Below are 57671 nucleotides of genomic sequence, written 5' to 3'. Positions count from 1 at the left end.
CCTAGATTACATCTTTTTCCGGAAGTGGAATTCTACTTATTGCCGCACAATAAGCCAAACCGAATTAACCCACGCTGATAACCACGACGCATTAATCCCAGTGATAATGCCCCTTGGATGGTAGTCCAACCAGCATTTAGTAAGCCCCAAAGTGCTTGGGGAGTGAATGCAGAATCAATTACCACATTCCAAAAGGGGGCGACAGCAGTTGACCAATCAGCAGTCCGAATATTATTTAATGGTAGTTGATGTGCGATCGCTTCATATTCTGGCAAAGAAATCACATAAGGCAAACAATACACCCGATAAATATCCTGCAAATCTTTTTGTTCATCCGCCGTTAGTGGCGACTCATCAATTGGTCGATGACACCAAGTCACCATAATTAACTTGCCACCAGGCTTCAATACTCGATAGCACTCCTGAAGAAACTTCTTCTTATCTGGCATGTGTTCTCCACTTTCCAGCGACCAAACTAAATCAAAAGAATCATCAGCAAAGGGCATTGCTTGAGCATTTGCAACTTGGAACTGTGTTCTCAGACTCAAATTAGCTTCCAACGCGCGTTCCGTGGCTCTGGTGGCTTGTACAGGACTTAATGTAATCCCTGTAGCCTTTGCATTAAACTTTTGTGCAAGGTATAAAGAACTGCCGCCAATACCACAACCCACATCTAGGATATTTTCGGCTGCTTGTACCCCTGCCCAATTGAGCAATTCTTCGATTAAATCAATTTGAGCCTGACGGCGGTCTTTTTTCTGCGTACCATCAGCGCCGTAATAGCCGTGGTGCATGTGTTCGCCCCATATCTGTTCCCACAGACTAGACGAAGCATCGTAAAATTGCTGAATTTGCTGGTAAAGTGTTGCACTCATGAAAAAAGCAGTGTTAAGACAAAGCCGAACTGAAAAAAAACATATAGATAGGCTACCATGTATGTTTTTAATTAAATAAGGGTATTTTTACTTCTAGAGAAAGTCAACCGTGATATATCTCTCCTTGGGAAAATTCCTCAGTTTTACCTTAATAAACTGTTCCTACTCAAATTTATATTAATTCTCTAAAAAAGCATACATATACAAGAGTTGGAAACCCAGATTACATCTAACTTTCTTAATTACGAATTACGTTAGCGTTCGCGCAGCGTCTCGTAGAGAAGCAGGGCGTAGCCCATTACGAATTAATTATGACTGTTGCTCGTACAATTTGCTTGGGATTTTTGGCTGTCATTGCTGTAGGTATTATTCTGTTGATGATGCCTTTTTCGACTAGCAATGGTACATGGAATAATCTAATTGTGGCACTATTCACCTCGACATCCGCAGTTTGTGTTACAGGTTTATCAGTAGTCGATACTGGTACTTATTTTTCCTTTTGGGGTCAATTGTTTATTGCACTATTAGCTCAGATTGGCGGGTTGGGCTATATGACAACTACCACATTTCTGATTTTGCTTATTGGTCGTAGGTTTGATATGCGGCAAAAAATAGCAATTCAACAAGCTTTAGATCGACCAGGGATGAGTGGTAGCGCCCAAGTTATCCGTTCAATTATTGCCACAACTTTAATTTTTGAAATTACAGGCACATTCTTACTTCTGCCTGCTTTCGTTCCTGAGTATGGATGGAGTAAAGGACTTTGGTTAGCCATTTTTCATAGTATCAATGCTTGGAATAATGCTGGTTTTAGTTTATTCAAAGATAACTTAATTGGGTATCAGTCATCTTTCTTAGTAGTCTTTACCATCACAATGTTAATTATCTTTGGGGGAATTGGCTATCAGGTAATTTTGGAAATGTACCTTTGGTTTCGCGATCGCATTTTCAAAAGAAATCATAACCAAATATTTTCTCTAGATTTTAAAGTTGCAACTAGTACAACTATTATATTGTTAGTAATAGGGATGATTGCGTTTTTTTGTATAGAGATCAGAAACCCTGAAACATTTGGCTCTCTAAATTTACGTAACCAGATATTAGTAGCTTGGTTTCAATCAGTTACTCCCAGAACTGCTGGCTTTAATACCATCGATATTGGCAAAATGACCACTGCCGGTCTATTTATTACAATTGCACTAATGTTTATTGGTGCAAGTCCAGGTGGTACGGGAGGAGGCATAAAAACAACAACTCTCAGAGTCTTAACCAGTTGCACCAAAGCGATTCTCCAGAGCAAGGAAGAAGTTTTATTGTACGATCGCAAGATAGCAATATCTTTAATTTTGAAAGCTGTGGGTGTGTTGGTGGCTTCAGTCGCAACGGTGATTTTAGCTACCTTCTTAATAAGCCTTACAGATCCAACGTTGGATTTTATTCAAATTTTGTTTGAAGTGGTATCAGCCTTCGCCACTGTGGGTCTTTCTACAGGCATTACAGGAAGTATTTCTATAACAGCAAAGCTCATCCTAATTATCACTATGTACATTGGACGAGTAGGTGTTTTACTACTGATGTCCGCAGTACTAGGAGACCCACTTCCTACTAGAATTCACTATCCTGAAGAAAATCTACTCGTGGGATAGTTAGCCCGGATTTCTCACCACATCTCTCAAAGCCTGCGCTTGTGCAGGGGAGCAGGGGAGCAGGGGAGCAGGGGAGCAGGGGAGCAGGGGAGCAGAGGTGAGATATTGTACAATTTCTTTCCCCTCTGCTCCTCCGCTCCTCCGCTCCTGTGCCCCTCTGCCACTTCTTCGCTTAAAGCTTGTGAGAAATGCGGGTTAGGCAGTGGGGGAATAGGGAGCAGGGAAGGCAGGGGGAGAAAGCTAATGACCAATGATCAATGACTAATGACTAAACTGATAAAATATACATTGGAAGGCAAAAAATAAGATTTTAATTCAAGCTGTATAACCGTTGTTTGCCCTAAATACAGGGAGCCATTATAAGGATAAAAAGCGTGAATCTGTCATCATTAAGTTTTTTTCGCAGTTTACGTAAAGATAACCACCAATTTGCTGTAGTTGGGTTAGGTCGTTTTGGTAGATCCGTCTGTTTTACACTTCACAATTTTGGTTATCAAGTGCTGGCAACAGATATTGATGAAAAACGAGTTTCGGAAGCATTGACTGAGGGAATTGTTGGTCATGCTTTGCAACTAGACTCTACAGAACCAGCGGCACTCAAAGAAGCTGGAATTTTTGAATTTGATACTGTAATTGTCGCGATTGGCAACTACGTTCAGGAAAGTATTATAACCACCCTAAATGTGAAAGAGGCTGGCGTACCTCATGTAGTTGCCAAAGCTTCTAGTGAAGTTCATCGTAAACTGTTGCGGCGAGTAGGAGCAGATCATGTTGTTTTTCCTGAGTATGAAGCAGGCTGCGCCCTAGCGCGTACACTTACTAAACCAGCAATCTTAGATCGATTTGATCTAGATCCAGATAACAGTATTGTAGAGTTGATTGTGCCTGATGAATTTCACGGCAAAACAATCACTGAGCTTCAACTTCGTAACCGCTACGGTTTAAATTTGCTAGCGGTGAGCCAAGATGGTAAATTTCAAATTAATCCTGACCCTACCAAGCGTTTAGAACGTGGTTCTGCAATGGTAGTTATTGGTTGTAACAAAGATATTAATCGTTTGCCAATTTAAAAAATTAGGAGTTAGAGTTAGGAGTTATTGATTACCCAATGTGCAACTTTTACTCAAACCTAACCACAACTCTTATAGAGAATGGGGATAATTCAAAGCCTCTCTACAGCAAGGAGAAAGGTTAGAATATCAAGTTGCACATCGTGTTAACTCTGAGTTTTTTATTGTCCGGGACTTGTTGAAGTAGGCTGTGCTTCACCTGAGACAGGAACATTGCTAGGGTTAGCTGGAGTTTCTGGTTGATTTGGCGTTTGTAGCTCAGGTGTTTGTACTACATTACTTGTTTGATCTGGAGTTTGAGGGGGAGTAGCTGTTTGACTGGCTTGAGGTTGCTGTTGCCCACTTTTCTGAGCAATTTGCTGCATTAGTTGTTCTATTTTCTCAGCTTGCTCAATGTTCCCTTGCTCGCGATACTCGTTATGGGCGCGTTTCAATACTCCATTAGCTTTCTTGATGTCGCCTTGATTATATAAAGTAACCCCCAAATTATAGTAAGCGGATGCGTTTTTAGGATTTAGGCGAATAGCTTGCCGATAAACAGAAATAGCCTCAGAAGCTTGACCTTGAATTGCTAGCAAATTTGCCATGTTGTTATAGGCTGTGGCATTTTGAGGATCTAGCTGCAAAGCTTGGCGATAAGTGGCGATCGCAAGCTCTGTTTGACCTTGTTGTTGTAAAGCGATCGCTAAGTTAAAATAGGCATTGGCATTGCTGCTATCTAAATTAATTGCTTGCTGGTATGCTGCGATCGCTTCCGGTAGCTGTCCTTGTTCATACAGCACCAAACCTAGATTATACAGCGCTGCTACTCTTGTGGGATCTATCACAAGACTCTGCCGATAAGCCGTAATCGCTGCTTCTTTTTGTCCTTGTCGGTGCAACACTAACCCTAAGTTGTAATAAGCTTCGCTCAAATTGGGATTAACTTTAATCGCCTCTATATATTCTTGTAAAGCTACATCCAGGCGATTTTGCTCCATGAATATATTACCCAGATAATTCCGCGCTGCCCCAATGCTAGGATCTCGCTGCAACGCTTGACGAAAAGCATATTCCGCACCCTGTAAATCTTTGCGGTTATAGCGCGTGACTCCCTGCTGGAAAAAGCTAGCTGCTTCAAGATCCTGAGAAATTGCGGTTTCTGCTAGCAGTTTACTTTCTGGAAAATTAGTAATTGTCGGTGCAGCTAAAACCAAAAATGCAGAGAAAGCAAACAGAAGTGCGAACAGGGGCTTTTTCTGAACAGAGTTTTGGTGAAATAACCAGTGTAACCATTGATGAGTTTGACTTTCTTTAGACAGGAGTGACATGGATGTACTTATGCTCATATCTTTATAAGTCAGAATACCCATCACAGCATGAAAAATTACAAATCAAAAAATTAAGAATTCCTCACTCTGAAAGCATCCGACTTTTGTCAAAACACCCCTGTCCTTCTTCTGTTGCTCTGCGGATCGAAATTAGTGCAATATTCTACAGCTTTTATAATCTGCTAATAAACAAGTTTAAATCAACTGCTCTTTTACTTTCACGCCATCTTTTCTGATTATATAAGCTGGAATACCGACAACAACACAATTATTCGGAACACTTTTGACTACGACTGCATTCGCTCCTACTGTGACGTTATCATTGAGAGTTACCTTACCAATGATCTTGGCTCCTGCATTTATCGTTACATTGTTGCCTATTGTAGGACGTTCCATTTTACTGCTATATCCTATTGTAACCTGTTGATTAATCCAGCAATTTTCACCAATGCTTTCTGCTGAAACTATAGTACTAAACCCATGTTGAATAAATAGCCCAGATCCAATATTATCGCAGTATAAAAATAGGCTGGGACTTTCTTTGTAAAAAATTTTTATAATATGCATTAATACCAATGCAATAAAGTTACCTTTTTTAATCCTGTAATAGTAAAGGGTTCTAAATTCTGGATATTTCTCAAGGAAATAGAGCATGTTAACCCAGTCAGAACTATCAATTAGCCCAAAATTTTCTGCCCATCGTCTTACATCTGCAAGAATCACTTCTTTCTTTGTGCTAACGATAAACAATATGAGCATTGGAGCAGTGATTACCTGTCTCAGAGTTTTAACAAATTTAATTGTGAAATCACGCATAAAATCACTCGTATTGAATATTACAATTCTCTAAAAGAAGTAAAAGTTGCTAAACAGCAGCAACTCTAAAATAACATGAAATAGAATATACCGATTTCGGTAATTTCATTTTCCTCGTTTACCAAAGTTTATCGCTTTTCATGGCAGTTTAAACCACAGAAGCATTTTTAGAAAAAGCAAAAATCATGGCATTGGAGGGGTTAAAACTTCAGCGAACCTTATTGCCCTCACGCCTGACTTAAGACTGTTATAGCTTCCGGCAAAATTAGCATAGCATCACCAAAGGAATAGAACCGATACCCTGAAGCGATCGCTTCGTTGTATATATTCAATAACCGTTGTCTGCCAATTAGCGCACTTACCAACATCAGCAAACTGGAACGCGGTAGGTGAAAATTGGTAATTAAACCATCCACCACCCGCCATTGGTAGCCTGGATAAATAAACAAGTCTGTTTTACCGCAAAATGGTTGTAAATTCCCAGATTGAGCCGCCCCTTCCAAAGCTCGTACTCCTGTTGTTCCCACAGCAATAATCCGACCGCCAGCTGCTTTAGTCGCTCGGATTTGCTCTACTGTGGTTGCAGGGACTTCAATCCATTCTTCATGCATAAGGTGGGTAGTTACGTCTTCCACCTCCACAGGGCGAAAAGTGCCGACACCAACGTGTAGCGTTACAAAAGCTTGATTGATATTGCGATCGCGCAGCTTTTGTAATAATTCTGGGGTAAAGTGTAATCCTGCCGTCGGTGCTGCGATCGCTCCTGGCTGTTTGGCATAAACTGTCTGATACTGCTCATCAGCAGCCGACGAGGTAGTGATGTATGGTGGTAGCGGTATTTCACCAAATACGTCTAACAGTTGCACCAAAGGCTTTCCCTCTGGCACATCAAATTGCAATAAACGTCCGCCAGTTGCTGCGTCTGTTTCTAAAACCGTAGCGGTAAGTTTGGGACTGGGGACTGGGGACTGGGGACTAGGGACTAGGGAAGAATCTTCCAAATCCCCATCGCCCTTAATCCTTCCTCCCCTTGCTTCAAAAACAATCTTTGTTCCCTGTTTGAAGCTTTTTCCTGGCTTAACTAAAGCTAACCAACAGTTATACTGTCGTTCTTCCAACAGCAATACCTGGATTTTCGCACCAGTAGATTTATGACCATAAAGCCGCGCTGGAATAACTCTTGTATTGTTCATAACTAACAAATCACCAGAGCGTAGCAGTGCAGGCAAATCATGGAAAATATGGTGAGATGGTTCTATTTCAGTGGCTGTAGTAGGAGAATTAACCACCAGTAACCGGGAACTATCTCTAGGAACTGCTGGGTTTTGGGCAATGAGTTCTGGAGGTAGTTTGTAGTCATAGCCTGCTACCGAGCAATCTAATTCAAAATCTTTTTTTTGTGGGCTAGAGGTATCTTTCAAATTGGCTTGTACTAGTTTTTGCTTTATCTTAGTATTTATACTCTCTTAAAAAAGCAGGTTTTAGTTTTCTCTTCTAAAAGGAACTTTAAGGCATCTTTGCCCAATTTTGTCGCCAGGCTATAAGATTGTTACTATTAAGTAACACAGAAAAGTTAACATAAAAATTGGGTAAACCTCCCCATCTAAAAACGGGGGCTTTTACCCTACCGGGAACAGGCACTGATTGACGAATATAGATATGTAGGATTGGCTTTGATCCCAAGCACCAACAAACATGGAATACTTGTATTATCTGGCGAATGCCAGTCTAACCCTGAGGGTCGTTCAACACCTGCACGCTAGACCCCAGACACCAGTTTCGTTCGTCACCGTAATTCATCAAATTGATGGCTGGGTGGTTAGGATCAAACTCAAAGGTCAAGTTTCGCCCCAAGAAGATGGCGACTTTCGCGCTTTTCTAAATGAATTAGGGATTAGCTACGAGCCACCAATGAGGGTGCAAATGGCACTTTGGAGTTTAGAAGCGGGACAATGCCCTGTAGACGTGATGCGTCGCTATCAGGTAGCGATAGTCTCTCATGGTAGTCCAGAGAGAGACGAAATCGAAGCTTTCCGACAACAGTTTGTCCGAGGCTTAGGTTACTGTCCTGAAACTTTGGCGTAATGACATTTGGTTGTAACGCCACTAAAAAATTATTGGTAATCAAGATATTTTATCCATTACCAATTAACCATTATCAATCAAAGAGTCGAAAGCTGCGGGAATATATTCTTGCAGCTTGAACTTATATCCGGCGGCTGATGAAGTTGCTAGAGCTTCGTGAGTTGCTGCAACTCCAATCAGATTTTTTGATATCCTTTGACAGTAGACAATAGCAACATCAAATCGGCAATAATAATCTGCCTTCTCAGGGTACTGGGCTAAGAATATTCCAGCCGTCTGCGAGATTTTTACTTGCTTTTGTGGGGTGATAGCGCTTCTTCCCCCTGCATCCCAACTCCCGGAACTGCGGGTTTTGACTTCAACAAATGCTAGTAATAAGTTCTGAGTGCTGTTAAGGGTAGCGAGGCATTCAGACCGTGAGAAATTCTCCCCCCGCTCCTCTGCTTCCCTGATTCTTGCATCATATTGGGCAATAATATCGATTTCTCCCCAACGGCTAGAAAAGCGACGATGGAGAATTATCCAACCTGTAGATTGCAACCATTGGGCTGCTAGGTCTTCTCCTAAATGACCAATATCTGGATAATGAGATGGAGGAAGGTTAGCCATTCACTAAAAATATCATGAATTCTATGAATTCTAGGTTAAGCGATGCCTGCGGGGGGCTACGCCTACGCACAGAGGGTTCTACACTCGATTCATCCCGAAGACAATTCGGGTTGAAGTGTAAAACAAACTATCACTTTTGGGCAAATATACTCAGCTTATTCCTGTGGGGAATAGTTGGCATCACCGCAACGCTCGGTTTTGCTCCAACGGCTTTGGCACTTGAATATAATAAAGAAATTTTGGTCGAGGCTGATTTCTCAGGACGTGATTTAACAGATTCCAGCTTTACCAAAGCTAATCTTCGCCAGAGTAACTTCAGTCACGCTAATTTGAACGGTGTCAGTTTTTTTGCAGCAAATTTGGAATCTGCGAATTTGGAAGGTTCTGATTTAAGAAATGCGACTTTATACTCGGCTCGTTTAGTGAGAGCAAATTTAACAAATGCACTTTTAGAAGGTGCGTTTGCCGCTAACGCCAGATTTGATAGTGCAATTATTGACGGAGCAGATTTTACTGATACTCTACTGCGTTCCGATGAGCAAAAAAAATTGTGCAAACTTGCCAAAGGGACTAATCCAATCACAGGACGAGATACGCGTGACACCCTGTTTTGTCCTTAGTATTTTCTACTAGGAATTGAGCATTAAAAAGAGGCAGAGGGGAAAACTCCTCTCCCTTGCTTCTTCCCCATTCCCCATTCACAACTACCAACCACGGGCCCCAATCTTTTGACAAACAATTTTCATTCCTTTACCTGGTGAAGAGTTTGCGACAAAAGGTATTTCTCCTTTCTCCTTATCCTCTTGAAGTAGCTGTCCCTCTGAACCGTAAATCGCAATGTGATTCAGAAAAAGCCGCGATTCTGTACATGATGCATCGAAGGTAGTCTCAAAGATGCCATCTCCGTACATTCCGTACAGCTTGTATGTCGTACCCTTAATGGTTTCTGTGTCTAGAGCTATACTGTTGCCTAATTTATCATGCCCCACAGTGATATATCTTTGTGCATCTTGGGCGATCGCTGAAAGTGTTGGGGCAGCGATGGCTGCGCCAACACCTTCGGTGAACGCACTACCACTGCTCAATAAAATAGCGATCGCTCCCACTATCCCGCCTATCTTAAAATACATACGCTTTCAAAATATAAGATTTCATATATTTTTACTCGCAATCAAAGCGGTTCTGGCATGGTATAAGCACTGAAATCAAGAACTTGAGGGCTGTTTTTGCTATCTTCTGCATGGCTCCATCTTCCGGCTTTTTACCTCCCTGGGCGATCGCATCTGATGCCCAAATGGGAACCATAAGAAAATAAGCTAGTACCATGCTTTGGTATGAAGAAAAAAACATAATACATTACACTAAATTGGTTTACCCATGTCTCACGAACAAGAGCGTAATTCCGCTTTTAATGTAGCTGCCAACATTAACGTTCATCATGCTCAATTACAGGATTTATCCTTAAGTGCAGCCCGTAGATTATATAAAAGTGGAATTCGACCTGGTGAACCGATAAGAACCAGAGTGCAAGCCCAAGAAATGTTAGATAAAATCCCTCCATCTCAAAGAGCAGGGATTGATGGCAAATCTACTGATGTTAATACCCAACAATACCTATCAGATAAACACGCTAGTCATATCAAACCACATAGCAAAGGCGGCTCAAATGATCCCAAAAATATCAAGTGGGAAAACGCCAAAGATAATTTAGCCCGTGGCGATAAACCCATGACTTCGCAGGAGCAAATAAGACTAGATGCTAAATGGCATTTTGATAATCTAACAGGTGCAGTTAAAGCAGGTGTTAAAGCCGCGCCCTTGGGAGCAGCCATTGGTGTAGCGACGACAGCACCATTTTCGTTACTAACCAACGCGCTGCGGGTAATCCGAGGTGAAATTTCTGCACCAGAAGCCGCTATAGAAACATTGAAAGATACCGTAAAAGGCGGCGCAATTGGGGGTGTGACAGCGTTTGTAACCACAACACTAGCAGCAGCTTGTCCACCAATTGCGATCGCTTTAACCGCAGCTGCACCAGTTTTAGCTGTTGTTGGAACTGCGGGTATGGTTTACGAGTTTTTCAAAATCCTCGATGACCATAAACAAACGGTGAAAATCTATTATGAATCTTTAACTCAACAAGAATTAGAAAGATTAGAAGCAATTGAGAACGAACTGATTTATGAACACCAGAAAAATCTAGATTTTTTGGCTGAAGCAGAAGCAATTAATCAAGAAATTACAAATCGTCCAATTGCACCGGTAATAGAAGGGGCTATGCAACGCTTATGTGAATCAGTTGCTATTGCTAAATCTCTAGGATTAACATCAGCAGATAGTAATTTGCTTGCTGGTTCTCAACTTTCTCATCTTCTCACAGAACAATAGAAATTAAATTTTAGAGGACTACATAGTTTTTATGCTTCCTTTTATTTTCAGCGCTCTTGGATTAGCTGTTGGGGCTGTTGTTGGTGCTTTTACTACTCACGCTGTTGGGGAAAGTGATAGACAAGCAGCCAAGCATCATAGGACGGTTGCAAATGAACTAGCTGATAAATATACAAATTTGGAGCAAAAATACTATGAACTAGCTGATAAAACAAAAAAACAGATTCCCAATTTAACTGACCAACACGCTTTAGATGAAGTTGAAAAAGACTGTTTGCGTTTAGCAGTTAGATTACAGCATAGTCTGATTGATCTGATGTGGGATATTGATAGAGATCCAACAGAAGCTGCTTTGAATAAATTTGTCAACGCAGTAGAATTTACAAATAATTTTCTCTACGAAATAAATGAAAAGTTAATTTGTGTACCCAGTGACTATTATGCACGCAATCTTATTGCTGCTGTTCAATTTTCAAATCTACCAAATATAAACAATGAAGAATCGACGAAAAAGCATTGTCAAGAGAAAACAAATTTATTGAAGGAGGCAGAAGGAGCAATTCACTTATGGCATTCGACCCCTCCTGAATTGAAGCCACTGAACGAAAATTCAGTGGGGGTCTTAAACCCAAGATCCGTCTGGTCGCAGCAGAAGACAGAGGGCAATATTCCTCCTGCATTCCTCGATAAGGAGGGAATTCTAATGAACAATAATCAGGACATTTTTTTGAACAGTTTTAAAGGCTTGTATTATTTTTTCAAAGTTAGCTCCACATCTGACTTTGAAAATAATATCCTGCCTACGGCTGAATCAGGGTTTGAGGTATAAAACCTGCTCAATTCCTTGGTCATAACTAATTTTCATAGCGTCACTTTCCTCAATCAATAACCCTTAATCAATCAGGCTATTCAATCCCCGTTTCTTAGCTAGGTGCAACAGCTTAAGAGAGATGGGCTACGCACCGCCGGAGGCGATCGCATTCCAGTAAGGTTAGAGAGCAATGCTTGGTTCTGTAAAACAGCGATCGCTTCAAATCAGCAGAGAAGAAAAATGCTTTGAAAAACCCGAAAGTAACAAACTCGCGCACAAAATTTCTTACTTTAGTTTTTATTAACAGACTACGGTTGTACGTCCAATAGAGCGATCTTCAGGTTTGGGTTTAATTGTAATTTCTACATCATTACCCAAAATATTCAGATAGCTAATTAATCTATCAGTTGAAAACCCACTTAATCTTCCTCTAATTAATGAAGAAACTTTCGGCTGATCAATTCCTAAAATTTCACCAGCTTGCACTTGTGTTAATTTTCGACTAGCAATGATTTCACTAATTTTACGGACAAGTTCGGCTTTGACTAATCTTTCTTCGGGATTGGGTAATCCTAAATCAGCAAACACATTCCCGCTACTAACGTAAACATTATTTTCGTTGCTCATTTTTTAGCTGTTTCCCTCGAATAATCTTCCTGAGCGTCTTTTAATCTTTTTTTAACCAAATCTATGTCTTGTTGCGGTGTAGCAATACCATGTTTTGATTTCTTTTGAAATGAATGCAATAAGTAAACAACTCCTGCAAATTTAACAGTGTAAATTGCTCTGTATGTATCTCCATCAAAATTATCTACAATTTCTAAAACTCCAGCCCCTGAAAATCCATGTAGAGGTTTTGCATCAGGATGCTTTTCACCATGTTGTGCCAAATCTAGAGCAAAACCCATTACATCTTGTACATCTTCAGGAAACTCCTTTAAATCATCAAGAGCGCTTGCAATCCATTTAAGGGGTTTTTCTTGTTGTTCACTCATGTAATATCAATTATGCTAAAACTAGCATATTGTGTCAACAAGTAATTTTGTTGTATCAAATTTAATCTATCGCCATCAAATACTGATTAAATCTTGCAAGTGACTTCAGAACTAAAAAAGAGCGATCGCCCTCCAACAAATTGAGGGTACAACTCTACTTGTACCTCCAAATTTACCGCACACTCCGAACCCACTCTGTAATCCCCTGAGCGATCGCATCAGCCGTTTTCTTTTGTACTTCTGGGTTCACCACCTGCTCAAATTCATCGGGATTGCTCATAAAACCCAATTCCAGCAAGACTGATGGTGCAGCCGTCGGGCGTGTGAGCGCCAGGTTATCCCAAAACACACCATAAGAAGGTTTGCTCAGTTTTTTAACTACATAGTTCTGTAAAAACATTGCCAAGTTGTGAGCTTGGGGTTGATACCAAAAAGCGCCAAATCCTTTGATTCTTTCGGCATCGCCCTCATCGGGTAGAGAATTGTGATGTATGGAAATAGCGATCGCAGGTTCTTCTCGACTAATAATTGCCTGACGTTCTACCAGGGAAACCTCTTTATCATCTTCCCTCGTCATCACTACTGTTGCTCCTCGCTTTACCAAATCGTCGCGCAGTAACTTAGATACCACCAAATTCACATCTTTTTCTAAATATCCAGTTGGGCCACTGGCACCAGTTTCTTTACCGCCATGCCCTGGATCGAGTACAATCTTGAAATTAGCTAAAGGCTTGCGTCTTGTGTTCCCGATTTTAGGCGGATGACGTAAAGCCAAAACCAGGGTTGTACCGTCATATCTCAGCTTATATCCCCACTGTTGAGCTTTTTTGAGGTTAAAGGTGTATTTTACTCGTTCTGGAGCTTCCTGTTGCCAATCTAGGCGAGAAATTAGGGGGTCATCATCCAGACGAATAATGTCCGTTTGGGCAGTAGTATTGTAGAGAGTAAGAGCGATCGCTTGCTCACTTTGTTGCACGCTCACAGGTACGGGAACTTGTAAAGGGAAAACTATCTCTGTGGCACCAGGGAGTTGACGGTATCCGACACTGCGAATTATTGTCTGTGGCGGAATTGCACCAGGTAGAATGCGGGTTTCTTGACTATTAATCCAAGCACCATAGTCTAGGCGTAACCATTCACCTTCTCTACCTGTTACTGTAGCGCGTGTGCCTTTGGGCAGTGGTGTGAGTCGAGAATAATCGGTGCTTGGGCCAGTACGAGCAACGCCTGACTCTACTGTAACCTCAGAAATTGGCAATTCTGCTCTTGAGAGGATTTGAATTTTACCAGTCCCTGGTTGAGTTATCGTCTTGCCATTCAGCGTTAGTTGAAATTGAGGTTTTCCTAGATCGGCAGCTGTTGCCACTGTGGTACAACCTTGATAATCGCCTACGCTAGACTGGGCATGAGGCTGATTTTGCCCTGTTAAAGCTGCCGAATTACTTGGTAGTTGTGCCTGTTGGGGTTGAGGTGAAAGAGCAATGGTTTGATTAGCCAGGGTTACAGAGACATTGGCGTTAGGGGGTGCGATCGCGCTAAAACAAATTAGTTCTCCCGGTAATCTGGCAATGTCAACCGAGGGAGTCAGCGAATCTTTTGCAAAGGCTACCCCCTGTGGTAGTTCCGGGCTAGTGTTCAGCCGAATCACCTTAATCTTAAGTTCTTGATTTTGGCGACGCACAGTAAAAAGATTCTCCCCCAACTGCAAGGGGAAACTAGGGGAAAAATGACCGGCTTTGCTGCGAGTAATTGGCTTACTATTGATCAAAACCTGACCATAAGGTGGTGCAGTTCCCAAAAAAAAGATTTTTTCGGAACTAGTCTGGTAGTTTGTTTCGGGAAAAACGACTATAAGAGATGGCTCTGCCAATGCTATGGAGGATGCGAAAATACAGCCTAATATTACTAATCCTAAAAGTTTTTTCACGACAAAATCACAGAAGATTACACCACAACAACTGTGGCACAATGACGGGATGTATTTTTAGAAGTTGTGAGAAATTTAAACTACTATGACTAAGTTTATCTTCGTAACTGGAGGCGTTGTTTCCAGTATTGGTAAGGGCATTGTAGCAGCAAGTCTAGGGCGTTTGCTCAAGTCGCGCGAATATTCGGTGTCGATTCTTAAACTCGACCCTTATATTAATATCGATCCTGGCACAATGAGTCCCTTTCAGCATGGGGAAGTATTCGTTACCCAAGATGGTGCGGAGACAGATTTGGACTTGGGGCATTACGAACGCTTCACTGATACCTCAATGTCGCGCTTGAATTGTGTGACTACTGGCTCAATTTACCAGGCAGTCATCAATAAAGAGCGGCGTGGAGACTACAATGGCGGTACTGTCCAGGTTATTCCTCATATTACCAATGAAATAAAAGAGCGAATTCTGCGAGTTGCTAAAAGTACAAACCCATCTGTAGTAATTACAGAAATTGGCGGTACGGTGGGAGATATAGAATCACTACCGTTTTTGGAAGCGATTCGCCAGTTCCGTAAAGAAGTAGGACGGCAGCATGTACTGTATATGCATGTAACGTTGGTACCGTGGATTGCTTCTGCGGGTGAAATGAAAACTAAGCCAACACAGCATTCAGTTAAAGAACTGAGATCCATTGGTATTCAACCAGATATTTTAGTTTGTCGGAGCGATCGCCCCTTACCCAAAGGATTAAAACAAAAATTATCGGGATTTTGCGATGTCCCCGAAGAATGCGTCATTACTTCCCAAGATGCCAAAAGTATCTATGAAGTACCCCTGAATCTGGAACGGGAAGGAATGGCAGAACAAGTCTTGAAATTGCTGCAAATGGAGCAACGCAAACCAAATTTGACGCAGTGGCAAACCTTGGTACAACGGTTACATACTCCCAAGCATGAGCTAGAAATTGCCATCGTTGGGAAATATGTGCAGTTAAGTGATGCCTATTTATCTGTAGTGGAAGCACTAAACCATGCTGCAATCTCAACTTATGGCAAACTACGCCTGCGTTGGGTGAACTCAGAAGATTTGGAAAATGAATCAGCCGAAACTCATCTTGGGGGTGTCGATGGCATAGTTGTGCCAGGAGGTTTCGGGGTTCGGGGGGTGGATGGCAAAATTGCCGCCATTAAATACGCACGCGATCGCCAAATTCCCTTTTTGGGTTTATGTCTGGGAATGCAATGTTCTGTAATTGAGTGGGCGAGGAACGTAAGGGGATTAACAGATGCTAATAGTGCTGAATTTGACCCTCATACAACTAATCCCGTAATTAATTTATTGCCAGGACAGCAGGAAGTTGTCGATTTAGGGGGTACAATGCGCTTGGGGCTATATCCTTGTCGTGTTCTCCCTGATACCTTAGCTTTCAAGCTTTATCAAGAAGATGTAATTTATGAACGACATCGACATCGCTATGAGTTCAACAATGCTTACCGCGATCTCTTATTAAAGTCTGGCTATGTAATCAGTGGTACTTCTCCCGATGGACAGTTAGTTGAAATTGTGGAATTACCCAAGCATCCATTCTTTCTTGCTTGCCAGTTTCATCCAGAGTTTCAATCGCGCCCCAGTAGCCCTCATCCCTTATTTAAAGGGTTTATTCAAGCAGCGATCGCTCTTTCTCTATCAATTCCAGGTACACCAAAACCATTGGAGGTGTCATAACAATTAAAAATTACAAATTAAAAATTGATTTTTAATTTGTACAGAGCAACATTAACTTAAGACTTCAGTAGATTTTGACATATAGGGTGCATCATTCGTAAATTTTTGACTTGAGGAGATGTTGTGGCGTACTGGGTGAAAATCCTTTACGAGAGGAGAGAATATGTAGTGAATTTTGAACGTGTCCATGCTTTTTGTTATGAAGTAAATGGCAGAGTTACTTTTTGGCTACCCGATAGTGCCATTCCAATAGTAATTAACCCTCAAAATAACCTGGAAGACTATCAAAAAATTCTCGATTATTTAGAATGTGTGACGAGCTTAGAATTAGATCATGCTCACTGGGTAAAAATCTGTTACGACAAAAACGAATATGTAATTAATCTCAACTGCATCAGTTCCTTTTGTCATGAACCGAACGGTAGGATAACTTTTTGGTTGCCAGATGGCACCATTCCCATTATTATCAACCCTGTGAGTAATCCCGAATCTTATGAAAAAGTCGTGAAATACGTTCACAAGGCAACAGGATATTCTTTGTCCTAGTATTACAAATTACTTTAGCGTAGTGGTAGCGAATCCGCGTACCCCTCGAAGGAAGCTACGCGCAGCATATCGTAGAGAGACAACATCATTACGAATTACGAATTACGTAAAGACTGATGTCTCTAGCTGGAATTGTTTGAACCATAATTTAAAACCCTGAATAGCATTGCCATGCCAACTTAGCTGCACCCACTATCCCGGCAAAATTTCCTAATTCGGCTGGCAAAATCTGTAAATCCACTCGTGATAGAGGTTGAACTCGCTTCTCAATTTCTGCCTTCGCTGCTGGTAAGAAAAACTCAAAACTGCCACTTATCCCGCCACCAATCACGATCGCTTGCGGTGTGAGTACATAAATCAAACTCGTCAAACCAATCCCCAAATTCTTACCATATTCTTGCCAAAAAGTCAATGCTTCGGGATCTCCTTGTTGGGCAAGAATACCTAATTCGATGGGTTCCTTGAGAGTGCGGCGGCGAATGGCAGTAGCAGAGGCATGTTGTTCTAAAGAGCCTTGATTGCCACTATTACAAATTGGCCCATCAGGATTTAATGAAATTAAACCTAATTCCCCAGCAGCGCCCTGATGTCCAATAAATAGTTTGCCATTGAGGATAATTGCGCCACCAACCCCAGTGCCTAAAGTTAGCAGAATCAGATTTTGCAAATGGCGACCGGCTCCTAGCCAAGCTTCTCCCAAAAGAGCGCAGTTGGCATCGTTAGCGATCGCAGTAGGTTTGTCAGTTTTGGCTTCTAACCAGTCTGCTAAAGGCACATCGAGCCATCCAGGTAAGTTAATGGCGATTTTGGCGATGCGTCCGGCGGCATCGGAGGGGCCAGGAGTCCCAACACCAATAGCAACAGTTTGATTATCTGGATCGATTTGTGCGATCGCATCTAGCAGCACCGCCAGCACTGCCTCCGGCGTTGTCGGTTGAGGAGCCGCCACAGTCAAAGATTGCAGACAAGTACCATCGTCTGTAAACCGCCCCAGCTTAATTGCTGTTCCCCCTACATCAATGCCAATTACTTGAGAACTCACCACTTTAAAATCCTCAGATCGAGCCGCAAATTCTCGGCTTCAAAAGCATAGTAGTACAGCTTTGCACAAGTTTGTAGCCAAAAAAATGGTTGTGTACTAAACTCTGTGTCCTAAAGCGTTTCAATTTTAAAGCTCAATTCACCAGAGTTTTAGGATTTTGTGCCGAAAAAATTCTAAATTTTCTGTTTTATCCCCGATCTGTTCGTGCAGCATCTCCCCCTGGAAGAAGACGCGAAGCTTTCAACTCCGATTTCTGTAAATTAGCAAAATTCGTGGTGCGAAAACTCGATTGCTCGTGCCAAGCTGTAATTGGCGCACCTCTTAAGATGCCAGCAAGGGCAACAGAAAGGATAAATCCACCAGTAGCGGCGGCAATTAATGTCAGGTTATCTTTCACCCAAATCTCTCCAGTTATCAATTACTAGTTATCAATGATTAGTCGGTTGACTAATAAGTGTCCACTATTTATTAATTATTTTCGGATTCCATTTTCTCTCCGTAATCGGGGATTGACAAATTCGTTTAACCCTTCACCAAGTAGTGATAACCCTACCACCATGAATGTCATGGTTAAACCAGGGAAAAGTGTAGTCCACCAAATACCAGTAGGTAGAGCTTCTAAAGCTTGTTTTAAATCATGTCCCCATTCTGGCACTTCTTCGGGAAGCCCTAACCCCAAAAAGCCCAAACCGCCCAACACCAAAATTGCATCAGCAGCGTTGAGTGTGAAGAGGACGGGTACGCTTTGAATGACGTTGAAAAATAGATAACGAGAAAGCACAACCCAAGTGGAAGCGCCCATTGCTTGAGCCGCTTCGATAAACACTTCCGTTTTGACGCTAACAGTGTGGTTGCGAACAACGCGGTAATATTGGGGAATGTAGGCAATGCTAATCGCGATCGCTGCATTTAATATCCCCCGCCCCACTACAAAGGCTAGTGTCACAGACAGCAGTAGCCCCGGTAGAGTGTAGATGCTATCCATCATAAACAGCAACACTTTATCCAATTTGCCGCCGAGATAACCACTCAGCATCCCTAAAGGCACACCGATAATCATACTCAGCGCTGTTGCCAAAATCACCACCTGCAAGGCAGCTTGAGCGCCGAACAATGTCCGAGAGAAGACATCATAACCCAAGCGACTAGTACCAAACCAATGTTTAGCCGAGGGTGGCTCGTGAATTGGATTAGAGAGAAAATCTTTTGGGTTTAGCAGCCATCCCCAAGCCTGAAATACGGGAGCAAAGAACGCCAGGAAGATGAAAAATAGGGTAATGACTAACCCAATGAGCATGAGTCTTTGGGAAAGATTGGAACTTTTGCCAAACTGTAAAAATGTCGGTAGTCGCCGTTTTGTAATGGCCATAAAGCGATCGCCTGGATCAAAGCTTGATACGCTGACCATTTTACATATTAGGGAGTAGAGATTGGGGATTGGGGACTGGGGACTGGGTAAAAATCTCCCATAAAATTGAGAGACTTTAGATTGAGATGATATGGCAGATAGGGGTTTTGAGTCTTTAGACTTCTATCAAGATAGCCTTAAGTTGCTAAAAGCGGCTTATAGACTAGCAAATAGTTTGCCTGATTGTGAGCGTTACAATTTGAGCGATCAATTACGAAGAGCAGCTTGCAGCGTTTTACTGAACATAGCTGAGGGCTATGGACGTTATCACTACTTAGATAGATTGCGTTTTATGTACATTGCTCGCGGCTCATTGACTGAAACCAAAAGCGCCTTCATTATTGCTGAAAGCTTAGGCTACTGTAGCAAGGAACAATTAAACTGGGTCAGTCAGCTTAAAGACCAGATTGAAAAAGGTCTTAACGGTTACTGTCGTTTCATTCGTTCCCAACAACAGGGTAAAGAAGAGTATGGCACTAGATTGGGTGATTTGTGACTGGGATTGAGGATTGGGTACTGAGTATTAACAGTTAAAAGAATTATTTCCTAGTCCCCAGCCCCCAATCCCTAATCCCCAGTTCCTAAAGATTGCTCTCAATTAACTGGCGGTATTCGCTCTTTTGTTTCACGCCTTTGACTTCCTTCACCAGTTCCTTGTTTTTGAACAATTGAACTGTTGGCGTTCCTGTCACACCAGCATTTTCAGCAATATCTCGGTCTTTATCGATGTCAATTTCTACAAAGTGAATTTTGCTGTCAAATTCATCCACCACTTTATTTAAAATTGGCTTCAGGGTATGACAAGGGCCACAACCAGGAGAGACGTATTTAACCAGGAGTAAGCGATCGCTTTCATGGAACAATTTCCGTAAAGCATAACCTCCCTCATGGCGCGTCCCATCCAAATTAAATCCAGCTTCTTCTTCAGCTTCAGTCTTTTTGGCTGGCTGATGTTCTAATTCATTAACTGCTGTTTCTGGCTGTTGATGGAATTCTTGAATCAAACCACTGGATGACAACCACCGTTCTGCCAACATCGCCGACATACAACCAGTACCCGCAGCCGTAATTGCTTGGCGAAACTCATGATCTTGCACGTCACCAGCAGCAAAAACGCCTTCTACACTGGTTTCTACAGTACCGTGTTTGGTAACAACGTAACCCACTTCATCCAGTTCTAATTGCCCCTTAAATAAAGAGGTATTGGGACTGTGACCAACAGCGTAGAATAAACCCTTAGCGTGCAGTTGGCTTTCTTCACCAGTTTTAGTATTGCGGACTTTCACCCCTTCCATGTGACCATTACCGAAGATATCCACGGCTTCGGTGTTCCAATGCACCTGGATTTTTGGGTTACTCAAAACCCTGTCTTGCATGGCTTTAGAAGCCCGCATTTTATCGGTGCGTACCAACATATTTACCTTAGAACCGTATTTGGTGAGATAAATCGACTCTTCCGCCGCCGAGTCGCCAGCACCAATTACAGCCAATTCTGCGCCGTGAAAAATTGGTGTCGCACCATCACAAATTGCACAAGCAGAGATACCGCGACTCCAGAATTCATGTTCGCTGGGTAAACCTAAACGCTTTGCTGTCGCACCCGTAGCAATGACAATGCTGTTGGTTTTAAATTCCCTTTCTTGCGATCGCACTGTAAATGGACGCTGACTCAAATCAACTGATATAACATCTTCAGTATATAGTTCAGCCCCCCAGCGCTCTGCCTGTGCCTTCATCTGATCCATCAGTTCCGGCCCAGTAATCCCTTGGGGAAACCCTGGAAAGTTCTCAACTTCCGTCGTTGTCATTAATTGCCCGCCAGGTAATCCCCCGGCTTGGAAACCCTCAAATACAACGGGTTTCAGGTTAGCGCGTCCGGCATAAATAGCGGCTGTGTAACCTGCTGGGCCAGAACCGATAATTACTAAGTTTTCTACTGTGGGGTTAGTCATAACTATATAAACTCATAACGACTACGCTTAATGTAGCATAAAAAACTGTGATTGGCTACATCATGGTGGAAGCGATCGCAAAATGTCTACAATACTATGCGCTCAATACTTGCCAAATATCCTCTTAACCGCTAAGACTCTTCTTGCAGATATTTCCTGATAATTTCAACATCTAGTTCTAAAAATTCTGCTGTTTCTTGAATACTCATACCTTTCTCAATACATTTTGGGACTAACTTCAATTTTGTTTCTAGTTCTGTTTTCGGCTTAGTCTTTGCCACGATACTCTCGTACAATCGAGTATTTTTGAATGCATCTAAATCAAGCATGGCTTCAATTTCCTCTAAAGTAAGATTGGGAAACTTATAAAATACAATACTGACGTATAACTGGTTCTAGCGCTGGCTTTATCATACTGAGTATAGAAGAGGGCGACTCGGAAAAAAGAAACCTGCGATCGCCTGATGTGTCTTTTGTTTGCGCCGATCGATGTTTGAATAAAGCACTCTCACAAACGAAATTAAGAATCTAGCCCTTGGTGAACACCAGGGGCTTAGTTATATCTGTGTCAATTGGGATACAAGGATTCTGAATTGTATAACTGGATCTCCCCAAACTTTTTTTCTGAAGGTGATAGGAAAGCGATCGCAGTTGGGTAAGTTATATCTAGAACACACAAGCACTTCCTACCCCAGGGAAAACACTTATGAAAACCGAACTAAAAGCAAAATTTCTCCAACACATACTTGCTAAAAAGAACGAAAATGAGGGTTTTACACTAATTGAATTACTAGTAGTAATTATTATCATCGGTATTTTGTCTGCGATCGCGCTACCTTCTTTCTTGAACCAAGCTAACAAAGCCAAGCAGTCAGAAGCTAAAACTTACATAGGTTCAATGAACCGCGCACAGCAAGCTTATTACTTAGAAAATACTTCATTTTCAAGTGCAATTGGTAGTTTAGGTCTTGGTATTGCAACACAAACTATAAATTACAAATACGTGGCTAACGTTCTGTCGGGCGGTACTGTAGTAACCAACCAAGGAGTAGTAGTGAATCCGAATGCGCCTCTCAAAAGCTATGTTGGTGGTGTAGAGGTGACAACCCAAGCTGCTACGGGTGAAGCTACTACCGTAGCTATTTTGTGTGAAGCTAGCAACGCTATGGTTAACGGTGGTGTAAATGCAGATGCCTCTGCATTTGTCTACACAGCTGGAGCACCTACTTGTCCTGCCAGCTTCGTCTCTTTGGCTAAGTAACCAAGCAAGGACAAACAGTATATAAATTGTCTCTAAACCAGATATTTTCCAAAGTGGGTAGATGCTTCTATCCACTTTGTTTCAATTATGTAAGTCGTTCACTATTATATTCCTCATAAAATTTTCTCAGAGAATTACAATGATTACTGATATATATAATTGGCAAAGTCAAGCTGAAGAATACTTCATTCAAGAAAAATATTCGCAAGCAGCACAGTTATATGAACAAGCAATCGCAATAGAATCAAATGCTATTTATTATTATTGGTATTTAGGGTTACTATTGCTATTACAAGGGCAAGAAGCAGAAGCTCAAATGACTTGGATGCTGCCCATGACAGAGGCAGATGAAGAACAGTTAGAAGTGTGGACAAATGAACTATTTAAAGTTTTACAGATAGAAGCTGAAAGGCGTGAAACAGTGGCGGAATATTCTGTAGCTTGGTTAATTCGCCAGCATATACGAGAAATTAATCCTAGTAATATAAATAATTTGCTTCAAATTATTCTCCTTTCTCTAAAGTTAGAAAAAATTGAACAAATTGATGATTTGAATGACTGGGGATTAATTGAAACCTTAAATGCCAAAGAAAATATAGAAATTAATACCGAATTATTAATTCAAGTTTTAAAAGAAGTTTTAAATGCTGTTCCCTTACATCCAATTAATCTAAATTTAATAGAAGCTAGTCTTCCTTATTTCTCTGATACCCATCAATGCTTCTCTATAGTGCTTCCTGCTGCTATCCAACTTGGTCATACTTTGCGGCAGCCTATGCTAGCAGCATCTCTGCTAGAATTGCATTTGCGATTGGAACCAGATAATGTAGAAATTTTGCGGCACTTAGCGACTTTTTATCAAGATGCTCGTAATTATTCTCAGGGAATAGAGACAGCTAGGTTATGTTATTCCCTATCAGAAGGTTTGGCTGATAAAATTTTTGCACTCCATTTACTATTAAGGGGTCTAATGTCAGCAGGGGGATATTGGCAAGAGATATGTACAACTTGTCAAGAATTAGAAACTGTATACAAAGAGTTCATTAAAGCTCAACGAATTCCTTTAGAAGAAGGAAGAATATTACGGTTACTTACGCCAGCTTTTGCCATACCTCATATTAAAGATGCTCCTGCTGATTTCCGAGCTATTCATAATCAGGTAGCTGATATTTTTCAGAATTATATTCAAGCTTTTGCCCAATCTGAAGGAAAAAATTATGCTCGTCAAATTATTAATAATCAATCTTTAAAAAACCATCCAAAGAAATTAAAAATTGGTTATATATCTTATGTTTTAAGGAATCATTCTGTTGGTTGGCTAGCTCGCTGGTTATTTCAGCATCATGATCGAGATAAATTTGATATTCATACCTATTTTGTGAACTATCAATTAGTAGACGATTTTCTACAGGATTGGTATGTACAAAAGGCAGGTAATGCTCATAAATTAGGAATGAATGGCTTGGAAATTGCTGACCAGATATATCAAGATGAAATTGATATTTTAGTTGACCTTGATAGCATTACTTTAGATATTACTAGTGAAATCATGGCACTCAAGCCAGCCCCAATTCAAGTTACTTGGCTGGGGTGGGATGCATCAGGTATACCTGCAATTGATTACTTTATTGCAGATCCTTATGTACTACCAGATAATGCACAAAATTACTATACAGAGAAAATCTGGCGACTCCCCCAAACCTACATAGCAGTAGATGGTTTTGAAGTTGGTGTACCAACTCTCCGCCGCGATGACTTGGATATCCCTATGGATGCCGTTGTATATCTCAGCGCCCAAAGAGGATATAAACGCCATCCAGAAACGACAAGGTGGCAAATGCAAATTATTAAACAAGTACCTAATAGCTACTTTTTGATTAAGGGGCCTGCTGAGGAGGAAACAATTAAACGCTTCTTTTATCAAATTGCCGAAGAAGAAGGTGTAGATTGTTCTCGGCTACGGTTCTTACCAATGGTCTATTTAGAGTCAGTTCATCGTGCTAATTTAGGTATTGCTGATATTGTATTAGATACATTTCCCTACAACGGAGCGACAACAACCTTAGAAACATTGTGGATGGGTATCCCATTGGTGACACGAGTCGGCGAACAATTTGCAGCGCGTAATAGCTACACCATGATGATGAATGCAGGAATTAGAGAAGGCATCGCCTGGACTGATGAAGAATATATTGAGTGGGGTGTCCGCTTGGGGAAAGATGAGACTTTACGCCAGCAGGTGGCTTTGAAATTGAAAGCATCTCGACAAACAGCACCCCTGTGGAATGGTAAGCAGTTTACTCGTGAAATGGAGAAGGCTTACCAACAGATGTGGGAGAATTATAGCGGTTCTCAATTGTAAGTGCGTATGCAAAAATATTTATGTCATTGCGAGCGGAATGAAATGTAGCGAACGCGAACAGCGTCTCCAAGAGTTGCAATCCCAAGACCTTGCGTTCGCGAAGCGTGTCCGAACGACTTATGCTTCATTCCGCTTTGCTCCATTCGCAATGAAAAATGTATATTTAATTTTGCATTACTACTTATGGAATAAAGCAAGGTTTTTAACCCGATCGGGCGGGTTTTACCACTATAGCGAGATTACAGTTTCAGGAGATTGGGCCGACGCATGACGAGAGCGAAGATGCAAGGTGATTTCCGTATTGAGTCGCTTGAGGAAAATGAGGAGTTTGCCCTCGCTGAACCGTTGAAACTCTCCTTTCATCAAATGAGATACTTCTGGCTGGGGAATGCCAAGAAGTTCGCTGATTTCGCGCTGTTTCAAGTTGCGTTGAGAGAGGAGGCGGAGTACCTGAATCCCTATTTTGCCCGGCGTAAAAAGTTCATCTGCATTCGACAAGGCAAGATCAGTGAATACGTTGCCACTGCTTTCTTCAAAAACGGTTTCCTGTGTCATTGTTGTTTCTCTCTTGCCACTGCGTCCTTAAACTTAAGCTAAGCTAATCGTCATTCATTTTTCCAGAATGATTCGCTTGTAGTAAGGGCTTCAGCCCTGCTTTTATGCAACTTAAATGCTGATTAGCTTATTTACGTTGGATAATGGAAGAGTTTCGGCTTTTGCTTGTGTGATCGCAGATTGATTATCTGTTGCTAAAGCAATTCGAGTATTAATTCTAGGCAAAAGAGCTTTCCATTGTGCATCACTTATCTTACCTAGCAGAGAAATTTCTGGCCCCTCAGTTATATCTACATCTTCTTCCATGAGCAAATTCATGGTTAAAGACGATAAAAGCATATCAGCTTCTTCCTCAAAAATATTTTGAGTATCTATTAAAAGAGTTATGTGATTTTTATCTGAGTGAGTAGTGAGAATAGAAATCACACTTGCTAAATCTTGATATAATAGGTCTTCTGGTTGTGACCAGTCTGGGAAAATAATTAAATTAATATCTCCTAAGCGGAAATTTTGACTCAAAGTATCTGCAAGATATTTACTAAATAGTTCTTGGAAGAGACTACCTATTTTAGCTGAGTAAGAGCGGCTATCTAGAAAACTAGGATTATCCTGCATCCTTTCTTTGATTTGAGCGCTCTTTTGTTGGCGTAGTTCAGGATTAATTCCAAGTGCGACTGCTAACTGTATATAAGACTCTTCACTATCCGCAACTAAACCAGGAACATCAAGTGTTTGCACCATTGCAGCCCCCATTGCAGAACGAAAAGTAGTTCCTTGTCTAGCAATTACTGGCAGATTAACTTGTAGTGGTTCTACTAAAGAAGTTGTTCCCGCAAATGGATAGGAATCTAGATAGACATCGGCAATTTTGAAGTATTCTTTAACTTCTTCCCTATTTGGCACTGGTTGAGGATCTAAAACTATTAATTGGTTCGCTGGTATCCCATGCTTGGAAAACACTTTAATTAAGTGATTCACAAAAGATTTTTTAGGATAATTGTTTGACCAATTCGGACCAAATGGCAGTAGCACTAAAACGGAGTTGGGAACTACAGAAATGATTTTTGCCCACGTATCAATTAGTTCAGGGATGATTTTGAAGAAGTTAGCACCAGAGATAAAAATAACTGTTTCTTCAGAGATGCCTAAACTTTCTCGTTCAACTTTTAGAGTGACATTTTCTTGCTGATTACCATAACTAAAACAATGAGCAGTTCCTTGTATTTTTACCAACTTTTCTCGATATTGCTGTTCTGACGTTGGTGATGGATCTGTCTCTGTACCTGAGATGTAATAATCAATGTGCTGCATTCCACTTGTGACAACCGACCCGCCACTAGTAATTTGTATTCTCGCTAGCCTATGCATTGATAAGAGGCAGATTTGATTCGTTACCGCAGTCACATTAGTAGCAATGAATAATATATCTAGGTCATCAGCACGAATAGTATTTGATTGTTCTGCCAAATCTTGTGGCAATAGCTTAAAGGAGTTGGCACAACTCTGGCAATATTCCTCTAAAGGATGACCCGTTTGATTTAGAGAGTACAAAACTACTTCAAAATAGCGGCTGATATATTCATAAACAGGAAGGGTAGCAAATGTTTCTGCTGAAGGCAAAAAATGTGATGCCAGAATACCCATGCGAATTTTCTTTCTGGTTACAGAGCGATCGTCAAATTCATAATTGACTTGATAACCATTAATTTTTAAGAAAAAATCTAGTATTTCTCCACGTTTAACGTAGATATCTTTAAGATTAGCTTCATTAAAGTATAGAGGTATAAAATTACCCATTTGGACGAAATTTTCAACCACTTCATGCCATAACAGAGAATCTTGATTCTGAAATATGGATGTGTGTAAGTAATCAACCCACCCCTGTATATAATGATAGTATTTCTCTGCTTCTCCTACTTCTTGAAAGTAAAGTTGAGGTTGAAATAGGAATTTTAAATATTCATTAATAAACCATATTGGAATATTAGAGATGTCATGATCTAAAAGTAACTGGTCAGCGCAACAATACAACATAGCTGCCAATATATACTGAACCGCTTTTGGCTCATCGAAGCCTCTAGAAATCTTTGCATTTACTTCATCTACAAAAGCTTGTTCAGTAAGAGTAAATATTTCATTTTTTATCCCACTACTGAGCAATATTTGATGTACTTTTCCAAAATCTCCTAAGTAGACGCTTTCAATTTCAGAATCTGATATATTCAGCCATTGCTGGGCAATTTGATAACGAGTCTGACGAACATTTGCTATTGCTGTACGACTAGTTGGATCTTGTTGATATTGTTTGACGTAAGTAGAAATTTTAGAAAAAATATCTTGTTCTTGACCTTCAATATCTACATTAACTTCAGGAGCGAATTGTTTCTGAATTTCCTGCTGATATCCCTGGTTTATTGCCAAATAGCCATTTCCAGGAATTTGATTTCTACTTAAATTAGATCCTGACTTCGCTACAAGCAATTCGGCTATAACATGAATGACTCCCCCAGGGGATTCTTCATGTTCAAGTTTCACAGCTTTAAACTCACCTTGAAATCCATATCTTTTACAAAGTTCTATATAAGCTGGAAATTCACTACAGTAGTACAAAAAAGAATTAATATTCCAAAAGCTGATATGAGTGGGGTCTTGAAAAGCTCCTCGCCCATCTGTAGATGGCACGCGAATGTCAACTTTTGCACCAGGTTTGCAGACTCTCCAAATCTCATTCATTGTATGAATTCGGTCATAGAGATGTTCGATAATGTCGTGCGCTCTCAACTCATCAACTGAACTATCAGGAAAAGGAAATTCTTTACTGAGATCGGCAACAATATCAACACCAACACCAGGAGAAATATCGACACCAATAAAATCTATAGGCTTATGAATTCCACAGCCTATATCTACGCGTAATATATCTGCTTTAGTTATAGATTTTTGATATTCAGTTGATAATTTATCTTGCATTTTCAACTCCATTTTGATAAAATCTGTAATCCGTTCAGTCGTGTTACCATCTAGTTCGCCTAGGTATTGTTGTGTAAACAGCTTTTGTGTTTTTTGCTGGCGATTTATTTCCTCATCATCACTGTTTAGCTTTTCAATTGCCGGAATTAAATCTTCTGGATTATATACCCCCATTGCTGCACCTTCTATGGCATAGGGTTTATAATTTCTCATTCCTAATAAATCTAAAAAAATACAAGGCTTACTCAGTGCGATCGCATAACTTAGTACACTGGTTGCGCCGCCAATAACAATATCACTTTCTGCAATTTGATCGAGTAGATTATTTGAGTTATCAATCTTGACATTAATACCAACAAGATTGGCTAAGTCACGCAAGTAATCCATATTTTCAGCACCATGAGGTCTGATAACGAGTAGAACATGCAATTGCTTAGCTGCTTGAAAAAGTGTTTCATACAAATAATGGTAAGACTTATGTGTTGATGTACTTAAAAATAGTAATTTAAGTTCAGCATGAGCAACCTGTTTTCTTTTTATACAGTTGAGATGCTGTTTTATTTCTCTTTCAATCCAAGGCCAGCCAGTAACAATAACTTGTTTTGCTGACCAACCAAGATTGTCTACATAATAATGCTGACCATAAGAACCCCATGTAGCTACATAATCCGGCCTTGTTTCAGCATAATTGTGCTGCCAATAATGCATATCAGGGCGTTCAGTTTTTGATATTTGAGTATCAGAAGATCCATGCTCAATTACAAGTTTTTTAATTCCATGTAGTTTTGCTACTGCTCCTAATGAACGTGCTGCTAGGGAAACTTCTTCCGCCATGACAATAAATTTAGGTTGCACCTGAGCTAGTACCCAGTGAGAGCATTCTATCCAAGCGCGAACAAAGGGAATATCAAAGCTTAATAAAAGGTCTACTCTTGATTGAATAATTTTCCAGATGTCTAGGGGATAGTCCAAGAAAGTATCGGAAAATCGCCGATCGTTTAAAAACTGATTAATTTCTATTGAGTTTGTGTTGTTTAAATCCTGAATGAGAGGAACAGGAATTGAATCTGAAGCATCATGCCATCCAAACCATAAATTCTGTTGAATTAAATCTAAGGTTTTAAAATTGAAAGAATTTGCCAATGCTTCACCAATAGGTGCATAATTTTTGAGGAAATTATTTTGTAGGGCTAATAAAACATCTGATTTTAGTGAGTTTTTACTTTGATTAACTGTGGCTCTTTGGCTATGTTGAGGCTGCCAAGGCTGATATTGCGATCTATAAATTAAGTCAATCTGCTGCTTGTGAGTATTTGATGATTCTAACGTATCAGGAATTTCTAAATCTTTGATAATTACTCCTGTATTCCTCATAGAACCCCATACTTGATTTTCATAATTAGTCTGAGGTGGAGGAGCCAAACCCCACTGTGTTACAGCAGTAAATGGTGATTGGTTTACCCAAATTTCTTTGGGTTTATATTTTCGCAGAATTGCTAATGCGAGATGATAAGAAGTTACAGCTTCGTAGAAAAAATAGTAGAGCAGATGCAGAGAACAAGATAAAATATCAATATTTTGATAAATTAGTGATAGTCCGTAATTATGTCCAACCTGTCGCAAAGTTTGTTCAAATTTACATCTGAGATTTTCTGCTTCATTGGAAATAGTACAAAAGTCTAATTGCCGATATAGTTCAACTACATCATCCGCAGGAATTCCGGCTGAACGAAAAACTAAATGAGGCTCAATTCCTGAATAAACAATTTTACCTTGTTTTAATAGCTCTGGCTGTGTAATTAGCCACTCAGCATCTGCAATTGTATATGCTAGGTATAATTTATCAACCATTGAATAAACCCTATATTATTGATTTAATTTATTAGTATCTGTTTGATTTAAACTCCTAGCCACATATCGCAATATTTTGGAGATAAACCTAAGATTTGATACACTGTACTTAAGGCTTTTGGTGTGTAAATAATACTAAGTTTAGTATCTGGATTCAAGCTGAATCATTCCACGCTATATAGTACCCAAGACTTGAAAAATCTTTCAAGTTCAATAACTAAATTATTGCCTTGCATAACTGTGCTACTCGTAAATCTGCATCGCGCTGCTGTTCAAAAAATTGTTCTTCTATTTCCCCATATTGCGGAAAATACAAAAACTCCCGCAGCTTTTCCAAGGAGTTTAAGGGAATCGTGATTCCCCTTTGATTAGTAATAAGTGTGTCATCGATACCGATGGCCAAGCTACCTGCTAGTATTCCCATTGAAGCTGCCTCAATTAGGATAATGGAGGTAATTCCCAGCATTATATCTTGATTACACAAAGTGGCAAGTATATCAACGCTTTCGTCAATAGCAAATGGCAAACCTGATTGTGCTAGCAAATCAAGCGACGCACGACACTTATCTTGGCGGGGATGAAACCGGATTAGCAGTTTTTTTAAAGGTTTATAGTCACTTAATACCTTAATTAAGATACGGAGAATTTCAATTTCATTGGCATTGGGTTGAGAAGCAAAGAGAATATTTTCTATTGGTTTAACAATACTTTTTCTGGATTTTTGTCTAGCAATCAGCCAAGCAAAATAAGGCTGTCCCACAACGCGGATTCGTTTTTCTGGTATTCCATCAGCAAGCATTCCTGTTTTACACACTTCATCTATAGCTGTGATGATATCTGGAAAAGTTGGTTCTGCATTAGGATTGTTGATTGCTTGAAAACGCTGTCGATAATTTGCCCAATAGTCTATGACAGCAATACTAGGAATATGCTCTTGCCTCGCCCAAAAAATAGCATCGCTTTCAAATTCATCATATTGAGATGTTCCTGTTAGCAGAATATCTCCTGTTAATTTCATAAAAAGAGTTTGGTGTTCCTGAGAAACTGGCGTGCAAGCAACTGCAAGGCGTTGAAATTGATGAATGGCCGGGCCTTTGGCATACGCTTCAACCTGTGTACCTTCTGCCCGCAAGACTGCAACAGTTGCAGCCACAGCGTTTGCACCGCCTGGATCGTGAGCGATCGCAATAATCTTCATTCATCTTTCTCTTGACTTAACTCTTCGGCATGAGCCAAGACTTTAGTCACAGCAGCAATGAAACGATTAACTAGGTCAATACCTCCAGGTATTTGGATGAGAGTTGTAGATAAAAGCGTCTCGCTATATGTCTTTTCGGCTATGGGACATACACCACTAGGATGACTGACAATTGTCTTGCCTTGTTGTTGCAGCCTTTGGAAAAGAGGTAGTCTGTATAAGGGACGCACATAACGTCCTGTGACAGGACATCCTTCTGCTTGAAGTGCTTCCACAAATCTGTCCCGCGACAATCCAGCTTGTTGTGGATCGATCCAAATGGGATAAGTATAGTAAACATGGCGATCGCCAGAGCTAACTTTAGCTGTCCGCAGCGCTTTAAATTCAGACAACCCTTGATCTAAAGCTTCAGCAATTTTCAGCCGTGGCTGTGTCAATTCTTCTAAACGTTGCAGTTGAACCTGAGCGATCGCCCCTTGAAGTTCAGTTAAACGGTAATTGTAACCAACAATATCAGCATCCTCATACCAGTTTTCCGCCTCTATTGCATTCTCCCCATGATTACGCACTAGTGCCACCCGCCGCGCCAAGCGATCGTCATTAGTGACTACAATCCCCCCTTCACCACACTGAATTGTTTTGTGACAATTGAGGCTGAACACCCCCAAATGTCCAATTGTTCCCAGCCAACGCCCCTGATGCTGACCTCCCGGTGCTTGGGAATTGTCCTCAATTAGAATCAAACCGTGTCGATCTGCTAACTCACGTAAGCGCACCAGTTGGGCTGGGCCTCCAAACAAATTGACTGCGATAATTGCTTTTGTGCGTGACCCAATAGCACCTTCAACGGCTTCTGGATCAATGCAGCAAGTAGCCTCCTCTTGATCAACAAAAACAGGAATACCATTTGCCATAACCACTGCTGTTGCCGTTGCTGACATCGTTTGTGGTGGGACAATTACCTCATCGCCAAAATTAACGCCTGCTGCGATCGCAGCAGCATGTAAACCACTAGTAGCAGAGTTAACGCTTAAAGCGTGACGAACATTAAAGTAGTCAGCCCATTGGTTTTCTAAGGTGCGAACTTGTTTACCACCCATAAAATACAGTCCAGCAGCACCAATATACTCAGATAAAATGCCGCTTTTCAATACTTGAACCGCAGCTTCAGTCTCCTGATAACTAGTACTGGTATACCTTGGTAATGGGTCTGGAAAAACCTTGGAACCTCCGAGCAAAGCCGGTTTTTCTCTAGTAATAACCATCAAATTACCTACTTAATTAGACATTTATTGTTTCTTGCCATCTCAACAACTTGTAAAGCAAGCATACCATCAGCGCCAGAACAGCTTGGTTGTCCGCCAATTTGTGCTAACTGCACAGCTTCGGTGACAGCCCCCAAAATGTGGCCTTTTAAGCCCACTTCACAGATCGTTTTCGCTTGACCTAACTCTTGAAAACCTGACCATTGACTAGGTTGAACTGTCTGCCAAGTGATTTGCTGTCCCCCAGCGCTATACCGCAGCATACCGCCGGTTCCCCAGATTTCACCTTCGCCGATTGAACACCCAGTTCCGCGTACTGCAATCAAATATGCAGTTAATCCGTTGTTCCAAGATAGTGCAATTGACTCAGCTGCGTCATCTTGAGTAACAGATGATTTTTCCAGACAATATGCACAAGCAACCGATCCAAATAAAGCCAATAACATATCGATCCAATGGGTTCCATTGTGCAGTAAACCACCGTTATAACGTAAGCAAGCGCCAATTGGAGTTCCCAAACCATCATCCTGGTTTGTTAGATGTTTCAAGGCTTGCAGCATTGGTGTCCAACGACGGGAATAGTTAGTTATCAAAATACAACCTTGTTTAGAGCAAGCAGATAGCATAATTTCTGCCTCTGCTACATTAACTGCAAGCGGTTTTTCGCATAGGATGACACGCGGATGCCAAGCAAGTGCAGCCATAACTCCCTGAGCGTGTAGGTGAGTGAGACTACATATTGATACTACGTCGAGGTGAAGTTCATCTGGTACATCTTTCAGACTGGAGTATACCTGTGCTTCAGAAAAACGTTGCTGAAAATCTCTACACGCCTCTGGATCTGGATCTACTCCTAATGCAACTGTTACGTTAGGGATTTGGGCATACCCTTCAGAATGGCTGAGTGGATCGCCTTGTGGAGAAATGCCAAAGCGATGTCCAATTTTTCCCAAACCAATAATACCGACACACAATTTCATGAGTTTAATATCTCTAGGACTTACGCATTGACAAAAAATATCATCTATGGTTTCTAGATAATGCCATCACCGCTAAGGTTTGCAAAAATATGCTCACGTACAACTAATGTGAACATATTCCGTTGTACTTCGTACCAATTGCTAATTATTTTTTCAGACCGCATAAACTCCAATCTCACAAAAGCTTGAAGTGAACAAAATATGTGAGTCTTGATTGCATAGGTATCCCTAACCATGAACCGACAAATTCCACATACTTGTTTTATGGCTCGATGAAAGGTTTCAATTCCCCAATGGGTATCATGAATTGTGATAAATTCATTTCTAGTTATATCCTTGATTCTTTCCTCATCTGGAACATACAAAATATAGTGTCTAGAGTCTTCTTTCTTGAAGTCTTTCCTAAACAACTTTATAAACCCAAATTCTTTCAGATGAGTTCTTAATCCTGACTCTGGAATCACCAGAGTACTTACCTGGCAATACTTATGTGGCTCATTTGAGACAGTTCTGTTTTTTTCAATCCCGAATAGAAAACCCAGTTTCTGGTTTTTTAGAAATTTTAAGTTTTCTACTCCTGAATACCAACTATCTCCTGTTACTATTCTTGGTTTGACTCCCCAGTTTATTATTTCACTCACCATTTCTCTCAAATAATCGTTTTTTGTTTTCCCCTCCTTTTTGTCATATATTCTGTAGTTTATTGGTACTGATTTCCCATTAATATCGCTGTAATATAAAGTGATTAGATTTAAACAAATAATAGTTTTATGGGCTTTTTCTGACCAAAAATAACTGATTAATTCGGCATTTTTTGGGTCGCTGTAAATCTTTTCTATTACTGTATCGTCTACACTTAGTATTCCTCCTACCAAGTCAATGATTTTCTCTATTATCTTGAATAAATCTTTCGGTTCGTATCTCTCTCTCAATAAAAAGCGATTCACACTATCATGTGAAACGTCTCCCAATATCTCTGCCAACCTACTGCACCCCCCAAACTTTGGCTCTGAGAGCAAAAATAAGGTGTAGAGGTCTAGATTGCATTGTCCTGTCGATGGTTTAGTAATTTCTCTAATTGTCCGATACCTGTAAAGTAGACGACCCTTATTTATGAATTCACTATTTTGTTATTCTGTCAATGCGTAAGTCCTAATCTCTTAGGAGTCAATCCATCCCTGTTGTTGGGCATAGTGAAGAATGTCTACTGTCGTAAATTGGGGATTCTGGGGATAAAGTGCTTCAAAAATGGTTTTGATGCGATCGTAGTCTTCTTGATAGTCAAGGGTAATACGGAAAAAAGGATTACTTAAGCCTGGAGGAGCAATGATATCCAAGCGACGATATTGCTCTGGATGTCGTCGGATGTACCAACCAACGTGTTCACGAAAGGGTTGACTGCAAGCAAAATCAACTGTCTGAGCTAGTGTTTTCCATGACAACACCATGAGATCCAATCCATGAGGATATGAACGTACTTCACAATTAGCAACGTAATCCACATGGGGGTAAGCCGCGAAGAAGGCACAGATATGTTGGTCAATCACATAAGGGTCAATGAGGGGACAATCTCCGGTTAAAAGGACACTAACTTCTGCTTGATAGTGTCGCCCAGTTTCCACGACCCGTTCTAATACATTTTCTTCTGAACCACGAAAGTAAGGAATATTGTGTTTACTACATAAAGATGCGATCGCCTCGTCCTTTTCATTAGTAGTTATGGCAACTACTACTTCATCTATATAACGAGCGCGACGGGCGCGTTCAACCATCAGCAACAGCATAGGTTTACCTACTGCTTCCTTCAGCACTTTACCAGGAAGGCGTGAAGAACCCATTCGGGCTTCTATTGTGGCAATTACACGATTCACAGTTTTAGTTACTTCTCCAATCAAAGTTTATATATTTATTTATAGAGATCATAATGTGTGACAAAATAAGGCTTAATCTCTGGATTAAAACTGAGTTTGTAATCTCCTCTATTTGGAGAATTAACTCCTACAAAGTCAACTTCTTGCAACTTGCGTTTAAAACATTCTTGAATGAAATCCAGTAGTAAAAATGTTGAGCCGCCACTTTCTCTGTATTCGGGATTATTCCCCGCAAACATATAATAACCGCGCTTTTTATCAAAGAGGAATAAAATAGCTGAAACAGAAGTTTCGCTAAAATAGCATACTTTCAGTATTCCAAATCCTTTCTCTAAAGATTGCTGAGTTATTGATTTAAGCAAGTAAGATTCTTTTTCTATATTTTCTATTCCTTGTTTAGCCCAAACCTCTCGCTGAAGCTTATCTAAAATTTCAATATTTTCAGACACTTTAATAGATAATTTATTATTGATAGCCTTCCGCATTTCTTGCCGCCTGACAGCGCGGATATAACTGAGATAACAATCAAAATTCTCAAATTTTGTTAAGTTCAATATACCCGTGTATCTGAGTTGAACTTCAAACTTTCTATTCTCAGGTGTATGGTAATTATACCATTGAAATGGTCTGATATCTTGGAATTGCCATGAATGGGCTAGGGAAAATTTGTCAAATTTATCTACAAGTTTTTCTATGAACCAAGTTGAAATAAGAAATTCTTCACCATTCCGTTTGTGATCTGGTTTATTAGAATTGTCGGCTAATAACAGTCCTTGATATGGTGTGAAAGCGAAAGGAGCGGGTAATGTATTACCATCATGAGAAAATAAGATAACAGTACCTGCAACTATTTTCTCTCTAAAATAGACTGTAATAATTTGAAAAGGAACTCCTAATGCATTAATAAAGTCAGTTTTTGCAAAAACAGTTCCTTGGGGAGAATCTTCAACAAAGTCATCCCAAAGCTTTGCTATTTCCTGCCAATTAATTACCAAATCTTTAGTATTCATTTACTTGTAAACATAAATACAAACATCACAATGATAGTAGTGATGAATCATTGTGACTTTTCTAGATAGCTGCTCAATACAGAAACTTAAAACTGCCTCTGGTTCATAATAAGCCATCGTTTCTTGTTGGAAATTTACATAAGAGGAAATAAAATTAAATGCCAGACCCTTTTCACATAAAGAGAATGCTTTTTTGATTAAAGTTTGGAGAAAAAGATTACCATTAGGAATAAAATTATTAAAAACAGCAGATACTAAAACATAATCATAAGTTTGTTCTAGACTTTGTTGAGTTATATCTAAACACTCAAATTTCATGTCTGGAAATTTTTGACGTGCAATTTCAATTGCTTCAGGTACAATATCTATGCCTGTATATTGGCAAATAATATTGTGCTCTTGCAAATATTCTGCAAAATAACCAATGCTACATCCTATATCTAAAATTCGACATCCATTGAGGTCTGCAATTTTCATAAGTTCCAAATATCTGACAAGAGATTCATCTATAGAACCCCATTGTCCAGAACCAGGTGAGTCTCCTTTTTTTCTTACCAAATCCTGATAATGTTCTCGTAATATCTGTACACTTGCGCTGACTTGACTCATTGATATTCGTCCTTCATTTTTTAGTAGTCAATATGATCAAACTAAAGACTAATATGATTTTGGGTGTTAATTAGTTGTTGTTCCTGATTTGCTAATACTAATTCCCAGGTAAAAGGCGTACCTTTTTTAATATTTTGATTAACTGCTTTACCAAGAACAACATCAAAAAATTTGGGTGGTAATCCTAATCCTGGACGTACTGCTCTTAGATTTTCTGGAGTGAGGATATCTCCGGCTTTCATCTCTTGGGAAATGTAGAGCGATCGCCGATAAACCAATGACTCCTTTTCAGCCTTATTTGCCCCATATTTTATATTACCTAAAGCTTGCCAAGCTCTTTGCGATTCTATTACCAATTGCTGCATCTCTGCTGGTTCCATTGAAAAAGCTGAATCAACTCCACCATCAGCCCGACATAGAGTAAAGTGCTTCTCAATTAATGTCGCTCCTAAAGCAATACTAGCAACGGCAACTCCAATACCCATTGTGTGATCGGATAACCCCACCTGCACATTAAACAACTCACGTAGATGGGAAATTGTTAGTAGATTAGTATCTTCTGGTGTCGCAGGATAGCTACTAGTACATTTGACTAATATTAAGTCTTGACACCCAGCTTCTCGCGCTATATGAACAGTTTCATCTAACTCAGAAATTGTTGCCATACCAGTAGAAATAATCATCGGTTTACCTGTGCTAGCAACTTTACGAATTAGAGGTAAATCGGTATTTTCAAAAGAGGCTATTTTGTAGCAAGGTACATCTAAGGATTCAAGAAAATCAACTGCTGTAGCATCAAAGGGAGTGCTAAAACCAATTATTCCTAATTCTTGACAACGATTAAATATAGGTTTGTGCCATTCCCAAGGTGTATAAGCCTGTTGATAAAGCTGATAGAGGGATTTTCCCTGCCATAGACTATTAGGAGAATCAATGTAAAAATCACCCTCATTTATGTCTAAGGTCATTGTGTCAGCAGTATAAGTCTGGAGTTTAAGTCCATGTACCCCAGCTTTAGCAGCGGCTTCAACGATATTTAAAGCTCTTTCTAAAGATTGGTTATGATTGCCAGACATTTCAGCAATCACAAAGGGCTTTTGGCTGCTACCAATTTTCCTATCTACAATGTTAATTTCCCGCATTTGCTCTCTCAATTAACCAAATTTATACTTGTCTATGATAAAAAGGATGGCTTGATGTCCTTGCAATGTGGTTATTCCCATGCTTTGAAAACCAGCTTTGGAAAATGCCCTAACAGATGCCTGATTACTTGGTTTTATGTAGGCATTAATTCTAGTAATATCGAAATCAGAAAATATTTGTTTAGAAGCTAATTTAATCAAGCTGCTTCCATAATCCTGATTACGAAATTTTGGATCAATACTCATGGAGACAGTAGTTTCACAATTTTCTATGTCATATCGAATTTGTCCAATAGGTGCATCGTTTTTATTAATGGCAATGTAAAAGATACAATTAGGGTTAATCAATTTAGATTTAAACCATTGAACATGATGTTCCCAGAGTATAGAATTTGAGGAAAAAGAAACAGCACGTACTTCTGGATCGTTTGACCATTCCCATAGCAACCGACAATCATCTTGCTGAACCAAGCGCAATTGAAAAAAGTTATCTTTTAGATAGCTCAAGACTCGACTGCTTCCTTGACCATCCACTAATTCTTGGCTGCATCTAGTCATTTTTTCCCGCCTTCCGGCAGTTATCAGTAATGGTGCTACTCCCGATGCTATTTCAACAGCAGAAACGTTCTTATGCCATCCCAAATTTACAACTACTCCCATTGCCTCCAGTTTTTCGGCAATCACCCGTTGATTTTCAGCTAAAATCAGGACTAGACTAGGCAAACCCATAAAAGCCAGTTCCCAACAAGTGCTACCACCAGCTGTCACTGCCAGATCAGCCCAAGCCATTAGCTCAGGCATATTCGTTACATTCCTTTTCAAGTGAATTGGAAAGCACGATTTTTGACTAGCCGATCGCACCTGCTCATAATGTGGATTGCTTCCTCCAACTACAACAACAGCTTCTAGTCCTTCTACCTCTACTTGTTGCAATCCTTCAATTACCTTGAGAGTTACATTATCTGGATCTGCACCGCCTAGTGTAACTAGTAACTTTTGAGCTATTAGAGGGAGCGATCGCTCCCATCCCCGCCACTGCCAAAACTCCCGCCGCAAAAGGCTATAGCTTGTACCAAGTAACAGTTTGGTATATGGCTGTCGATTTATATACAATCCCTCATAGGCATGAATATTTTGATTTAAAACAATGTCCGCGTGGTGCTCTTTTGCGTGTCCGTAATCATCAATGAATAAAAGTTTTAGCTCAGATTCCTTGATGATTTCTTGATACTTAGCACCGAAATGATAACCATCCACCACAACCCAACTTGCATCAAACTCCCGTGCGAGTTTCCCTGTTTCTTCAGCATCTTCAGCACTTCCAATTTGGATCGGTAGGTAGATAACTTCTATTCCTTCCACTTTCAAACGAGTTTTCAAATCTGGAGCTTCTATCGCCATCACAAAAATTACTTGACCACCTGCATCTTGCCAAGCCTGAGCCAAAGCCAGACAACGCATTACATGACCTGTGCCTATTTGTGTTGACGCATCTACTCGGATAAATAGCTTCATTTTTGATAAATGCTTCATTATGCAGCATATTTCTTTTGTTCTACGTGTGCATTAATTAGTGACCAATCAGGATATTCTCTAAGTAAATCTAAACAATCCTCCAAAGTAAATTTTGGAATTTGAGGATAAAGTGCTTCAATAATTCTTTTGATAAGTTCAAAATCATCTGCTGTGTCCACTGTCCAACGATGTGAACTTTGATTCTCAGAATAAACTACCTGAGCTAATTGATAACGTTCAGGGTGCATATAAATAAACGGAGTAATATGCTCTCGTTCAGGTTGTACTCTTGCTTCTGCAAATGCCTCATACAATGCTATGAATGAAAAAACTTCGGTATCCATTCCCCTTGGATAGGTTCTTTCTAAAGAATTAGAAACATAATCATATTTATAATCGATAAAAAATTGAATCGCCTTGTCAATGACTTGTGGATCAATAAGTGGACAATCAGAGGTAACACGAACTATTATATCTGCTTGATGTTCTTTCGCTGCTCCATAGTATCTGGCTAAGACATCTTCTTCAGAGCCTGGAAAATATGGAACTGAAAGGCGATCGCAAAGTTCAATGATTGGCTTATCTGTATCATTAATAGTAGTAGCAATCACAATTTCATCAGCCAAATTTACTCGCTTTAGTCTCTCAATCTGGTATTCTAACAAAGGCTTATCCAATACTTTTTTGAGTACCTTTCCAGGAAGCCTAGTTGAAGTCATTCTTGCCTGAACAATAATTACAGTTCTCATATCAGCCTCTCTCTTAGCGAAGCTACTACGGTATCCTGACTCTTTTCATCTAGTCCATAATACAAAGGCATACTAATAGCTTCTTGGTAGTATTTTTCTACTTGTGGAAAGTCCCCTAATTTGAATCCAGTGTTTTGGTAGTAAGGTTGTATATGAACGGGAATATAGTGCAAATTGATACCAATTCCTACACTGCGAAGTTCTTCAAATACCTGCCGATGAGTTTTATTAATCTTATCCAGCTTCAGCCGAATCACATAAAGATGCCAGCTAGATTCACTATCTAGATGTTGGCATGGAAGCATTAATGGCAAATCTTGCAGTAGTTGATTATAACGGTTGGCTAAAAAATGGCGATGTTCTACAAATTTATCCAACCTTTGCATCTGACTAGCACCCAATGCTGCTTGGATATCCGTCATCCGATAGTTAAAACCTAATTCCAATTGCTGATAGTACCAGGAACCGTGAGATTCTGCTTGCATCAAATCTGGATTACGAGTTATGCCATGACTTCTTAATCTAATTAATTTCTGATACAATTCCTCCTGATTGGTTAGTACCATGCCGCCTTCACCAGTAGTAATAATTTTTACCGCATGAAAGCTAAAAACCGCCATATCGGAAAATTGGCAGGAACCAATAGGTTGTCCCTGATACCTTCCGCCGATTGCATGAGAAGCATCTTCGATAATTTTGAAACCATATTGTTTTGATAAAGCTGCAATTTCCTCCATTTCACAGGATTGTCCTGCAAAATGCACAGGTATTAATACTTTAGGTAAACACTCTTGTTTTGCAGCCCTAGCTAACTTAAGTTTTAGTTCCTCAATGCTCAGATTATAGGTATTTGGATCAATATCAACAAAGTCAACCTTTGCACCACAGTAAAGTCCACAATTAGCTGAGGCAACAAAGGTATTTGGTGATGTCCAAAGAACGTCCTCTTTTCCTAAACCAGTTGCAAGACAAGCAATATGTAATGCAGCTGTTGCACTGGAAACAGCTACAGCATATTTCGCTCCACAATACTTAGCAACAGCTTCCTCAAATCTCTCTATAGCTGGGCCTTGAGTAATAAAGTCTGACCGCAAAACTTCAATTACGGCATCAATATCTTCTTGATTAATATCTTGCCTTCCATAAGGAATGTAGTTACTCATTGCTTTAGCATATCGAGTAGTTGGAAACCTTTTAGCCATTCTGTATTTATCTCGGAGCTATACTCAAACCCTTCTGGAACTGGGACTCCTTTTTCACCTGAAGCATTGCAAGTATAATCAACAGAATGGCTATATTCAATAGTCGGTCTAATCACATAATGATCGGTAAATTCCAATGCTAAATGTGAAGCTTCAGAACAAAACATAGCTTCATGTAGTTTTTCTCCTGGTCTAATACCAACAATTTTAATTGGGAGTCCCGGTGCGAGTGTTTCAGCTAAATCAGTAATTTTCATTGAGGGAATTTTGGGGATAAATATTTCTCCTCCATGCATTTTTTCAAAACTGTTAAAGACTAAATCTACACACTGTTCGAGTGTAATCCAAAAGCGAGTCATTCGTGGATCTGTAATAGGTATTTCTGCGGCTTTTTCTCGAATCAATTTTTGAAAAAATGGTACAACTGAGCCTCTGGAACCGACGACGTTACCGTAGCGAACTACAGAAAATCTGGTTCTCATTGCCCCAACAATATTATTAGCTGCAACAAAAAGTTTATCCGCTGCTAGCTTGGTTGCCCCGTAGAGATTAATTGGATTAACTGCTTTATCCGTTGAAAGAGCAATCACTTTTTCGACTTCTTGCTCAATAGCAACATCAATAACATTATTTGCTCCATGAATATTAGTTTTAATACATTCCATTGGGTTGTATTCAGCAGCAGGAATATGCTTGAGTGCCGCAGCATGAATAACATAATCTACACCCCTCATCGCCATATACAAACGATCGCGATCGCGCACATCTCCAATAAAATAGCGCATTGCTGGTGCGTTAAACTCCTGCGCCATCTCATACTGTTTCAGTTCATCCCGTGAATAAACTATGACTTTCTGCGGCTGATATCGACTCAGAACCGTTTTTACGAATTGCTTGCCAAATGAGCCTGTACCACCAGTGATTAGAATAGATTTACCATTAAACATTTTGTCCTTCTTTGTGATCTAAAAATTAGGTTTTTTTGCAAAAATATTAAAGTCAAGTTTTTAATTAGATTTTGGCTGGTTATTCGTGCTGCGATCGCTATTCCCCTCTCTTTGACTCTGTTGCTTCCTAATCCGCTCTAATACAACTTTGTAATCTTGCCGATCGGGACGCAACTTCACCAACTTCTCTAAAGGTTCCATCGCGCCCTTAGCATCCTTCAATTGCAACCGCAGCACAGACAGTTTTTCCAAAGCAAGTTGATTTTCTGGTTCTCGTTGTAAAACCATCTCGTAGCCCCGCGCCTGTTGCTGTAATACTGACTCAGCAGAAGCAGACGCAGTTATAGGCTTAGGTTGACTAGCCTGTTGGATTGCTGGAATGACTGCAAATACCGTAGAACCAAAAAATAAGAACATCGATACTATCGTTAAAATCTTTTGTCGCCGCTCAATCTGCTTTTTGCGGACGATTAGGTATGCTTCGTCTGAACCAGCCATGTATAAATTATTGCTGCGGTAAATAGTTAGGTGTCAGCAACCCTCCCGTTTTGAGGATACCCATCTGCTCAACAAAAACTAACATCTTGGCTAAAAATTTTTTACCTAGATTCGGAGAGAAGGCTCCCGCCATAATCTTTGATTTGGCGGCGAGATGAATCGAGGGCAAAAAACTCAACATTCCCTGACCATGACTGGCTGAAAGCCAGTGAGGGAGAGGGAATAGTTGAATTTTTTGCAATTTCTATGTTATAATTTGCGTAAGTATCTCTGACGTAAATATGCTGGTATTTAAAGCAAAACTTGAGGGGCAAGACTTGCAGTATCAATTGCTTGATGAAGCAATTAGAACTGCGCGTTTCGTTCGCAATGCTTGCGTCAGATATTGGATGGATAACGTCGGTGTTGGTAGATACGAGTTGAGTGCCTATTGCGCTGTACTTGCGAATAATATTGAGTTTCCTTGGGTATCCAAGCTGAACTCGATGGCTCGTCAAGCCAGCGCTGAAAGAGCGTGGTCTGCTATTGCTCGGTTTTTTGACAACTGCAAAAAAGGCAAAGCGTGGAAGAAGGGATTTCCAAAGTTCAAGAAAGAACAGACACATGGTTCTGTAGAGTACAAAACCTGTGGGTGGCGACTTTCCGACGACCGCAGGTATATCACTTTCACCGATGGTTTCAAAGCAGGAACCTTTAAACTCTGGGGAACTCGTGACCTGCACTTTTATCAACTCAAGCAGTTTAAGAGAGTGCGGGTTGTGCGTCGTGCAGACGGGTATTATTGCCAATTCTGCATTGACCAAGAACGAGTAGAGAGGCGCGAACCAACGGGTAAAACCATTGGTATTGATGTTGGTTTGAGCCATTTCTACACCGATAGCAACGGTGAAACAGTTGCAAATCCTAGACATCTTCGTAAGAGTGAGAAGTCTTTGAAACGGCTGCAACGCCGGATGTCTAGGACTAAGAAAGGTTCTCAAAACAGAATTAAGTTTATAAATAAACTTGCACGTAAGCACCTCAAAGTAAGTCGCCAGCGTAAAGACTTTGCCGTTAAGACAGCAAGGTGCGTGGTGAGGTCTAACGACCTCGTGGCGTATGAGGATTTGAAGGTGCGTAATATGGTCAAGAATCATCGCTTGGCTAAATCTATTAGTGATGCGTCGTGGTCTTTGTTCCGGCAATGGGTTGAGTATTTTGGCAAGGTCTTTGGTGTGGTAACTGTTGCAGTGCCTCCTCACTACACTTCACAAGATTGCTCTAACTGTGGTCAAACTGTTAAGAAAACTCTTAGCACTAGAACTCATGTTTGTCTTCATTGTGGACATACCCAAGACCGTGATTGGAACGCAGCGCGTAACATATTAGAAAAAGGTCTGAGTACGGCGGGTCACGTCGGAACTAACGCCTCTGGAGAGACTGACCAATACTTGAGTGAGGCAACTCCTTCAAGCAAGTCAACTCGTGGAAAGAGGAAACCCAAAGAGCGATCTTTGGAATCCCCCGCTACATCAGGTACTCCTGATTAGTGATGGGAGGATGTCAAACAAACTTTAAAAGCTGACTCTGAAGACCGAGGAACTTTATGGTAAGCCCATGCTATACCCATAATTTAGCCGTGCGATCGCTCCTATGATTCAAAGCAAAACCCTCTCATACACCTAGACAGAATATCAAGATTATATAAAGATTTGCCATGATTCCACCCAATGCTAGATGTTTGCGATATTGTAATAACGTTTAAATGAAAAGAAGCAGTGGCAATTTCTACTCAATTGCAAATTTCCCTATAAGTCAAAAACCTTTAAACTAGCCCGTTTCCTATGGGTTTTTCAACAAGCAAACATATTTTTCGCGATCCAAACAAATAGAGTTTTCCTAGTCGTCCTCTGTCTCACCACTTAGTGAATCTCCCAGGGGACAAGTTGTTTTGCTCGGTGTCCACAAATTTGCCCAACTTCGGCAAAAAGTTTCAGGACTGCTTGGTGGAATTGGGATTTTGTGGTGGTAATTACCGTACAAAACCGAATTTGCCAGTAGTTTAGTAGAGTTTGTTATGGTATAGTTAGAAAGTTAAGACTAGCTTTACCAAAATTACACCACTCTACGACCCGGCAACAATTGCACAGTGGGAAGCAGTTTTAATTAAGTATTTACCAACAAAATCTGAATTCAATCGAGGTTATGACTCAGCAAGTGATTCACCCAATGGTGAAATTGCAGCGCAACGTGCAATCACTCATAGAATCTAATATTATCAAGCCAAGCGATAGCATCTGGAAAATCGCCTTGCTCTATGGTAATGAATGGCAACACTGGAAACAGGAACTGCTTGACTTTGGTTTTAGTATGCAAGACCCAGTTAGTGAATTGCTAGCTGTAGAAACTTGGGATGAAGAATAGAGATTAGGGACTGGTGGCTGGGGACTGGGGACTAGGAAATAATTCTTTTAACTGCTAACACTCAGTGCCCATTCCCTAATACCCAGTCGCCAATACCCAGTCCCCATTCCCCTATTGACAAGCAGCTAAGGCCGCAGCTAATTCCTTTGCAGTTTGGTAGCGATCGCGTGGCAATGGTTCTGTAGCGCGATCGATTACATCTCTTAATTGCGAACTGATGGTGGGAACTTTTGCCACATCAAACCTGAAGTTTCGCCCCCGTTGGCGGTAATACTTGAAAGGGTTTTCGCCTGTGAGCAGAAAAATTATCGTTGGCCCAATTGCATACAAATCAGATTGAGTCAAAGGTTGTCCCCGTTCTTGTTCAGGAGCGCAATAACCTTCTGCACCAATGCGAGTACCGGGCGCAGTGCCAATTTCCTTAACTGCGCCAAAATCCAGCACTACTATGCGGTTTAGTGAACTTCGCACCATTAAGTTGGCGGGTTTAATATCGCGGTGAATCAGTGGCGGCTCTTGGCTATGAAGATATTCTAAAATATCGCAGGTTTGAATCATCCAAGCGATCGCTTGGCTTGGCGTAACTGGCCCAGTGGTATAGACACGTTTCTCTAAATCTTGTCCCTGGATTAGTTCCATTGCCAAGTATTTTTTTCCGGCTTCTACAAAGAAGTCGTAATATTTGGGAATTCCCGGATGGTTAAGGGATTTGAGAGTATGCGCCTCCCGCTCAAATAATTCTTGAGCCTTGGCAATTTTTACCATATCAGCATTCATTTGCTTCAACACCAGCAGTCGTGGAATACTCCCAATCTGACCAGCCCCATCCCAAGCGAGATAAGTAGTACCCATACCTCCTTGTCCGAGAGTTCGCAACACCTGATAATGGCTAATTTTCTGTTGTACTGAGAGAGGTTGGCCGCAGTGGATGCAAAACAGATTGTTCGGAGAGTTACCTTCGTGCTTGCAAGTGTATTTACCTTCGGCTGAGTAGACTGTTGCAACGGCGTTTTCTTCTGTACCTTGCATTTGTAGCGATCGCAAACCCGTTTCCAGTACTGTTACCTCTTGAATTTGGAATTGCAATATTGGCCCTCCCTGCGCCAGTTGCAGAAGGGAATTATCTGGTAACGGACTCTGAATCACAAGGATACCATTGAGGAAAGTCCCATTTGTACCCTGACTAATCAGCCGCCAACCACCGTCATTATCGGCAGAATCAACTTGTCTCAGTTCTAGATGATGCCGCGAAACTAAACTATCAGTTAAAACAACGTGATTATCTGCCGCTCGACCAATCCGAATTATGGAAGAGTTCTCAAAGCACCACTGCTGGAGGGGCGTTTTCTGTTGCGGTTCTAACAGAGTCAGACTAACCACAATACAAACCTACAAGCTAAATGGATTAGGGGATTGGGAATGGGGAATGGGGAATTTAGTATTAAACTATACGTAAATTGAGTTTTAACCCTTGAGATATAAGGCTTTCAGGTTAATTTGAAGATATATCTACAGGGAATTAGTGATTTTTTTATTACCCATATCTTATGTCCCATTCTCAATTCCCCATTCCCATTTATTTTTAACTTTCCAGATTTGGACGAACTTTTGCCCGAATAATTATACCAGTAATGTTGTCATGACCATTGTGTTGGTTCCCCAACTCAATTAAGTTTGTAACACCCTGTTCTAAGTTAGCGCCCGAACTAAGTAAGGGTTCTAAATGAGTGTGCCAATGGGCTTCTAGTAAATCATTATCTGATAGACCGTCCGATGCCAACAGCAAAAGGGTATCTTCATTAATCTCGAAAAAGCCGACATCGGGATTAATCGAGTTTTGATCGCGAGGCCCCAAGGCTTGGGTGAGTTGGTAGGCATCAGGGCGGGCGTAAGCTATGCTTGCTTCCACTCCACGCGTAATTTCCCGTTGCCCAACTTCGTGGTCTACTGTGACTTGTTCTAGTCCCCGCTTGCGTGTCAGGCGATAGAGACGGCTATCTCCCACATGGGCAACTACTGCTTGAGTATCTTGAATTAAGAGCATTACCAGGGTTGTACCCATACGCCCCACTCCAGAACGGGCATCTTGTTGATTGAGTTTGTAAATTGCCTCATTAGCTAAATACACTGCCTCACGAATACTATCCTCTGTTGGCAGTTGGTTAGCAATCCAGTGTTCTTGAAAATATTGCCGGAGGGTATTGACTGCTAACTCACTGGCTATCTCGCCGCCAGCGTGTCCACCCATGCCGTCGCAGAGAATATACAAACCATGCCCTTCCAGAACTCGACTTTTAGGCAACTCCAACTTCTGAATTTTGGTTTCAATGCCAAAGTAGTCTTCGTTATGATGACGTTGACGACCCACATCTGTGCGTCCTGCATCTTCCAAACTACTTAACTGCATCGCCAGCACAACAGTTGGCATATCATCAATTCTGCTAATGATATCTTCTGGTTCATCTGATTGCGGCATAGTGGGCACAGCAGTATTTTTCTCCTTTATTGGGGGCAGAGTTGCGGTTCCTAGTGCTTCTAGTTCAATAGAGATTTCTTCCAAACGCGATCGCAATTGTGCGATCGTGTGAATCTTACCTACATCTAAATCCCCTAACATCTTGACTACAGAGCCAAATTGAGTGCGTTGAGATTGCCTAAATAGCGTTTGCCAAGCCCGCCCCAAAGCTTGAATGGTTAACGGCTCGTCTGGAATAGCAGATGTTTGGGCTTCGGTATCTTCTGGCGACTCGGTAGCTGGCAGAGAACTTGATGATTCTACATACAACCTTTGTAGCGCCAGCGTTTGGTCTTCATCCAATCGCAAATTCGATAAATCTAAAAGGCTTTGACGACAATTTACTGGTTCCAACAATGCCCAAAGTTGGGCCATTTGATAACACCAGTGTAAAATTTTTAACGAATTTGTTGTTTCTTCTTGCCACAGGTCGAGTAAAGGCTGCCAATGTGAGCGGTCTTCAATTATCACTACCTGTATATCCCCCTGCTGCCATGCATCGTGAATTACTGGTATCTCGCGCTGACCTTGGGATTGTAAGGCGATATAAAGTTTAGCAAGGTGAGGAATTCCATTCGCTTCTATTGATGGCGTTAGCAAATCTGATTGCTGACTTGCTAGCATTGCCTCAATGCATGATATTTCATAAGGCTGACAGTCTAGAACTCTCACACCTACATCAGTAATGGCGCTACTTTCCGTTTGGACAGGTAGCGGATCTAACAATTGATAACGCTCTTGAGAGTCTAAATAGGAGCCTAATGCAATGTGGGAAGTAGGGGATAGTGGAGATGAGGAGGATATTGTTTCCTGATCTCCCGCTAATCCCATATTTTCCGGCTCTCTCTCTACTGCCAAAGCTTCGGCAGGTATTTTTTTAGCAATAATTGCCCAAAACACTGTTCCACATTCCGCGCCACAGTTATGACAACGTAGTGCATTGACAGGGACATCTTCGGTACTGCATTCAGGACAAACTTTGTGGGTCAGGGATGTGCCACAGCTTTGACAGAATTTGTTGCTATTGGGGTTTTCAAATTTACACTGAGGGCAAATCAGCATAGTGGAAGTTCCTTTATTCCCGCTCCAAGGTGCTTCTAGCTACTAAGATCCAAGGTGCCATAATTGGCTGTCCCTGACTAAAGTAGACTTACAAGAGATTGTAGTTTATCAATAAATTTTGGTGGCAGTATTAATTGTGACGCATATTAGATAAATATTTAATATATTGTGGGGAATGGGGCATAGGGACTGGGGACTGGGGACTAGGGAAGAGTTTCAAATATCAATCCTCAATCCCCAATTTCCAGTCTCTAGTACCCAGTACCCAATGCTCAAGAGTCTGGCAATTGCGGGGGTTCGGCGTTAAACCATTTTTGATAAATTTGCTTGTAAGTGCCATTGGATAACAAAGTCGCTATACCTTTGTTAATTGCATCTAAATGAGGGGAGTTTTTAGGTGTGGCAATCCCGTAGTATTCTTCAGTAAGCAGATTGCTAACAACTCTGATGCCTTTGAGTTTGCCATTTTTAATTGCATACAAAGTTGCGAAAGCATCGCTAACCACAGCATCAACGTTGCCATTGAGCAAGTCTTGGAAAAATTCTGGCCCAGAATTAAAAGTACTAATTTTGGCGTTGGGGATGGTTTTGGCAAAATCTGCCCCAGTGGAACCAATTTGGACAGCGATTTTTTTCCCTTTGAGACTATTGAAGTCTCTAATATTTTGGTTATCTTCGCGGACAGCGATCGCTAGTCCGGCTTTAAAATAAGGTCGTGAAAAAGCAATTGTTTTCAGGCGTTCGGTGGTAATGGTAATTCCACTAATTGCTGCATCGACTCTTTTAGCTTGCAAGGTCGAAATCATGCCATCAAAGGGCAGACTTTCAAACTGCACTACAAAACCTGCTACTTTAGCGATGCCTGCGGCGGGCTGCGCCAACGCATTCATTAAATCGATATCAAAGCCTTCTAAGTCCCCGCTAGCCTTTTGAATTTCAAAAGGGACAAAAGTGGGATCTGTCGCCACCCTAAGAGGTATAGCATCTGGGTTATTGGTGGGATAGAAACTTTTACAGCCAATAATCAGTAGTAGACAGCCTAAGCTGAGAATTAGCTGCCGCCACTTGAGGTTAATTAATTTCACGGTAGTAATTCCGTTCTATCAGTCAATATTCACGATACTCGTGATGATGTTATAAGAAAGAATACATCCGTCAGTAGCCAAAATCTACCATTAATTCTGGACGATGAACAAAATTTTAAGACCGCCACTCTCGTGAAAAGTCGTGATCGCAAGAAGTTTCCAACCTGGCTTTTCGCCAATTTTCTTCTTGTGTGTTCTGTATTCTGACTTCCAATTTTGAACTACTTATGGTTTCTACAACCCCTGCTTACCGAATTACTGATTTGTTCGCTGAACGAGCAAAAAACCTCGCACCACCAACCTACGGTACAGAGTTAAGCAAAATCGTCACTGTCAGCTTTGCCTACGGTTTAGCCGACCCAATTCTCTTTCCTCACGCTGACTTGGCTGCTGCAAGTGCTGTTGTGCTGGCAGAAGAGGCTCCGATCGCTCTCAATTACGGCCCACCTTCTGCTCAACTGTATGAGCAAATTATCCTCCGCTTACAGGCTAAGGGAATCACTGCCGATCGCGATCGCCTAATCATTGGCTACGGTTCTGGTCAGATTCTCGGCTTGCTACCAGATGTGTTTGTGGAACCTGGTGATGTGGTAATTGTGGAAGGGCCAACGTTCTTGGGAGTCGTTACCAGATTTGTCCACGCTGGCGCACGCATAATTACCATTCCTGTGGATGAGTTGGGAATGGATGTAGATGCCCTAGAAGTAACATTGAACGATTTGAAGAAACAGGGCATCCGACCCCGATTTATTTATACTATTCCTACCTTTCATAATCCCACAGGCGCTACTATGCCGTTATTTCGCCGCCAAAAGCTGGTAGCATTAGCGGCTGAGTATGGCGTTCTCATAGTGGAAGACGATGCTTATAGCGATTTGCGCTTCCAAGGGGAAACAATGCCCTCCTTGGCAACCCTAGACCAAGAAGGGTGGGTATTATATGTGAGTACCTTCTCGAAAATTATTGCACCTGGTATCCGACTGGGCTGGGCTTGTGGCGATCCAGCGATTATTGAGCGACTGGCGATGTTCAAAAGTGAGGGGCCTGTGGGGCCATTTGTCAGCCATGTGGTCGCTCGTTATTGTGCCACAGGGAAACTAGAGAATCACACTCAGGAGCTAATCGCTTGCTACAAGCATAAGTGCAATTTGTTGTTAGAAGCGATCGCTCAAGAGTTTCCCAGTGATGTAGTCGCTTTGCGTCCCAATGGTGGCTTCTTTGTTTGGTGTAAATTACCACCAGATATCAGCGCCAAAGCACTCCTCATCGCTGCCAATGAACATGGCATCAGTTTTCTGCCAGGAACTCGCTGCTATGCCAATGGACAGGGAGATGATTCAATCAGGTTAGCTTTTAGCTTTCAGCCAACACAGAAGATTGTTGAGGGAATAGCTACATTAGGAGCGGTGTTGCGCGGACTACGGTAATTCGTAATGCTTATATCTCAGAGTCTTTAGACTCTGAGATATACGCTTACCGAGAGTTATATAAATTGAATCTACAAAATCCTAGTTCGTAGTGAGCTATTTATCACTTATAACAAGCTTTATTAGGACTAAAGTTCTTACCACAAACTTGAGTTTATCTGGAAACAAGATTTAAAATTTTGTAAATCTTTAAAAAATTTGTTCTAAGCGTTGGAAATCTCGCTGCACTTCGTACCAGAGACTTTTATTATGTGGGTCTGTTTTCAAAGCTTTTTTAAGATAAATCCTGGCTTTGAGCAGTTGGTTTTCGGAAATTAATGCCCGTCCCCAAATTTGATAAGCGATCGCTTGCCATTGGCGAACTTCTGCATCTGTTGACAAACGATCTGCTAAAGCTTCTACCAGTGCGATCGCTTGCGGAAATCGTCTTTCTTGCAAAAATCTCTGCAATTGCTCATAAGTCTTCCACTTCAGCCGTTCTTCTATTTCCAACAGATTCGGCGGCTTTGATTTCCCTACTTCTTGGCTTGTCACCGTTGTGAATGTTGTTTTCTGTCGCTGCGTTACCTTAACACCATCACACCCACCAGATGTTGACACCTGACTTGAATATACAGTAGTTTCTTCTGGCAATACTACTGTCAGCAGGAGTTTGTAAGCCTCCGTCAAGGCAATAAACTTATCTTTGGCTTTGTTGTCATTTGGGTTGATATCGGGATGATATTGCTGCGCCAATCGTCGGTAAGACGCTTTGATTTCAGCAAAAGAAGCTCCCGATCTTAAACCTAGCAAACGGTAGCAATCTCCAAGATCCATCTTGAGCTATGAGCTATCCAATATTTAGCTATCGGCTATTATCTGTCTATTATCAGCTTCAAGCCTGGAATATTAATGATAAAGGCTAATGTTCTATTTTAAAGTTCAATGTTGACAATTTGTTTGGGCATTGAAAATGGGGAATGGGGAATTGGGAATTGGGAAAAGACTTTCTGTAACTTCTCCTCCCTTCTCCCCCTGCCCCCTGCTCCCTGCCCTCTGCCCCCTCTACTCTGGTACGATAGAGGTTCGTTCTTCAATCACACGGTCAATTAAACCGTATTCTTTCGCCTCTTCAGCAGACATGAAAAAGTCACGATCCATATCTTTTTCAATTTTTGCTATGGTCTGACCGGTTTTATCGGCATAAATGCCATTAAGCTGGTGACGAATCCGCAGAATCTCTCTAGCTTCGATTTCGATATCGGTTGCTTGTCCACGAGTTCCACCTGAAGGTTGGTGAATCATAATCCGTGAATGAGGCAATGCAAGCCGTTTACCCTTAGTACCAGCAGCCAACAGGAAAGATCCCATTGAAGCGGCTAAACCCACGCAAATAGTCACCACATCTGATTTGATATGTTGCATGGTATCAAAAATAGCCATGCCAGATGTAACCATTCCACCTGGCGAATTGATGTATAAATAAATATCTTTACCTGGATCGTCTGAGTCCAGATACAGCATTACAGCAATAATTTGATTGGCAATTTCATCATCAATATCTCGCCCCAAGAATATAATCCGTTCCCGGTAAAGGCGATCGTAAATGCTAATCCAATCTGTATATTGTCCTCCGGGCATCCGGTAAGGAACTTTAGGAACGCCTATAGGCATAATTTACTCCGTTCTTAATTAGTCATTAGTCAATTGATCGTTGGTCATTGGTCATTGGTCATTAATAATTTTTGGTTATTAACAAAGGACAAATGACAAAGAACAAATTAGAGGACACTGGCTGGAAGTGGGGGATTTGCGAGTTCTTCTTTCTCAAAAACTCGGTCAATTAGACCGTATTCCTTCGCTTCATAAGGTGTTAGATATAACAGCCGATCCATGTCTTTAATAATCTTTTCTGGGGGCTGTCCTGTGGTGCGATGTAAGATATCAACTAATGCCCCTTTATTTACCAAAACTTCCCTTGCCCGAATTTGAATATCCGTTGCTTGACCTTGGGCGTAGCTCTTGGGCTGATGCAGGATAATCGAAGAGTGAGGCAAACTAGCGCGGCAACCTTTTGTACCAGCGCTGAGAAGCATGGCTGCCATACCCATCGCAGAACCGACGCAGATGGTGTGGATCGGAGGCTTGATATATTTCATTGTGTCAAAGATGGCGAAGGCTTCGGTTTCAAAGCCAATGGGTTCGCCACTGTAACCGGATGTGCCGGTGGAGTTGATATAGATTTTAATGGGCTTTTCTGGGTCGTCTGACTGCAAAAATAGCAACTCGGCCACGATTAGTTCCGTGACAGCAGGCACCAGTGGCATCCCAATATAGACTATTCGCTCCTTCAATAAGAGGGAAGGTAAATCTGGCGGTGGTGTCCGGTAAGAGCTATCGCCGTAATATGGGGCTTGAACAGCTTTGATTGGGGAAATGTCCATAGCAACTGATCGCCTGAAACTATGCCGTTAACTGTAATACATCCTAGCGCGATGCCAGCCTTCCTCAAGGTGCGGATTTCTCCCTAATGCTGAAGGTGGCTTCGCATCTGCCAATGCTTGGCTTGTAAGATATTCTGATTATTATATTGGATAAGTTTTCCGTAGAGCTAAAGTAGTGTTTTGAAGTTATTTATTAATATGTATATCCTGAGTAGGGACTTTGAGTTATGAAGGTTAGTTTGCAGCCTGCCTTGAATGATGGTAATTTGGACGCGAATCAACTGAATAGTCAACGTCAGTTGGGAATTTCGATTTCAGCGATCGCAGAGACTCAAGACCGCCATGTGCCACTTAATCTATGCTTGATTCTGGATCATAGTGGTTCGATGAATGGGCGATCGCTAGAAACAGTCAAAAAAGCGGCGAATCGTCTGGTAGATAGACTTAATCCTAGCGATCGCCTCAGTGTTGTAGTTTTCGATCATCGTGCCAAAGTCTTAGTACCTAGTCAAAGTGTCGAAAATCCAGAGAAAATCAAAAATCAAATTAACCGCCTAGCCGCCGATGGTGGAACTGCAATTGATGAAGGATTGCGTTTGGGGATTGAGGAGTTGGCGAAGGGAAAAAAAGATACTGTTTCCCAAGCCTTCCTATTAACTGACGGTGAAAATGAACATGGTGATAACAATCGCTGTTTGAAATTCGCCCAATTAGCTGCTAGCTATAATTTGACTTTGAACACTCTGGGATTTGGTGACAACTGGAACCAAGATGTTTTAGAAAAAATTGCTGATGCTGGTTTAGGTACTTTATCTTACATTCAAAAACCTGAACAGGCAGTTGAAGAGTTTAATCGCCTGTTCAGCCGCATTCAAACAGTGGGATTGACTAATGCTTATCTGTTATTCTCTTTGATGCCCAATGTGAGATTAGCAGAACTTAAACCTGTTGCCCAAGTTTCTCCAGACACAATTGAATTACCACTGCAACAAGAAACTGATGGACGCTTCGCTGTGCGGTTGGGAGATTTAATGAAAGATGCAGAACGAGTTATTTTAGCTAATATTTATTTGGGACAATTGCCAAGTGGTGAACAAGCGATCGCTAATGTGCAAGTCCGCTACGACGATCCAGCCGCCAATAAGGTAGGTTTAGTTACACCAAATATCTCCGTTTATGCCCATGTTGTGAAAAACTACCAAGCAGATCCGAATCCCCAGGTGCAACAATCTATTTTGGCATTAGCTAAGTATCGCCAAACCCAGCTAGCCGAAACGAAATTGCAACAGGGCGATCGCTCTGGTGCAGCGACAATGTTACAAACAGCTGCTAAAACAGCGCTGCAAATGGGAGATACGGGGGCGGCGACGGTGTTGCAAACTTCTGCCACCCAGCTACAATCTGGTGGAGATTTATCTGAAAGCGATCGCAAGAAAACCAGAATTGTCTCCAAAACAATTTTGCAAGATACCCCTCCTCAGTAAACTTAGGTTTAGATGAAAGTTAAATTGCTCTCGGCGTTAAATGACAATAATGTTGATGTGGCTCAAACAAGTAGCCAGCGTCAACTAGCAATAACGATTTTTGCGATCGCTGGCGAGTTTGACCAAAATCTGCCCCTTAACCTCTGCTTGATTCTAGATAGAAGTGGTTCCATGCATGGACAACCGATTAAAACGGTGATTCAGGCAGTAGAAGGATTAATCGATCAGTTAAAAGTTGGCGATCGCATCTCAGTTGTGGCTTTTTCTGGCTCTGCGGAAGTCATTATCCCCAACCAAGTCATCGAAGATCCCGAAAGCGTCAAATCTCAAATAAAAAGCAAACTCAGCGCTAGCGGCGGCACTGCGATCGCTGAGGGTTTGGAACTGGGAATTACAGAACTGATGAAGGGGACAAGAGGCGCTGTTTCCCAGGCGTTTCTGCTGACAGATGGGCATGGTGAAAGCGGTTTGCGGATTTGGAAGTGGGATATTGGGCGAGATGACAACAAGCGCTGTCTCAAACTGGCGCAAAAGGCTGCCAAGCTGAACCTAACTATCAATACTTTCGGATTTGGCAATAGCTGGAATCAGGATTTGCTAGAAAAAATTGCTGATGTCGGTGGTGGTACTTTAGCTCATATTGAACGTCCCGAACAAGCTTTAGAGCAGTTTAGCCGACTCTTTGGACGGATTCAGTCTATTGGGCTAACTAATGCCTATTTGCTGTTATCTCTAGTGCCAAATGTCCGACTAGCAGAATTGAAACCCATTGCCCAAGTTGCCCCAGACACAATCGAGTTACCTGTGGAACCCGAAGCAGATGGTAGCTTTGCTGTGCGTTTGGGAGATTTGATGCAGGATTTAGAACGGGTAGTTTTGGCTAACATTTATCTGGGACAATTGCCAGAGGGTAAACAAGCGATCGGGCATCTGCAAATCCGTTATGATGACCCGATGGTTAACCAAGAACGCTTACTTTCGCCCCTCATGCCAGTGTATGCAGATGTAGTGCGGGCGTATCAACCAGCGTCTAATGCCCATGTACAGCATTCTATTTTAGCATTAGCAAAGTATCGCCAAACCCAATTAGCCGAGGCGAAATTGCTACAAGGCGATCGCACTGGTGCAGCCACAATGCTACAAACAGCCGCCAAAACTGCTTTACAAATTGGAGATAAAGGTGCCGCGACAGTGTTGCAAACTTCCGCCACCCGGCTGCAAGCTGGAGAAGAACTTTCTGAAGCAGACCTCAAGAAAACTAGAATTGTATCAAAAACCGTTTTACAAGAATAAGCCTCTAAATAACTCTTAACTCCTAGATTTTATGAAAACTACTGGTATTGATCATGTAGCTATCATTTGTTCTGACTATGATCGCTCAAAAAAATTTTATGTAGAAGTTTTAGGCTTTTCGATAATCCAAGAGACTTTTCGCGCCGAGAGACATTCTTATAAATTAGATTTACAAGTTGGAGAAAATGCTCAAATAGAGCTATTCTCTTTCCCAAATCCTCCAGAACGGCCCAGTAAGCCAGAAGCTTGTGGTTTAAGACATCTTGCTTTTAAAGTTGATGATATTGAGGAAACTGTTTTTTACTTAAACTTGCAAGGTGTAGAAACAGAAAATATCAGAATTGACGAAATTACAGGTAAGAAATTCACTTTCTTTAAAGACCCTGATAATTTGCCATTAGAGATTTATGAGTTTTCGTTGGACTGATAAATTATGAGAATAAGTTGTGAGTAACGCTACTATCTTCTCAAAACTTGCTTTCAAAATGTTGAAATCTTGCAAAATCCTAAAAACTATATATCATATCATTTCTCTATATGCTTTGGGCGTTATTCATATAGGAATCCGATTTGATTTATGAAAAAATCTAAGTATACAGCGCTTCCGGCTATTATGCAATATAGTTTTTATCCTTACCTCTCTCCTATCATCGCTTTCAGCTTTTAAGATGTACCTCATAGCTGCCGGAAGTGCTGTATGTAGCGTGTGTTAGGCGTAAGCCGTAACGCACCTGATTCCAAGGTTTTGGTGCGTTATGCTGACGCTAACACACCCTACGTATCTTTTCAAA

General features: G+C 41.1%; 55 protein-coding genes and 1 pseudogene. 19 read left to right on the top strand and 37 right to left on the bottom strand.

Translation table 11 applies throughout. From position 1 onward, the window contains the following. Nucleotides 1-32 precede the first annotated feature (32 nt). On the bottom strand, nucleotides 33-875 hold the full coding sequence (locus V7K55_RS16655) for a methyltransferase domain-containing protein (protein WP_334833133.1): 843 nt from the start codon (nucleotides 873-875) through the stop codon (nucleotides 33-35). 311 nt (nucleotides 876-1186) lie between these two features. Between V7K55_RS16655 and V7K55_RS16650 the strand changes: the two genes are divergently transcribed. Both V7K55_RS16650 and V7K55_RS16645 read left to right on the top strand, forming a co-directional pair. Continuing rightward, entirely contained in the window at nucleotides 1187-2521 is a 1335-nt protein-coding gene (locus V7K55_RS16650; RefSeq protein ID WP_334833131.1) for a TrkH family potassium uptake protein, read from the top strand. A 374-nt stretch (nucleotides 2522-2895) separates the two neighbouring features. Continuing rightward, nucleotides 2896-3591: a potassium channel family protein gene (locus V7K55_RS16645; RefSeq protein ID WP_334833129.1), complete on the top strand. Its 696-nt coding sequence runs from the start codon at nucleotides 2896-2898 to the stop codon at nucleotides 3589-3591. A 161-nt stretch (nucleotides 3592-3752) separates the two neighbouring features. Here the strand turns inward: V7K55_RS16645 and V7K55_RS16640 are convergent, their stop codons facing one another. The 3 genes from V7K55_RS16640 to queA all read right to left on the bottom strand — a co-directional run bounded on the left by V7K55_RS16640 (nucleotide 3753) and on the right by queA (nucleotide 7165). After that, nucleotides 3753-4919, bottom strand: a complete 1167-nt coding sequence (locus V7K55_RS16640) for a tetratricopeptide repeat protein (RefSeq protein WP_334833127.1) — start codon at nucleotides 4917-4919, stop codon at nucleotides 3753-3755. Nucleotides 4920-5096: 177 nt separating this feature from the next. Then, the gene (locus V7K55_RS16635; RefSeq protein ID WP_334833126.1) at nucleotides 5097-5717 is read right to left on the bottom strand and encodes a serine O-acetyltransferase; all 621 of its coding nucleotides are present in this window, start codon (nucleotides 5715-5717) and stop codon (nucleotides 5097-5099) included. A 227-nt stretch (nucleotides 5718-5944) separates the two neighbouring features. Further along, entirely contained in the window at nucleotides 5945-7165 is a 1221-nt protein-coding gene (gene queA / locus V7K55_RS16630; protein ID WP_334833137.1) for a tRNA preQ1(34) S-adenosylmethionine ribosyltransferase-isomerase QueA, read from the bottom strand. A 247-nt stretch (nucleotides 7166-7412) separates the two neighbouring features. Here queA and V7K55_RS16625 point away from each other — a divergent pair, with 247 nt between their 5' ends. Next, entirely contained in the window at nucleotides 7413-7802 is a 390-nt protein-coding gene (locus V7K55_RS16625) for a hypothetical protein (protein ID WP_012412259.1), read from the top strand. A gap of 63 nt (nucleotides 7803-7865) precedes the next feature. Here V7K55_RS16625 and V7K55_RS16620 read toward each other — a convergent pair whose 3' ends face one another. Beyond that, nucleotides 7866-8411 carry a YraN family protein gene (locus V7K55_RS16620; protein ID WP_334833123.1) on the bottom strand — a complete coding sequence of 182 codons (546 nt, stop codon included), beginning with the start codon at nucleotides 8409-8411 and terminating at the stop codon, nucleotides 7866-7868. 23 nt (nucleotides 8412-8434) lie between these two features. On the opposite strand from V7K55_RS16620, the gene V7K55_RS16615 reads away from it, so the two are divergent. After that, nucleotides 8435-9031 (top strand): pentapeptide repeat-containing protein, encoded by a 597-nt coding sequence (locus tag V7K55_RS16615; RefSeq protein WP_334833121.1) that lies wholly within the window; start codon nucleotides 8435-8437, stop codon nucleotides 9029-9031. Between the two features lie 84 nt (nucleotides 9032-9115). On the opposite strand, the gene V7K55_RS16610 is transcribed toward V7K55_RS16615, so the two are convergent. Then, a complete protein-coding gene (locus V7K55_RS16610; protein ID WP_334833119.1) occupies nucleotides 9116-9541 on the bottom strand; it encodes a hypothetical protein in 426 nt (141 codons plus the stop codon). A 31-nt stretch (nucleotides 9542-9572) separates the two neighbouring features. Next, nucleotides 9573-9716 carry a hypothetical protein gene (locus V7K55_RS16605; protein WP_334833117.1) on the bottom strand — a complete coding sequence of 48 codons (144 nt, stop codon included), beginning with the start codon at nucleotides 9714-9716 and terminating at the stop codon, nucleotides 9573-9575. 72 nt (nucleotides 9717-9788) lie between these two features. Between V7K55_RS16605 and V7K55_RS16600 the strand changes: the two genes are divergently transcribed. From V7K55_RS16600 to V7K55_RS16590, 3 genes are all read left to right on the top strand, one after another. Next, a complete protein-coding gene (locus V7K55_RS16600; protein WP_334833115.1) occupies nucleotides 9789-10799 on the top strand; it encodes a hypothetical protein in 1011 nt (336 codons plus the stop codon). Nucleotides 10800-10830: 31 nt separating this feature from the next. After that, nucleotides 10831-11628, top strand: coding sequence for a hypothetical protein (locus tag V7K55_RS16595; RefSeq protein ID WP_334833113.1), 798 nt, complete (start codon nucleotides 10831-10833; stop codon nucleotides 11626-11628). Nucleotides 11629-11730: 102 nt separating this feature from the next. Continuing rightward, a complete protein-coding gene (locus V7K55_RS16590; RefSeq protein WP_334833111.1) occupies nucleotides 11731-11859 on the top strand; it encodes a hypothetical protein in 129 nt (42 codons plus the stop codon). 51 nt (nucleotides 11860-11910) lie between these two features. Here V7K55_RS16590 and V7K55_RS16585 read toward each other — a convergent pair whose 3' ends face one another. The 3 genes from V7K55_RS16585 to V7K55_RS16575 form a co-directional block, all read right to left on the bottom strand. Then, on the bottom strand, nucleotides 11911-12237 hold the full coding sequence (locus V7K55_RS16585) for a helix-turn-helix domain-containing protein (RefSeq protein WP_094333017.1): 327 nt from the start codon (nucleotides 12235-12237) through the stop codon (nucleotides 11911-11913). Beyond that, the gene (locus tag V7K55_RS16580) at nucleotides 12234-12605 is read right to left on the bottom strand and encodes a type II toxin-antitoxin system RelE/ParE family toxin (protein WP_334833109.1); all 372 of its coding nucleotides are present in this window, start codon (nucleotides 12603-12605) and stop codon (nucleotides 12234-12236) included. The genes V7K55_RS16585 and V7K55_RS16580 overlap by 4 nt, the downstream gene beginning before the upstream one ends. 172 nt (nucleotides 12606-12777) lie before the next feature. Next, nucleotides 12778-14532: an N-acetylmuramoyl-L-alanine amidase gene (locus V7K55_RS16575; RefSeq protein ID WP_334833107.1), complete on the bottom strand. Its 1755-nt coding sequence runs from the start codon at nucleotides 14530-14532 to the stop codon at nucleotides 12778-12780. A gap of 85 nt (nucleotides 14533-14617) precedes the next feature. On the opposite strand from V7K55_RS16575, the gene V7K55_RS16570 reads away from it, so the two are divergent. Beyond that, the gene (locus tag V7K55_RS16570) at nucleotides 14618-16255 is read left to right on the top strand and encodes a CTP synthase (RefSeq protein WP_334833105.1); all 1638 of its coding nucleotides are present in this window, start codon (nucleotides 14618-14620) and stop codon (nucleotides 16253-16255) included. A 123-nt stretch (nucleotides 16256-16378) separates the two neighbouring features. Beyond that, nucleotides 16379-16801 carry a hypothetical protein gene (locus tag V7K55_RS16565; RefSeq protein WP_334833102.1) on the top strand — a complete coding sequence of 141 codons (423 nt, stop codon included), beginning with the start codon at nucleotides 16379-16381 and terminating at the stop codon, nucleotides 16799-16801. 148 nt (nucleotides 16802-16949) lie between these two features. Here the strand turns inward: V7K55_RS16565 and V7K55_RS16560 are convergent, their stop codons facing one another. From V7K55_RS16560 to V7K55_RS16550, 3 genes are all read right to left on the bottom strand, one after another. Then, nucleotides 16950-17846, bottom strand: a complete 897-nt coding sequence (locus tag V7K55_RS16560) for an ROK family protein (protein ID WP_334833100.1) — start codon at nucleotides 17844-17846, stop codon at nucleotides 16950-16952. Between the two features lie 184 nt (nucleotides 17847-18030). After that, a complete protein-coding gene (locus V7K55_RS16555) occupies nucleotides 18031-18240 on the bottom strand; it encodes a hypothetical protein (protein ID WP_334833098.1) in 210 nt (69 codons plus the stop codon). A gap of 75 nt (nucleotides 18241-18315) precedes the next feature. Continuing rightward, complete coding sequence (locus V7K55_RS16550) at nucleotides 18316-19212, bottom strand: ABC transporter permease (RefSeq protein ID WP_094333022.1); 897 nt, start codon at nucleotides 19210-19212, stop codon at nucleotides 18316-18318. A 130-nt stretch (nucleotides 19213-19342) separates the two neighbouring features. Between V7K55_RS16550 and V7K55_RS16545 the strand changes: the two genes are divergently transcribed. Next, entirely contained in the window at nucleotides 19343-19747 is a 405-nt protein-coding gene (locus V7K55_RS16545) for a four helix bundle protein (RefSeq protein WP_334833096.1), read from the top strand. Nucleotides 19748-19832: 85 nt separating this feature from the next. On the opposite strand, the gene trxB is transcribed toward V7K55_RS16545, so the two are convergent. Together trxB and V7K55_RS16535 are read right to left on the bottom strand one after the other, a co-directional pair. Next, on the bottom strand, nucleotides 19833-21203 hold the full coding sequence (gene trxB / locus V7K55_RS16540) for a thioredoxin-disulfide reductase (protein WP_334833094.1): 1371 nt from the start codon (nucleotides 21201-21203) through the stop codon (nucleotides 19833-19835). 131 nt (nucleotides 21204-21334) lie between these two features. Further along, the gene (locus tag V7K55_RS16535) at nucleotides 21335-21532 is read right to left on the bottom strand and encodes a hypothetical protein (protein ID WP_334833092.1); all 198 of its coding nucleotides are present in this window, start codon (nucleotides 21530-21532) and stop codon (nucleotides 21335-21337) included. Nucleotides 21533-21585: 53 nt separating this feature from the next. On the opposite strand from V7K55_RS16535, the pseudogene V7K55_RS27555 reads away from it, so the two are divergent. The 3 genes and pseudogenes from V7K55_RS27555 to V7K55_RS16525 form a co-directional block, all read left to right on the top strand. After that, nucleotides 21586-21693: pseudogene (locus tag V7K55_RS27555) on the top strand (Uma2 family endonuclease); the annotation flags it as partial. Nucleotides 21694-21909: 216 nt separating this feature from the next. Then, complete coding sequence (locus V7K55_RS16530; protein ID WP_334833090.1) at nucleotides 21910-22464, top strand: type IV pilin-like G/H family protein; 555 nt, start codon at nucleotides 21910-21912, stop codon at nucleotides 22462-22464. Nucleotides 22465-22603: 139 nt separating this feature from the next. Beyond that, nucleotides 22604-24826, top strand: a complete 2223-nt coding sequence (locus V7K55_RS16525; protein WP_334833088.1) for an O-linked N-acetylglucosamine transferase, SPINDLY family protein — start codon at nucleotides 22604-22606, stop codon at nucleotides 24824-24826. A gap of 228 nt (nucleotides 24827-25054) precedes the next feature. Here V7K55_RS16525 and V7K55_RS16520 read toward each other — a convergent pair whose 3' ends face one another. The 16 genes from V7K55_RS16520 to V7K55_RS16445 form a co-directional block, all read right to left on the bottom strand. Next, nucleotides 25055-25381 carry a helix-turn-helix domain-containing protein gene (locus tag V7K55_RS16520; RefSeq protein WP_334833086.1) on the bottom strand — a complete coding sequence of 109 codons (327 nt, stop codon included), beginning with the start codon at nucleotides 25379-25381 and terminating at the stop codon, nucleotides 25055-25057. Between the two features lie 111 nt (nucleotides 25382-25492). Beyond that, on the bottom strand, nucleotides 25493-30202 hold the full coding sequence (locus V7K55_RS16515) for an O-linked N-acetylglucosamine transferase family protein (RefSeq protein WP_334833085.1): 4710 nt from the start codon (nucleotides 30200-30202) through the stop codon (nucleotides 25493-25495). Between the two features lie 217 nt (nucleotides 30203-30419). Further along, nucleotides 30420-31400, bottom strand: coding sequence for a hypothetical protein (locus V7K55_RS16510; protein WP_334833083.1), 981 nt, complete (start codon nucleotides 31398-31400; stop codon nucleotides 30420-30422). Beyond that, on the bottom strand, nucleotides 31397-32665 hold the full coding sequence (locus V7K55_RS16505) for a DegT/DnrJ/EryC1/StrS aminotransferase family protein (RefSeq protein WP_334833081.1): 1269 nt from the start codon (nucleotides 32663-32665) through the stop codon (nucleotides 31397-31399). Before V7K55_RS16505 ends, V7K55_RS16510 begins: the two co-directional genes overlap by 4 nt. Before the next feature lie 8 nt (nucleotides 32666-32673). Further along, nucleotides 32674-33645, bottom strand: a complete 972-nt coding sequence (locus V7K55_RS16500; RefSeq protein ID WP_334833079.1) for a Gfo/Idh/MocA family protein — start codon at nucleotides 33643-33645, stop codon at nucleotides 32674-32676. Between the two features lie 53 nt (nucleotides 33646-33698). After that, nucleotides 33699-34724 (bottom strand): IS701 family transposase, encoded by a 1026-nt coding sequence (locus V7K55_RS16495; protein WP_442949095.1) that lies wholly within the window; start codon nucleotides 34722-34724, stop codon nucleotides 33699-33701. Between the two features lie 81 nt (nucleotides 34725-34805). Continuing rightward, nucleotides 34806-35516, bottom strand: coding sequence for a glycosyltransferase family protein (locus tag V7K55_RS16490; RefSeq protein WP_334833075.1), 711 nt, complete (start codon nucleotides 35514-35516; stop codon nucleotides 34806-34808). 35 nt (nucleotides 35517-35551) lie between these two features. Further along, nucleotides 35552-36526 carry a GNAT family N-acetyltransferase gene (locus tag V7K55_RS16485; RefSeq protein WP_334833073.1) on the bottom strand — a complete coding sequence of 325 codons (975 nt, stop codon included), beginning with the start codon at nucleotides 36524-36526 and terminating at the stop codon, nucleotides 35552-35554. Continuing rightward, nucleotides 36527-37135 (bottom strand): class I SAM-dependent methyltransferase, encoded by a 609-nt coding sequence (locus V7K55_RS16480; RefSeq protein ID WP_334833071.1) that lies wholly within the window; start codon nucleotides 37133-37135, stop codon nucleotides 36527-36529. Between the two features lie 41 nt (nucleotides 37136-37176). Then, nucleotides 37177-38277, bottom strand: a complete 1101-nt coding sequence (gene pseI / locus V7K55_RS16475) for a pseudaminic acid synthase (RefSeq protein ID WP_334833069.1) — start codon at nucleotides 38275-38277, stop codon at nucleotides 37177-37179. 12 nt (nucleotides 38278-38289) lie between these two features. After that, entirely contained in the window at nucleotides 38290-39792 is a 1503-nt protein-coding gene (gene pseG, locus V7K55_RS16470) for a UDP-2,4-diacetamido-2,4,6-trideoxy-beta-L-altropyranose hydrolase (RefSeq protein WP_334833067.1), read from the bottom strand. 17 nt (nucleotides 39793-39809) lie between these two features. Continuing rightward, a complete protein-coding gene (locus V7K55_RS16465) occupies nucleotides 39810-40541 on the bottom strand; it encodes a glycosyltransferase family protein (protein ID WP_334833065.1) in 732 nt (243 codons plus the stop codon). Then, on the bottom strand, nucleotides 40538-41704 hold the full coding sequence (gene pseC / locus V7K55_RS16460) for a UDP-4-amino-4,6-dideoxy-N-acetyl-beta-L-altrosamine transaminase (protein WP_334833063.1): 1167 nt from the start codon (nucleotides 41702-41704) through the stop codon (nucleotides 40538-40540). Before pseC ends, V7K55_RS16465 begins: the two co-directional genes overlap by 4 nt. Then, nucleotides 41701-42690, bottom strand: a complete 990-nt coding sequence (gene pseB, locus V7K55_RS16455; protein ID WP_334833061.1) for a UDP-N-acetylglucosamine 4,6-dehydratase (inverting) — start codon at nucleotides 42688-42690, stop codon at nucleotides 41701-41703. Before pseB ends, pseC begins: the two co-directional genes overlap by 4 nt. A gap of 60 nt (nucleotides 42691-42750) precedes the next feature. Next, nucleotides 42751-43188, bottom strand: a complete 438-nt coding sequence (locus V7K55_RS16450) for a tetratricopeptide repeat protein (protein WP_334833059.1) — start codon at nucleotides 43186-43188, stop codon at nucleotides 42751-42753. Nucleotides 43189-43195: 7 nt separating this feature from the next. Beyond that, nucleotides 43196-43429, bottom strand: coding sequence for a hypothetical protein (locus V7K55_RS16445; RefSeq protein ID WP_334833057.1), 234 nt, complete (start codon nucleotides 43427-43429; stop codon nucleotides 43196-43198). Between the two features lie 40 nt (nucleotides 43430-43469). Here V7K55_RS16445 and V7K55_RS16440 point away from each other — a divergent pair, with 40 nt between their 5' ends. Further along, complete coding sequence (locus V7K55_RS16440) at nucleotides 43470-44717, top strand: RNA-guided endonuclease InsQ/TnpB family protein (RefSeq protein ID WP_334833055.1); 1248 nt, start codon at nucleotides 43470-43472, stop codon at nucleotides 44715-44717. Between the two features lie 655 nt (nucleotides 44718-45372). After that, nucleotides 45373-45591 (top strand): DUF4327 family protein, encoded by a 219-nt coding sequence (locus V7K55_RS16435; protein WP_012407469.1) that lies wholly within the window; start codon nucleotides 45373-45375, stop codon nucleotides 45589-45591. 111 nt (nucleotides 45592-45702) lie between these two features. Here V7K55_RS16435 and V7K55_RS16430 read toward each other — a convergent pair whose 3' ends face one another. The 3 genes from V7K55_RS16430 to V7K55_RS16420 form a co-directional block, all read right to left on the bottom strand. Then, nucleotides 45703-46971: a protein kinase domain-containing protein gene (locus V7K55_RS16430; RefSeq protein ID WP_334833053.1), complete on the bottom strand. Its 1269-nt coding sequence runs from the start codon at nucleotides 46969-46971 to the stop codon at nucleotides 45703-45705. Nucleotides 46972-47173: 202 nt separating this feature from the next. Beyond that, the gene (locus V7K55_RS16425; RefSeq protein ID WP_334833051.1) at nucleotides 47174-49168 is read right to left on the bottom strand and encodes a serine/threonine phosphatase; all 1995 of its coding nucleotides are present in this window, start codon (nucleotides 49166-49168) and stop codon (nucleotides 47174-47176) included. Nucleotides 49169-49440: 272 nt separating this feature from the next. Beyond that, on the bottom strand, nucleotides 49441-50253 hold the full coding sequence (locus V7K55_RS16420; protein ID WP_334833049.1) for a basic amino acid ABC transporter substrate-binding protein: 813 nt from the start codon (nucleotides 50251-50253) through the stop codon (nucleotides 49441-49443). Between the two features lie 227 nt (nucleotides 50254-50480). Here V7K55_RS16420 and V7K55_RS16415 point away from each other — a divergent pair, with 227 nt between their 5' ends. Beyond that, entirely contained in the window at nucleotides 50481-51680 is a 1200-nt protein-coding gene (locus V7K55_RS16415; protein WP_334833047.1) for an aminotransferase-like domain-containing protein, read from the top strand. 189 nt (nucleotides 51681-51869) lie between these two features. On the opposite strand, the gene V7K55_RS16410 is transcribed toward V7K55_RS16415, so the two are convergent. From V7K55_RS16410 to V7K55_RS16400, 3 genes are all read right to left on the bottom strand, one after another. Beyond that, nucleotides 51870-52496, bottom strand: coding sequence for a J domain-containing protein (locus V7K55_RS16410; protein ID WP_334833045.1), 627 nt, complete (start codon nucleotides 52494-52496; stop codon nucleotides 51870-51872). Nucleotides 52497-52724: 228 nt separating this feature from the next. Beyond that, the gene (locus V7K55_RS16405; protein ID WP_094329545.1) at nucleotides 52725-53333 is read right to left on the bottom strand and encodes an ATP-dependent Clp protease proteolytic subunit; all 609 of its coding nucleotides are present in this window, start codon (nucleotides 53331-53333) and stop codon (nucleotides 52725-52727) included. Nucleotides 53334-53440: 107 nt separating this feature from the next. After that, nucleotides 53441-54103, bottom strand: a complete 663-nt coding sequence (locus V7K55_RS16400) for an ATP-dependent Clp protease proteolytic subunit (protein ID WP_334833042.1) — start codon at nucleotides 54101-54103, stop codon at nucleotides 53441-53443. A 227-nt stretch (nucleotides 54104-54330) separates the two neighbouring features. On the opposite strand from V7K55_RS16400, the gene V7K55_RS16395 reads away from it, so the two are divergent. Genes V7K55_RS16395 through gloA2 form a run of 3 tightly spaced genes read left to right on the top strand, consistent with a single transcriptional unit; the run spans nucleotide 54331 to nucleotide 57307 of the window. Beyond that, complete coding sequence (locus tag V7K55_RS16395; RefSeq protein WP_334833040.1) at nucleotides 54331-55587, top strand: vWA domain-containing protein; 1257 nt, start codon at nucleotides 54331-54333, stop codon at nucleotides 55585-55587. A gap of 12 nt (nucleotides 55588-55599) precedes the next feature. After that, nucleotides 55600-56880, top strand: a complete 1281-nt coding sequence (locus V7K55_RS16390; protein WP_334833038.1) for a vWA domain-containing protein — start codon at nucleotides 55600-55602, stop codon at nucleotides 56878-56880. Between the two features lie 31 nt (nucleotides 56881-56911). Continuing rightward, nucleotides 56912-57307 carry an SMU1112c/YaeR family gloxylase I-like metalloprotein gene (gene gloA2 / locus V7K55_RS16385; RefSeq protein WP_334833036.1) on the top strand — a complete coding sequence of 132 codons (396 nt, stop codon included), beginning with the start codon at nucleotides 56912-56914 and terminating at the stop codon, nucleotides 57305-57307. Nucleotides 57308-57671 lie beyond the last annotated feature (364 nt).

It is taken from the genome of Nostoc sp., from assembly GCF_036919895.1.
GTDB lineage: Bacteria > Cyanobacteriota > Cyanobacteriia > Cyanobacteriales > Nostocaceae > Nostoc.
The sequence above is the reverse complement of the archived record's forward strand: the minus strand, read 5'-3'. Positions and strand labels throughout refer to the sequence as shown.

What these genes read in the sequence shown, in the direction of transcription:
- V7K55_RS16655 (WP_334833133.1), bottom strand. Translation starts at nt 875, where the DNA reads ATGAGTGCAACACTTTACCAGCAAATTCAGCAATTTTACGATGCTTCG.
- V7K55_RS16650 (WP_334833131.1), top strand. Translation starts at nt 1,187, where the DNA reads ATGACTGTTGCTCGTACAATTTGCTTGGGATTTTTGGCTGTCATTGCT.
- V7K55_RS16640 (WP_334833127.1), bottom strand. Translation starts at nt 4,919, where the DNA reads ATGAGCATAAGTACATCCATGTCACTCCTGTCTAAAGAAAGTCAAACT.
- V7K55_RS16635 (WP_334833126.1), bottom strand. Translation starts at nt 5,717, where the DNA reads ATGCGTGATTTCACAATTAAATTTGTTAAAACTCTGAGACAGGTAATC.
- V7K55_RS16625 (WP_012412259.1), top strand. Translation starts at nt 7,413, where the DNA reads ATGGAATACTTGTATTATCTGGCGAATGCCAGTCTAACCCTGAGGGTC.
- V7K55_RS16620 (WP_334833123.1), bottom strand. Translation starts at nt 8,411, where the DNA reads ATGGCTAACCTTCCTCCATCTCATTATCCAGATATTGGTCATTTAGGA.
- V7K55_RS16615 (WP_334833121.1), top strand. Translation starts at nt 8,435, where the DNA reads ATGAATTCTAGGTTAAGCGATGCCTGCGGGGGGCTACGCCTACGCACA.
- V7K55_RS16610 (WP_334833119.1), bottom strand. Translation starts at nt 9,541, where the DNA reads ATGTATTTTAAGATAGGCGGGATAGTGGGAGCGATCGCTATTTTATTG.
- V7K55_RS16605 (WP_334833117.1), bottom strand. Translation starts at nt 9,716, where the DNA reads ATGGTTCCCATTTGGGCATCAGATGCGATCGCCCAGGGAGGTAAAAAG.
- V7K55_RS16600 (WP_334833115.1), top strand. Translation starts at nt 9,789, where the DNA reads ATGTCTCACGAACAAGAGCGTAATTCCGCTTTTAATGTAGCTGCCAAC.
- V7K55_RS16595 (WP_334833113.1), top strand. Translation starts at nt 10,831, where the DNA reads ATGCTTCCTTTTATTTTCAGCGCTCTTGGATTAGCTGTTGGGGCTGTT.
- V7K55_RS16585 (WP_094333017.1), bottom strand. Translation starts at nt 12,237, where the DNA reads ATGAGCAACGAAAATAATGTTTACGTTAGTAGCGGGAATGTGTTTGCT.
- V7K55_RS16580 (WP_334833109.1), bottom strand. Translation starts at nt 12,605, where the DNA reads ATGAGTGAACAACAAGAAAAACCCCTTAAATGGATTGCAAGCGCTCTT.
- V7K55_RS16570 (WP_334833105.1), top strand. Translation starts at nt 14,618, where the DNA reads ATGACTAAGTTTATCTTCGTAACTGGAGGCGTTGTTTCCAGTATTGGT.
- V7K55_RS16550 (WP_094333022.1), bottom strand. Translation starts at nt 19,212, where the DNA reads ATGGCCATTACAAAACGGCGACTACCGACATTTTTACAGTTTGGCAAA.
- V7K55_RS16545 (WP_334833096.1), top strand. Translation starts at nt 19,343, where the DNA reads ATGGCAGATAGGGGTTTTGAGTCTTTAGACTTCTATCAAGATAGCCTT.
- trxB (WP_334833094.1), bottom strand. Translation starts at nt 21,203, where the DNA reads ATGACTAACCCCACAGTAGAAAACTTAGTAATTATCGGTTCTGGCCCA.
- V7K55_RS16535 (WP_334833092.1), bottom strand. Translation starts at nt 21,532, where the DNA reads ATGCTTGATTTAGATGCATTCAAAAATACTCGATTGTACGAGAGTATC.
- V7K55_RS16530 (WP_334833090.1), top strand. Translation starts at nt 21,910, where the DNA reads ATGAAAACCGAACTAAAAGCAAAATTTCTCCAACACATACTTGCTAAA.
- V7K55_RS16525 (WP_334833088.1), top strand. Translation starts at nt 22,604, where the DNA reads ATGATTACTGATATATATAATTGGCAAAGTCAAGCTGAAGAATACTTC.
- V7K55_RS16520 (WP_334833086.1), bottom strand. Translation starts at nt 25,381, where the DNA reads ATGACACAGGAAACCGTTTTTGAAGAAAGCAGTGGCAACGTATTCACT.
- V7K55_RS16515 (WP_334833085.1), bottom strand. Translation starts at nt 30,202, where the DNA reads ATGGTTGATAAATTATACCTAGCATATACAATTGCAGATGCTGAGTGG.
- V7K55_RS16510 (WP_334833083.1), bottom strand. Translation starts at nt 31,400, where the DNA reads ATGAAGATTATTGCGATCGCTCACGATCCAGGCGGTGCAAACGCTGTG.
- V7K55_RS16505 (WP_334833081.1), bottom strand. Translation starts at nt 32,665, where the DNA reads ATGGTTATTACTAGAGAAAAACCGGCTTTGCTCGGAGGTTCCAAGGTT.
- V7K55_RS16500 (WP_334833079.1), bottom strand. Translation starts at nt 33,645, where the DNA reads ATGAAATTGTGTGTCGGTATTATTGGTTTGGGAAAAATTGGACATCGC.
- V7K55_RS16485 (WP_334833073.1), bottom strand. Translation starts at nt 36,526, where the DNA reads ATGAATACTAAAGATTTGGTAATTAATTGGCAGGAAATAGCAAAGCTT.
- V7K55_RS16480 (WP_334833071.1), bottom strand. Translation starts at nt 37,135, where the DNA reads ATGAGTCAAGTCAGCGCAAGTGTACAGATATTACGAGAACATTATCAG.
- pseI (WP_334833069.1), bottom strand. Translation starts at nt 38,277, where the DNA reads ATGCGGGAAATTAACATTGTAGATAGGAAAATTGGTAGCAGCCAAAAG.
- pseG (WP_334833067.1), bottom strand. Translation starts at nt 39,792, where the DNA reads ATGAAGCTATTTATCCGAGTAGATGCGTCAACACAAATAGGCACAGGT.
- V7K55_RS16465 (WP_334833065.1), bottom strand. Translation starts at nt 40,541, where the DNA reads ATGAGAACTGTAATTATTGTTCAGGCAAGAATGACTTCAACTAGGCTT.
- pseC (WP_334833063.1), bottom strand. Translation starts at nt 41,704, where the DNA reads ATGAGTAACTACATTCCTTATGGAAGGCAAGATATTAATCAAGAAGAT.
- pseB (WP_334833061.1), bottom strand. Translation starts at nt 42,690, where the DNA reads ATGTTTAATGGTAAATCTATTCTAATCACTGGTGGTACAGGCTCATTT.
- V7K55_RS16450 (WP_334833059.1), bottom strand. Translation starts at nt 43,188, where the DNA reads ATGGCTGGTTCAGACGAAGCATACCTAATCGTCCGCAAAAAGCAGATT.
- V7K55_RS16440 (WP_334833055.1), top strand. Translation starts at nt 43,470, where the DNA reads ATGCTGGTATTTAAAGCAAAACTTGAGGGGCAAGACTTGCAGTATCAA.
- V7K55_RS16435 (WP_012407469.1), top strand. Translation starts at nt 45,373, where the DNA reads ATGACTCAGCAAGTGATTCACCCAATGGTGAAATTGCAGCGCAACGTG.
- V7K55_RS16425 (WP_334833051.1), bottom strand. Translation starts at nt 49,168, where the DNA reads ATGCTGATTTGCCCTCAGTGTAAATTTGAAAACCCCAATAGCAACAAA.
- V7K55_RS16415 (WP_334833047.1), top strand. Translation starts at nt 50,481, where the DNA reads ATGGTTTCTACAACCCCTGCTTACCGAATTACTGATTTGTTCGCTGAA.
- V7K55_RS16410 (WP_334833045.1), bottom strand. Translation starts at nt 52,496, where the DNA reads ATGGATCTTGGAGATTGCTACCGTTTGCTAGGTTTAAGATCGGGAGCT.
- V7K55_RS16405 (WP_094329545.1), bottom strand. Translation starts at nt 53,333, where the DNA reads ATGCCTATAGGCGTTCCTAAAGTTCCTTACCGGATGCCCGGAGGACAA.
- V7K55_RS16400 (WP_334833042.1), bottom strand. Translation starts at nt 54,103, where the DNA reads ATGGACATTTCCCCAATCAAAGCTGTTCAAGCCCCATATTACGGCGAT.
- V7K55_RS16395 (WP_334833040.1), top strand. Translation starts at nt 54,331, where the DNA reads ATGAAGGTTAGTTTGCAGCCTGCCTTGAATGATGGTAATTTGGACGCG.
- V7K55_RS16390 (WP_334833038.1), top strand. Translation starts at nt 55,600, where the DNA reads ATGAAAGTTAAATTGCTCTCGGCGTTAAATGACAATAATGTTGATGTG.
- gloA2 (WP_334833036.1), top strand. Translation starts at nt 56,912, where the DNA reads ATGAAAACTACTGGTATTGATCATGTAGCTATCATTTGTTCTGACTAT.